Origin of the sequence: Pelotomaculum sp. FP, assembly GCF_004369245.1 — a bacterium.
Classification (GTDB): domain Bacteria; phylum Bacillota; class Desulfotomaculia; order Desulfotomaculales; family Pelotomaculaceae; genus Pelotomaculum_C; species Pelotomaculum_C schinkii.
This window is the reverse complement of the sequence record NZ_QFGB01000027.1, coordinates 1-55,427: the sequence shown is the minus strand read 5'-3', so window position 1 is coordinate 55,427 and position 55,427 is coordinate 1. Positions and strand designations below refer to the sequence as shown.

At 52.0% G+C, this 55,427-nt stretch carries 51 protein-coding genes, 4 riboswitches and 1 other annotated feature; of the genes, 34 read left to right on the top strand and 17 right to left on the bottom strand.

The window, feature by feature from the left end:
* Positions 1 to 376: 376 nt before the first annotated feature.
* The 5 genes from Psfp_RS12000 to Psfp_RS11980 form a co-directional block, all read right to left on the bottom strand.
* On the bottom strand, positions 377 to 646 hold the full coding sequence (locus Psfp_RS12000) for a Txe/YoeB family addiction module toxin (protein ID WP_134218779.1): 270 nt from the start codon (positions 644 to 646) through the stop codon (positions 377 to 379).
* Complete coding sequence (locus Psfp_RS11995; RefSeq protein WP_134218778.1) at positions 639 to 911, bottom strand: type II toxin-antitoxin system RelB/DinJ family antitoxin; 273 nt, start codon at positions 909 to 911, stop codon at positions 639 to 641. The genes Psfp_RS12000 and Psfp_RS11995 overlap by 8 nt, the downstream gene beginning before the upstream one ends.
* A gap of 261 nt (positions 912 to 1,172) precedes the next feature.
* The gene (locus Psfp_RS11990; RefSeq protein ID WP_243120604.1) at positions 1,173 to 1,394 is read right to left on the bottom strand and encodes a DUF433 domain-containing protein; all 222 of its coding nucleotides are present in this window, start codon (positions 1,392 to 1,394) and stop codon (positions 1,173 to 1,175) included.
* A gap of 97 nt (positions 1,395 to 1,491) precedes the next feature.
* On the bottom strand, positions 1,492 to 1,758 hold the full coding sequence (locus tag Psfp_RS11985) for a type II toxin-antitoxin system YafQ family toxin (protein ID WP_282432440.1): 267 nt from the start codon (positions 1,756 to 1,758) through the stop codon (positions 1,492 to 1,494).
* A 9-nt stretch (positions 1,759 to 1,767) separates the two neighbouring features.
* Positions 1,768 to 2,043 carry a type II toxin-antitoxin system RelB/DinJ family antitoxin gene (locus Psfp_RS11980; RefSeq protein ID WP_134218776.1) on the bottom strand — a complete coding sequence of 92 codons (276 nt, stop codon included), beginning with the start codon at positions 2,041 to 2,043 and terminating at the stop codon, positions 1,768 to 1,770.
* A gap of 279 nt (positions 2,044 to 2,322) precedes the next feature.
* Between Psfp_RS11980 and Psfp_RS11975 the strand changes: the two genes are divergently transcribed.
* Both Psfp_RS11975 and Psfp_RS11970 read left to right on the top strand, forming a co-directional pair.
* Positions 2,323 to 2,652 (top strand): type II toxin-antitoxin system RelB/DinJ family antitoxin, encoded by a 330-nt coding sequence (locus tag Psfp_RS11975; protein ID WP_134218775.1) that lies wholly within the window; start codon positions 2,323 to 2,325, stop codon positions 2,650 to 2,652.
* Positions 2,649 to 2,966, top strand: a complete 318-nt coding sequence (locus Psfp_RS11970; protein ID WP_134218774.1) for a type II toxin-antitoxin system RelE/ParE family toxin — start codon at positions 2,649 to 2,651, stop codon at positions 2,964 to 2,966. Before Psfp_RS11975 ends, Psfp_RS11970 begins: the two co-directional genes overlap by 4 nt.
* Before the next feature lie 327 nt (positions 2,967 to 3,293).
* On the opposite strand, the gene Psfp_RS21705 is transcribed toward Psfp_RS11970, so the two are convergent.
* Together Psfp_RS21705 and Psfp_RS11960 are read right to left on the bottom strand one after the other, a co-directional pair.
* Positions 3,294 to 3,446 carry a hypothetical protein gene (locus Psfp_RS21705; RefSeq protein WP_190239883.1) on the bottom strand — a complete coding sequence of 51 codons (153 nt, stop codon included), beginning with the start codon at positions 3,444 to 3,446 and terminating at the stop codon, positions 3,294 to 3,296.
* Positions 3,447 to 3,457: 11 nt separating this feature from the next.
* Positions 3,458 to 4,180, bottom strand: a complete 723-nt coding sequence (locus Psfp_RS11960; protein WP_134218773.1) for a hypothetical protein — start codon at positions 4,178 to 4,180, stop codon at positions 3,458 to 3,460.
* A gap of 450 nt (positions 4,181 to 4,630) precedes the next feature.
* Between Psfp_RS11960 and Psfp_RS11955 the strand changes: the two genes are divergently transcribed.
* On the top strand, positions 4,631 to 5,341 hold the full coding sequence (locus Psfp_RS11955; protein WP_192895410.1) for a LytTR family DNA-binding domain-containing protein: 711 nt from the start codon (positions 4,631 to 4,633) through the stop codon (positions 5,339 to 5,341).
* A gap of 6 nt (positions 5,342 to 5,347) precedes the next feature.
* Here the strand turns inward: Psfp_RS11955 and Psfp_RS11950 are convergent, their stop codons facing one another.
* The gene (locus tag Psfp_RS11950; RefSeq protein ID WP_190239882.1) at positions 5,348 to 7,201 is read right to left on the bottom strand and encodes an ATP-binding protein; all 1,854 of its coding nucleotides are present in this window, start codon (positions 7,199 to 7,201) and stop codon (positions 5,348 to 5,350) included.
* Positions 7,202 to 7,302: 101 nt separating this feature from the next.
* Here Psfp_RS11950 and Psfp_RS11945 point away from each other — a divergent pair, with 101 nt between their 5' ends.
* Positions 7,303 to 8,202, top strand: a complete 900-nt coding sequence (locus Psfp_RS11945) for a hypothetical protein (protein WP_134218770.1) — start codon at positions 7,303 to 7,305, stop codon at positions 8,200 to 8,202.
* 204 nt (positions 8,203 to 8,406) lie between these two features.
* Here Psfp_RS11945 and Psfp_RS11940 read toward each other — a convergent pair whose 3' ends face one another.
* On the bottom strand, positions 8,407 to 8,703 hold the full coding sequence (locus tag Psfp_RS11940) for a hypothetical protein (protein WP_134218769.1): 297 nt from the start codon (positions 8,701 to 8,703) through the stop codon (positions 8,407 to 8,409).
* Between the two features lie 330 nt (positions 8,704 to 9,033).
* On the opposite strand from Psfp_RS11940, the gene Psfp_RS11935 reads away from it, so the two are divergent.
* Positions 9,034 to 9,585, top strand: a complete 552-nt coding sequence (locus Psfp_RS11935) for a hypothetical protein (protein ID WP_134218768.1) — start codon at positions 9,034 to 9,036, stop codon at positions 9,583 to 9,585.
* A gap of 174 nt (positions 9,586 to 9,759) precedes the next feature.
* Here the strand turns inward: Psfp_RS11935 and Psfp_RS11930 are convergent, their stop codons facing one another.
* Positions 9,760 to 11,289 (bottom strand): vanadium-dependent haloperoxidase, encoded by a 1,530-nt coding sequence (locus Psfp_RS11930; RefSeq protein WP_348981140.1) that lies wholly within the window; start codon positions 11,287 to 11,289, stop codon positions 9,760 to 9,762.
* Between the two features lie 529 nt (positions 11,290 to 11,818).
* On the opposite strand from Psfp_RS11930, the gene Psfp_RS11925 reads away from it, so the two are divergent.
* From Psfp_RS11925 to Psfp_RS11875, 11 genes are all read left to right on the top strand, one after another.
* The gene (locus tag Psfp_RS11925) at positions 11,819 to 12,040 is read left to right on the top strand and encodes a hypothetical protein (protein WP_134218766.1); all 222 of its coding nucleotides are present in this window, start codon (positions 11,819 to 11,821) and stop codon (positions 12,038 to 12,040) included.
* Positions 12,041 to 12,238: 198 nt separating this feature from the next.
* Positions 12,239 to 13,417: an ABC transporter permease gene (locus Psfp_RS11920; RefSeq protein ID WP_134218765.1), complete on the top strand. Its 1,179-nt coding sequence runs from the start codon at positions 12,239 to 12,241 to the stop codon at positions 13,415 to 13,417.
* Between the two features lie 36 nt (positions 13,418 to 13,453).
* A complete protein-coding gene (locus Psfp_RS11915; RefSeq protein ID WP_134218764.1) occupies positions 13,454 to 14,125 on the top strand; it encodes an ABC transporter ATP-binding protein in 672 nt (223 codons plus the stop codon).
* A 94-nt stretch (positions 14,126 to 14,219) separates the two neighbouring features.
* Positions 14,220 to 14,305, top strand: a riboswitch (cyclic di-GMP riboswitch).
* 80 nt (positions 14,306 to 14,385) lie between these two features.
* Positions 14,386 to 14,471: riboswitch (cyclic di-GMP riboswitch) on the top strand.
* 114 nt (positions 14,472 to 14,585) lie between these two features.
* Positions 14,586 to 15,218, top strand: coding sequence for a signal peptidase I (locus tag Psfp_RS11910; protein ID WP_243120603.1), 633 nt, complete (start codon positions 14,586 to 14,588; stop codon positions 15,216 to 15,218).
* Between the two features lie 17 nt (positions 15,219 to 15,235).
* Positions 15,236 to 15,321, top strand: a riboswitch (cyclic di-GMP riboswitch).
* Between the two features lie 93 nt (positions 15,322 to 15,414).
* Positions 15,415 to 16,281: a hypothetical protein gene (locus Psfp_RS11905; protein ID WP_153189528.1), complete on the top strand. Its 867-nt coding sequence runs from the start codon at positions 15,415 to 15,417 to the stop codon at positions 16,279 to 16,281.
* A gap of 195 nt (positions 16,282 to 16,476) precedes the next feature.
* Positions 16,477 to 17,727: a hypothetical protein gene (locus Psfp_RS11900; RefSeq protein WP_192895409.1), complete on the top strand. Its 1,251-nt coding sequence runs from the start codon at positions 16,477 to 16,479 to the stop codon at positions 17,725 to 17,727.
* Between the two features lie 18 nt (positions 17,728 to 17,745).
* Positions 17,746 to 18,273, top strand: coding sequence for a signal peptidase I (locus tag Psfp_RS11895; RefSeq protein WP_134218761.1), 528 nt, complete (start codon positions 17,746 to 17,748; stop codon positions 18,271 to 18,273).
* Between the two features lie 11 nt (positions 18,274 to 18,284).
* Positions 18,285 to 19,346 carry a hypothetical protein gene (locus Psfp_RS11890; RefSeq protein WP_134218760.1) on the top strand — a complete coding sequence of 354 codons (1,062 nt, stop codon included), beginning with the start codon at positions 18,285 to 18,287 and terminating at the stop codon, positions 19,344 to 19,346.
* 11 nt (positions 19,347 to 19,357) lie between these two features.
* Positions 19,358 to 19,963: a hypothetical protein gene (locus tag Psfp_RS11885; RefSeq protein WP_153189527.1), complete on the top strand. Its 606-nt coding sequence runs from the start codon at positions 19,358 to 19,360 to the stop codon at positions 19,961 to 19,963.
* Between the two features lie 17 nt (positions 19,964 to 19,980).
* The gene (locus tag Psfp_RS11880; protein WP_134218758.1) at positions 19,981 to 20,772 is read left to right on the top strand and encodes a hypothetical protein; all 792 of its coding nucleotides are present in this window, start codon (positions 19,981 to 19,983) and stop codon (positions 20,770 to 20,772) included.
* 44 nt (positions 20,773 to 20,816) lie between these two features.
* Positions 20,817 to 23,939, top strand: coding sequence for a right-handed parallel beta-helix repeat-containing protein (locus Psfp_RS11875; RefSeq protein WP_192895408.1), 3,123 nt, complete (start codon positions 20,817 to 20,819; stop codon positions 23,937 to 23,939).
* 180 nt (positions 23,940 to 24,119) lie between these two features.
* Here the strand turns inward: Psfp_RS11875 and Psfp_RS11865 are convergent, their stop codons facing one another.
* Positions 24,120 to 24,779 carry a hypothetical protein gene (locus tag Psfp_RS11865; RefSeq protein WP_153189526.1) on the bottom strand — a complete coding sequence of 220 codons (660 nt, stop codon included), beginning with the start codon at positions 24,777 to 24,779 and terminating at the stop codon, positions 24,120 to 24,122.
* 667 nt (positions 24,780 to 25,446) lie between these two features.
* Between Psfp_RS11865 and Psfp_RS11860 the strand changes: the two genes are divergently transcribed.
* Positions 25,447 to 27,063 carry a diguanylate cyclase gene (locus Psfp_RS11860; RefSeq protein WP_192895407.1) on the top strand — a complete coding sequence of 539 codons (1,617 nt, stop codon included), beginning with the start codon at positions 25,447 to 25,449 and terminating at the stop codon, positions 27,061 to 27,063.
* A gap of 176 nt (positions 27,064 to 27,239) precedes the next feature.
* Here the strand turns inward: Psfp_RS11860 and Psfp_RS11855 are convergent, their stop codons facing one another.
* Positions 27,240 to 29,942, bottom strand: a complete 2,703-nt coding sequence (locus tag Psfp_RS11855) for a calcium-translocating P-type ATPase, SERCA-type (RefSeq protein WP_134218753.1) — start codon at positions 29,940 to 29,942, stop codon at positions 27,240 to 27,242.
* A gap of 283 nt (positions 29,943 to 30,225) precedes the next feature.
* Between Psfp_RS11855 and Psfp_RS11850 the strand changes: the two genes are divergently transcribed.
* The 3 genes from Psfp_RS11850 to Psfp_RS11840 all read left to right on the top strand — a co-directional run bounded on the left by Psfp_RS11850 (position 30,226) and on the right by Psfp_RS11840 (position 34,590).
* Positions 30,226 to 31,965 carry a PAS domain S-box protein gene (locus Psfp_RS11850; RefSeq protein WP_243120606.1) on the top strand — a complete coding sequence of 580 codons (1,740 nt, stop codon included), beginning with the start codon at positions 30,226 to 30,228 and terminating at the stop codon, positions 31,963 to 31,965.
* A gap of 484 nt (positions 31,966 to 32,449) precedes the next feature.
* Positions 32,450 to 33,436 (top strand): UDP-glucose 4-epimerase GalE, encoded by a 987-nt coding sequence (gene galE, locus Psfp_RS11845; RefSeq protein ID WP_134218751.1) that lies wholly within the window; start codon positions 32,450 to 32,452, stop codon positions 33,434 to 33,436.
* Complete coding sequence (locus Psfp_RS11840; RefSeq protein ID WP_134218750.1) at positions 33,433 to 34,590, top strand: hypothetical protein; 1,158 nt, start codon at positions 33,433 to 33,435, stop codon at positions 34,588 to 34,590. The genes galE and Psfp_RS11840 overlap by 4 nt, the downstream gene beginning before the upstream one ends.
* On the opposite strand, the gene Psfp_RS11835 is transcribed toward Psfp_RS11840, so the two are convergent.
* The 3 genes from Psfp_RS11835 to Psfp_RS11825 form a co-directional block, all read right to left on the bottom strand.
* On the bottom strand, positions 34,547 to 35,446 hold the full coding sequence (locus tag Psfp_RS11835) for a DMT family transporter (protein WP_243120602.1): 900 nt from the start codon (positions 35,444 to 35,446) through the stop codon (positions 34,547 to 34,549). The two genes, Psfp_RS11840 and Psfp_RS11835, sit on opposite strands and share 44 nt — an antisense overlap.
* Before the next feature lie 16 nt (positions 35,447 to 35,462).
* Positions 35,463 to 36,557 (bottom strand): sporulation integral membrane protein YtvI, encoded by a 1,095-nt coding sequence (gene ytvI / locus Psfp_RS11830; protein WP_192895405.1) that lies wholly within the window; start codon positions 36,555 to 36,557, stop codon positions 35,463 to 35,465.
* A 325-nt stretch (positions 36,558 to 36,882) separates the two neighbouring features.
* The gene (locus Psfp_RS11825; protein ID WP_134218748.1) at positions 36,883 to 37,833 is read right to left on the bottom strand and encodes a nitronate monooxygenase; all 951 of its coding nucleotides are present in this window, start codon (positions 37,831 to 37,833) and stop codon (positions 36,883 to 36,885) included.
* Between the two features lie 360 nt (positions 37,834 to 38,193).
* Positions 38,194 to 38,363: riboswitch (M-box (ykoK) riboswitch) on the top strand.
* A 110-nt stretch (positions 38,364 to 38,473) separates the two neighbouring features.
* Between Psfp_RS11825 and Psfp_RS11820 the strand changes: the two genes are divergently transcribed.
* The 6 genes from Psfp_RS11820 (at position 38,474) to Psfp_RS11795 (ending at position 45,714) form a co-directional block, all read left to right on the top strand.
* The gene (locus tag Psfp_RS11820) at positions 38,474 to 39,769 is read left to right on the top strand and encodes a CBS domain-containing protein (protein WP_134218747.1); all 1,296 of its coding nucleotides are present in this window, start codon (positions 38,474 to 38,476) and stop codon (positions 39,767 to 39,769) included.
* A gap of 141 nt (positions 39,770 to 39,910) precedes the next feature.
* Positions 39,911 to 41,158, top strand: a complete 1,248-nt coding sequence (locus Psfp_RS11815) for an Nramp family divalent metal transporter (protein ID WP_134218746.1) — start codon at positions 39,911 to 39,913, stop codon at positions 41,156 to 41,158.
* 161 nt (positions 41,159 to 41,319) lie between these two features.
* Positions 41,320 to 42,006, top strand: a complete 687-nt coding sequence (gene ytaF / locus Psfp_RS11810) for a sporulation membrane protein YtaF (RefSeq protein ID WP_192895404.1) — start codon at positions 41,320 to 41,322, stop codon at positions 42,004 to 42,006.
* A 191-nt stretch (positions 42,007 to 42,197) separates the two neighbouring features.
* Positions 42,198 to 43,346: a trypsin-like peptidase domain-containing protein gene (locus tag Psfp_RS11805; protein ID WP_134218744.1), complete on the top strand. Its 1,149-nt coding sequence runs from the start codon at positions 42,198 to 42,200 to the stop codon at positions 43,344 to 43,346.
* 264 nt (positions 43,347 to 43,610) lie between these two features.
* Entirely contained in the window at positions 43,611 to 44,288 is a 678-nt protein-coding gene (locus Psfp_RS11800; RefSeq protein WP_134218743.1) for a response regulator transcription factor, read from the top strand.
* Between the two features lie 13 nt (positions 44,289 to 44,301).
* Positions 44,302 to 45,714 (top strand): HAMP domain-containing sensor histidine kinase, encoded by a 1,413-nt coding sequence (locus Psfp_RS11795; RefSeq protein ID WP_243120605.1) that lies wholly within the window; start codon positions 44,302 to 44,304, stop codon positions 45,712 to 45,714.
* Between the two features lie 397 nt (positions 45,715 to 46,111).
* Here Psfp_RS11795 and Psfp_RS11790 read toward each other — a convergent pair whose 3' ends face one another.
* On the bottom strand, positions 46,112 to 47,509 hold the full coding sequence (locus Psfp_RS11790; RefSeq protein WP_134218741.1) for an ArsB/NhaD family transporter: 1,398 nt from the start codon (positions 47,507 to 47,509) through the stop codon (positions 46,112 to 46,114).
* Positions 47,510 to 47,699: 190 nt separating this feature from the next.
* Positions 47,700 to 47,758, bottom strand: a sequence feature (sodium ion sensor (DUF1646 type); this cis-regulatory element may regulate processes involved in with the transportation of sodium ions).
* A 147-nt stretch (positions 47,759 to 47,905) separates the two neighbouring features.
* Here Psfp_RS11790 and Psfp_RS11785 point away from each other — a divergent pair.
* The 4 genes from Psfp_RS11785 (at position 47,906) to Psfp_RS11770 (ending at position 50,321) form a co-directional block, all read left to right on the top strand.
* Positions 47,906 to 48,343, top strand: a complete 438-nt coding sequence (locus Psfp_RS11785; protein ID WP_192895403.1) for a universal stress protein — start codon at positions 47,906 to 47,908, stop codon at positions 48,341 to 48,343.
* A gap of 223 nt (positions 48,344 to 48,566) precedes the next feature.
* Positions 48,567 to 49,259 carry a DUF1538 domain-containing protein gene (locus tag Psfp_RS11780; protein ID WP_134218739.1) on the top strand — a complete coding sequence of 231 codons (693 nt, stop codon included), beginning with the start codon at positions 48,567 to 48,569 and terminating at the stop codon, positions 49,257 to 49,259.
* Positions 49,256 to 49,999 (top strand): DUF1538 domain-containing protein, encoded by a 744-nt coding sequence (locus Psfp_RS11775; RefSeq protein ID WP_134218738.1) that lies wholly within the window; start codon positions 49,256 to 49,258, stop codon positions 49,997 to 49,999. Before Psfp_RS11780 ends, Psfp_RS11775 begins: the two co-directional genes overlap by 4 nt.
* Positions 49,977 to 50,321, top strand: coding sequence for a P-II family nitrogen regulator (locus Psfp_RS11770; RefSeq protein WP_134218737.1), 345 nt, complete (start codon positions 49,977 to 49,979; stop codon positions 50,319 to 50,321). Before Psfp_RS11775 ends, Psfp_RS11770 begins: the two co-directional genes overlap by 23 nt.
* 121 nt (positions 50,322 to 50,442) lie before the next feature.
* On the opposite strand, the gene Psfp_RS11765 is transcribed toward Psfp_RS11770, so the two are convergent.
* Positions 50,443 to 50,970, bottom strand: a complete 528-nt coding sequence (locus Psfp_RS11765; RefSeq protein WP_134218736.1) for a hypothetical protein — start codon at positions 50,968 to 50,970, stop codon at positions 50,443 to 50,445.
* Positions 50,971 to 51,758: 788 nt separating this feature from the next.
* On the opposite strand from Psfp_RS11765, the gene Psfp_RS11760 reads away from it, so the two are divergent.
* The 4 genes from Psfp_RS11760 to Psfp_RS11750 all read left to right on the top strand — a co-directional run.
* Positions 51,759 to 52,982: an ABC transporter substrate-binding protein gene (locus tag Psfp_RS11760; RefSeq protein ID WP_134218735.1), complete on the top strand. Its 1,224-nt coding sequence runs from the start codon at positions 51,759 to 51,761 to the stop codon at positions 52,980 to 52,982.
* A gap of 290 nt (positions 52,983 to 53,272) precedes the next feature.
* On the top strand, positions 53,273 to 53,401 hold the full coding sequence (locus Psfp_RS22520) for a hypothetical protein (RefSeq protein ID WP_282434341.1): 129 nt from the start codon (positions 53,273 to 53,275) through the stop codon (positions 53,399 to 53,401).
* A gap of 78 nt (positions 53,402 to 53,479) precedes the next feature.
* The gene (locus Psfp_RS11755) at positions 53,480 to 54,358 is read left to right on the top strand and encodes a branched-chain amino acid ABC transporter permease (RefSeq protein WP_134218734.1); all 879 of its coding nucleotides are present in this window, start codon (positions 53,480 to 53,482) and stop codon (positions 54,356 to 54,358) included.
* Between the two features lie 3 nt (positions 54,359 to 54,361).
* Positions 54,362 to 55,427, top strand: a 1,066-nt coding sequence (locus Psfp_RS11750; protein ID WP_134218733.1) for a branched-chain amino acid ABC transporter permease, incomplete at its 3' end; no start/stop codon positions are given.

The following is a 55,427-nucleotide window of genomic DNA, read 5'->3' as shown; positions in this document are numbered from 1 at the left end:
AATCTCCAAAAAATGGAGTATGCCAATTCGCGATTGGGGCATTATAATTGGGCAACTGATGATATTTTTTGAGGACCGGCTGCAAGGTAAAATGGTTTCGTGATCGGGGGCGCTGCCCCCGAACCCCNGGAGTTTATCGCTTGGTTTTCCAAGACGGCAGATAAAAGCGACGGTCTCCATCGGAATCCGCCGCCTCGCCAAACCTCAAGCCCGCTCGGGTCGCGCTCCCGCGTTGCCCTATCCTGCGCATGAGTAAAAGCATTATTAGTGTGTACAATTACTTGTGAGATTATTCCATTTACACGGAAGCCGGTACACTCCCGGTTATGACATTATCGCTCCCGACAGGCTGATCAGGTTGAGCATGCCTTGTGCGTCATTTGTCGCCGTAATGGGTGTGGCATTGTACAATCTCAATTGTGGTGTCGGTAACGCGGTATAAAATTCGGTTAGTTTCGTCAATTCGGCGGCTCCATAATCCCGTTTTATCGCCTTTGAGCGGTTCCGGCTTGCCTATTCCCTCAAAGTTATTGCGCTGGATATCTTGCAACAACTGGTTGATACGGCGTAACGTTTTCTTGTCCTGCGTTTGCCAATATAAATAGTCCTCCCATGCGTTCTGTGCAAAAGTCAATGATTTACTCATCGGCCATAGTCTCTAATTCTTCCATTGTCTTGACCATCACCTGCCCACTTTTCAACTGCTCAAGGCTTTCTCTTATACGCGCTTGGTTGACCTCGCTCAAAAACGGGTCTGCGGCGATTTCAAAAGGTATTTTACCTTGCCTGACAACGGCTTTTGCAAAAATATTTATAGCTGTGGTCATGTTCAAGCCCATTTCATCAAAAAGTGTTTCGGCCTGCTTTTTAAGGTTTTCGTCCATACGGATTGTTACACTTGTAGTTGCCATAGTATCAGCTCCTTTCTGACTTTATATTGTAAGATAAATCACTTACAATGTCAATACATAGTATGCTAATTTTAGAAAATATAATACATGCAATTAGATCATTCACCACATTTTGCACCTGGAATTTAAATCGACAGTTCAGAGCAGCTTTCTATTCCTTCAGAATATACCGTTTCAGAATCATGTCCTGCAGCGTTAAACCGCTCAGCTGCTGCAATGGGGAGGTTCTAGTCAATTTTTATTTTCATGACTTATCTCCGGTCAAAGGGCTAAATGTTCTTCTTTGGCCAGTAAGGCGGCATAAGCCAGGGTGGCATCTATGTCGGCGGGGGATAAAGACGGATAATTTTTCAGAATTTCCTCCCGGCTTGAGCCGGCTGCGAGGTTATCTAAAATAACTGAAACGGGGATTCTGGTCCCGGCTATACAAGCTGCTCCGTGACAAACTTCCGGGTCGGTAGTTATTCGCTTTAGTAAACTCACAAGTAACACCTCCATTTAGTTCAGTTTATCATAAAGAAGAAACTCCAGGTTTAAACTGAAAGCAGCCGGTTTATAGCTGCCGGGGAGTGCACGTACTTTACTTACCGAATAAATCGCTATGAGAGCCCGTACGCGTCAGTGTCAGAACAAGAACGCCGTTATCGGCGCGGTACACTAGCAGCCAGTCGCTTTGAACGTGGCATTCCCGGTGCCCTGCCCAATTCCCGGTCAGCGCATGGTCACGGTTCTTTTCCGGCAGTGGTTCTCCCCTGGCGAGCAGTCGGATGATGTTATCCAGCAATTCGATATCAAGCCCACGTTTCATCGCCAGCTTGTAGTCCTGCTTGAATTGTGTCGTAAACAATGTCCAGTGTCATACTTTAAGCTCCCTCAGCGCTTCCTCTACATCGCTGTATCGTTTTGCGTCGGGGGCGACGGCAATGCGTTCGGCTTCCTTCATGGCGGCGACGGTAGCGTTGTTCGGCGTGCCCAGTTTTACCTCAAACGGGAAACCACCGACCCGAAGCGACTGTCTTAAAAACACATTAATGGCCGTCGTTAGGTTCATGCCAAGCTCTCCGTAAAGCATCTCGCACTGTTTTTTAACGTCGCTGTCCATACGGACGCTGAAATTTGTTGTATTGGCCACGGTAATCAACTCCTTTCGCAATTCAATGCATATATATTATATGCTAATTGCATTGCAATATCAACTCTTTAGCCGGAATATTGGGACGTGTCAGGGGGACGGGGTGAAAGCGCCGGTAAAGCATTGAGCGGACTTGACAGAATACGTGAAGCAGCGCGGAGAGAGTGCAATGCGTTCGGCTGTGTATAGGCATTTATTGATCATCCGGCTGATATGTAGTGATAATGTATTTACATTGGCCCTGGTTTGGGTATAATAGAGATGAAGGAGCTGATAGATATGAGCGAATATAACACCCCTAACGTGACGAATGCGGCCAAGACCTCCAGCTTCCAAATGCGGATTAATCCCGAGATCAAGCAGAAAGCGGAGATGATTTTTGCAAAATATGGCCTGACGCTGACAAACGCCGTCAATATATTTATCCAACAATCACTCAATGCCGGGGGTCTTCCGTTCCTTGTCTCGCAAGAAAACGCCGAATACCTTAAGGCAAAAGCGATGAAGCAGCTTGTAAGTGAGGTTGAAAAGGGGTGGCAGTCCGTTAAGACCGATGCCGACTGGATCCCGGAGGATGATATGTACAGCCGTTTGGGAGTTGAAAAATGAAGGTCAGGTATACCCCCGAGGCGTTGAACGATTTGCAGGAGATGAGCGACTACATCTCAAACGTTCTTTATAATCCACAGGCGGCGGCAAGGATCAAAAAAAGTATTCTTGATTCTTGTGGCCGCCTTAAGGAGCAACCTTTTTTGGGACCTTCTGTTCAGGTGAAGACGGGCTGCAAAACAGACCTGCGCTTTCTTGTATGCGAAAAACATCTGGCTTTTTACCGCGTTGAGAACGGATATATCTCCGTAGCCCGAATCATCAATGGAAGGCAGGATTACCTTCGCATACTATTCGGGGATATCGGAGAATAACGCATCCTCTTGCTGAAGTAGTCGGCTCCACGAGTAAGACCATATTCGGAGGAGGAAGGAAATACATAGGATTCTTCTTGAATCTTATCCCGGCCTGATTTAAGTATTGCCTGAATGCTCTTAAAGCTCGGGCGTTCTGTATAAGATAACGCTTTGGCGCAAGCAGCGTCCAGTCGCTCAATGGAATACTTGTCGGCTAGTTTCAAAAGTGCCATGCAAGCCTTGTAGCCTTGTTGCTCAACCTTGTGACGAGCCGGAGCCCTCCAGAATTTGAGAGAAAAATGATACAATAAAGAAGGTGTCAGAAGGACGGGTTTGTTGACAACATTATAATGAACCCCATTCTTGTGAAAGTGGGTACTGATATGCCATGTCATGAGCGGCAATTGCAGCCCAATTTACATCGATAATCTCACCAACACCTCTTGCAAGTAAAGAGACATTTGTAAAGGGAGCTCGTAATTTATCAAAGCTTTTCATACAATTCTCCCTCATACGGCAAGATTATTGCCAATCCACTCATTAAACTGTAGTGATTGATAGCTGGATGGCAAGGTTATTTGTTTAGCTTCGAGGATTTTTTGAAAACTCTTTTTCTTACAGTAAAGGCCAATACCATGTTGAGAAAACGCTTTCAATGTTTCATTTTGTGGCTTTGAAACATTTGTAAGTGCATAAGAATGTGACGCAAACCATGTATTAATTAAAGATTGCTCCACAACTCGGTTAATATTGTTGATTTTTGCTTCGACTGAAATAAGCTTGATTATGCTAAAAACATCACGCAACTCACGTGGACGCCAGCATTTGTTTCTATACGAAATCAACTTGGCATCAAGCAATTTTTCAAGCGAGGTTAATGTTTGTTTTTCCGGCAACTTCAAGCTTGAAATCAAATGGGAGCCGTTCACACCACGGGTCAACAGCAAGTGAGAAAGTATCTTTAAGTCGTTTACTGTAAGGTTTTTTCGTTCATCCGACCAGTTGTTTACTATTGATGGAAGGTATGATGCAAGCACAATATCTGGGAATCCAGATGAAACCCGAGGTTCTATAAATACTGCGAGATTTAATTTTTTATTATTGCGTTGAAATTGATGACAATAATACTCAACAAACTGTTTTACAAGTTCATATTCATCACCTTGTGTTATGGTTCTTGTAAACAGACCGATTTGTGGCATGTCGTTTTCAAGAACTGTTATTCGTTCCAATTGCAATCACTTCCTTTGCCACATCTTTCCATATTAATAATAACACACAGTAGCATGAAATGGAATGACTTATCACCCTGCAAACGAAGTCCTTTTCCTACTAAAACCGCCAGATTGCGCACATCTGGCGGTTTTATATATATCCTATTACCAAGGAGGTATCCCTATGCAATCCGCAACCCAAAATTCCCTCTACATGACAAAGGTATTATACTCCCGTCCGGCGCAATATGCCAGGACAAAATCAACCTCAAAACTCATCGAAGAACATCAATATTTGGAAGCCGTAGATGAGATGAGGAAAGCGGGGCTTCTTTCAGCAGTTTCTTTTTGAAAATGATTTATGCGCAAACAACCAAAAATACGCCTAAACGACTTCGTTTACGCGTCTGGACGTTTTTTTATTTGTGCTATACTAATTTATAGCGACAGGTGAAGGGCGGGATGGTGTTGTATCGTGTTGCAATTTGTGATGATGAAGAGATCTTTCTGGCCAAAATGCAAAACCTGGTACAGGAAATTTTTAATGAGCTTGGCATCGAATTTCAAATTGACACGTTTTCAACCGCAAAAGCACTGATGCAGACACTGGATGCCGACCCTTCGCGCTATCAAATTCTGCTGCTGGACATACTGATGGACCAGAACGGGGTGCAATTTGCCAAAGAACTTCGCGGAAAAGGCCATCACGAGGTCGGCATCGTTTTTGTAACAAGCGCCAAAGAGTATTCATTGGAAGGCTACAGCGTTTTCCCCATCCATTATCTGACCAAGCCGGTGCAAAAAAAGCAGCTGGCCGAGGTGCTCATAAAGGATTACCGGCAAAATTTCCGCGCGAAAAAGATTGTTCTGCCCCTGAGCGGAGGCTGCCAAATCCTTTTGGCGGACGATATTCACTATATCGAACTGCTCAACAGAACCGTTATTTTTCACCTGGCAAAGGGCGATGTTTCGATTCCCGGAACGCTGAAAAGGCTGGAACCGCGCCTTCCGCAGGGCGTGTTTTTGCGCTGCCACAAAAGTTTTGCCGTTAACATCAATAAAATTCAGGGATTGTCTCCTGACGGGTTCCGCCTGTTATCGGGAGTCACCGTCCCCATCGGAAGGGCCTACCGGCAGGAATCACTGCAGAAGATGATCGCGCATTTTCATGGCGGCTGAGACATCCTAAGCCTGTTTTGGGGGAGCATTTGCGGCGCCGGGCGGAACCGGCAGCATGGTTTTGAGCGTGAAGCTGCGGTCGTCGTAGGAGATATCAAGAAGGCTGCCGTATTTTTCCACGATGGCCTTTATTACCAGAATGCCGTAGCCGTGGGCGCCTTTTTCCTGCTTGGTGGTGAGAAAGCCTGCGCCGTTTTCAGTCAGCGCATTTTCTTTCGAATTGCTGCATCGAATGAGCAAAAAGTCGTTTTTCATTTTAACATACAGTTGGATCCACCTTTTGTTTTCCGGCACACCCATACAGGCTTCAATGGCATTGTTAAGCAAGTTTAAAAACAGACTGCTCAGATCGTTGTCGGGGATAGGCACATCCTTGGGAACCATTACCTCGTAGTCTATTCTAATGCCCTGCTTATATGCCCGGGCAAACCGGTTGGTAAGAATACAGTTGAGAAGAAAATGGTTCGAATACACCACAGGGGAAGTGATGGCCTCCCACCGGGAAATTCCCTGCACATATGCGGATATTTTATCTACATCGCCTTCCTCGCAAAGGATTTGCAAGGCCGAGGCATGGTTGTTGATTTCATGGCGCAGCAGTTTGATTTGTTGTAAGTTTTCTACCGTGGCTTCGCAATATTCCAGAGTCAACGCGTTTTTAAGCTTCATGATCCGGATTTCCTCCTGATCCTTTGCGCGCTGTTGCAGGAATTCGTAGAGGTTATAAAACCATATGGTTAAAATTATGCCGAAAAATGAAACTACATACACATTATAGAGCACGTCGTATCTCATTGTTTGAGCGATAATCGTACACAAGCAGGCGATACTCGCAGCTGCGACACAGGGTGAAATAAAGCGCAGAAATACATTGCCGCGCCGCAGCTCCAATAGCAGCAGGACAACCATAATCAAAAACAGAAGCTGGTAAAGCGGATTTATGACGGAAAGCAACCTGTAATAATCCAGGTGAAAAGCCGGCGGCAGCACCAGCGCGAGAAAGGCCGTTGCCAGAAATCCGCCCAGCACCAGATCGGTCGCCCGCTTGTAGTGAACCATCCGAATGCGCAAATACGCAATAATAAAAACAGGATATAATGTGTAGGTAAAACTGCGCATAAAAGAATTGATGTCAGGCGGAAACAGCAGATAGGCAATATAAGTCCGGCCAACACTGTAAATCCCCCACAGGATGCAGAATAGGCCGAAAAATAAATTTGCCCGGCGGTTTACATAGGAGCGCATCGGCAGCGCGGAAAATACCGCACAAACGAATCCTCCTAAAACGCATACCAATGAAAGAAACATGTACAATATGGACTTCTTTACGGCAAACACATGCAGTGACGACAAGTTTCCCAAATAAACAGGCTGCAGAGAACTGGCGAAAATAGCATAAGGCGACCAGATTTTGATTAGCAGGTTTTTCCCCGCGGCTTGCTCCGGCAACGCCACGAAATGCAGGCTTACCCCCGGATCGGTCTCAAGGGGCCGGTCCAGATTATCAAACAGCAGCGTCTCATCCAGGAACACCTGTATGCGCTGGTGAATGCTTACAAGCATCAGCGCGCCGTCTCGCACCGCGTGCTTCTCCGAAAGCGTGCGGCGTATTTGCAGCGCTTCATCTGCTTTTAGAGAAATGTCCGCCGGGTAATGCTCCAAATTGCTCCAAATACTGCCGGGACCTTTTTGTAATTGCCATCCTTCGCTCAGCAAGAAAATATTGTCCGTCCTATAGGGCCGGGCATATTGACTCAAATAGAGCAAAACTATACATGCGGCTATTAGCGCCAGAAGGGTTTGCGCAAGGATTGCGGCGGGTAATCTGTGATCGTTTGTCTTCTGTTTGTAGTTCAGCAAGGCGATGTCTCCTGAAAAACGTAGGTAACACTGACCATGGCAAGTATTTACAATTATACTATGATTATAGCATAATATAACCAAAAGAAAGGAGGATCGACATGAAGTTAAATATGCAACCGGGAGATGTCTTAGTTTTCGAAGCCGGGGACGACTGGATCGGCAAGAGCATCGCATTTCTGACCAAATCCACCGTCAGTCACTCGGCAATGGCTTTAGAGGAATTTCGGATTGTGGAAATGGGGCCGCATGGGATTGTGTCCCCGGGCGTACACGCAGATGAAAAAGGCAGAAAGGTTTACCTGCTGCGGCTGGAGCCCGGCCGTCCGGCCCAGCCATTGCTGCAGGCAGCGGAAGCCTACCTGCGGGAAGGGGTTGCTTTCGACTTCCCCGCTTTGTTTTTGCTGGCAGGCCTTCTTATCTACCGCGCCATACGCCCCACTCCAAAGCTGCAGCAACTCACAGATCTTGTGCTGCGGTCTGTTTGCAAGGGACTCGACGTGTTCATTAACAGGCTGCGACAGCGCGGCCATGCGCAAAAGGTAATGGTTTGCTCCCAGTTTGTATACCAGTGCTACCGTGATTGCGGCGAGGATTATCAAATTCACTTGCAGGGAGGCGATTTGCAAAACGGCATGAATATGGGGGATACCAATGAAAATATCCGCCTGATTGATCTGCTGGAGCAATCCGGTCCCATCAATACAAACCTTGTGGATATGCACAGCCCGGAAGAAAGCGGCATTTGTTCGGATCCCCAGCAATTGGCCCGAGAGCTGTACGCCGCGTTGACCGAATCCGACCCCAATGAAATGCCCGCCGGCGCAGATATGCGTGCGCTGCTGCCCGTTGTCCAAAAATTTCTTGAACTTGTGGAACAGTTCCTGCGGGAGACAGAACAGGATATGCCTATCAATGCTCTGTTTGTTACCCCTAACGATCTTCTGCGCCATGCAAAAAACCTGCGTGTTGTGGAAACAACCTACATAACAAGAGATTGACGCGCAGGGGGACGGTTCGCCTGCGTCGGGATAAACCGGAATTTATGCCTCTAAGTTGAAGCAAAGCTGCCGGAGCATATTGCATACAATGTGTCCCAAAAAACAATCCCGTATCAGTGATACGGGATGCTTTTTTTCATTATGGGATTATGTATGCTGCCATTAACCTTTTGTTACAGCCCCAACCATGAATTCCACCGTGGATTAATATCCTTTTACAATATTCTCGATGTTTAGCAGGGAGAACTTGCCGCCGTCGACGGGAAGCTGTTCGTGGAGAATGACCTTGACAATCGCCTCGCTGGCATCCTTGGTCGCCAGGGTCTGCTTGCAGAGGATCATGTGGTTGATGCCGGCTACCACCTGGGTTGCACAATACACAACAGGAATGTAGTTCGCGCCGACCATTCCACCGAATACCTCGCTGAATCCCGATGCCACCTTTTCGGGCAGATCGCATGCCTTGATATCGAGAATTTTCCAGCCGCCTGTGAGTGCCATATCCTCACTCCTTTTTTTAGTATTCGGAGTTTCCCGCTCCGGAGAAGCCCATCAAACTGCTATACTATTATCGCAGCGGATTTTTCCGTGGAGAAGCTCCATAAAATTACTATATCAGAATGAAACCGGCTTTAGTATCCTCTGTGCATGAACGACCAATATATGGTATAAACGACAGCGCATATACAGTTTCAGAATCATGTCCGTCAGCTTCCCGTCAATTTTTATTTGCTCTATACAGAGCTTCCTTGCCCATGATAAAATAACCTAATTAACAAACAAACCAACATACAGAACCAGGGTATGATAGAGACTGGGGGGATGAATGTCATGAAAAAGTTATTGTTTGCGTTAATCATAATTCTTATTGTGATTGCAGGGGGATATAAGCTTGGCCTTAAATATGGCTCGGAAGTAGTAATTGATAAGATAGCCAATCAGGTATTGTCGAAGGACGAGATAGATCAATTGATTGAAGACCCCAAAGTTCAAAAAACCATTGAGGAGCAACTGGGAGCCGGAGCCCTCCAGAATTTGAGAAAGCAACAGCCCAACACCGGTACTGTTCCCGATGCTGTTCCCGATGCTGTTCCCGATGCTGTTCCCAATGCTCCCGATGCGAGCGACCTTCCCCAAACCGGCACAAACAGTCAGCTTGTTTTTGCTACAACTGAAGAAGCTTTAAAATTTTTATTGACCAAGTTTTCAATGTCTGAACTGAATGGTTTTATCAAGATGGCTGACGGTGGCGTTACCACCGCAGAAAAGAACCAAATAAAATCCGCTTTAATGTCACGTTTAACCCCGGAAGAGTATCAGGCTTTAAAAGTGCTTGGCCTCATAGAGCTCCAAAAAAGGCAAATCAGTATGAACTCGAACTAAAATTCGTGCCGCCACGTTTAGCAAATGGGTTGTCTCATAACAAGGTGGAAGGATTTGCCCTCATGGGCATGTACCTGCTGTTGATCATTTATTTATTCTGCAGAGGTTCCGCCGCAAATACGCTCTTTAGGAATGGGGTCAGGCTATACTTTGTTCAAGCCTGACCCCTTGGACTTAGATGATTACGGTGGCGCCGTCAAACTTGGTGAAGGAGAAGCCGCTAAAATCCTCATTGAAGGTCCTTCTGTAATCCTGCAGGATCCCGATAGCCACCGCTTCACCTAGTTTGAGGCCTTCACTGGCGTCAGAACGCCAGTGGATGCCTGCGGTATCGCGGCCAACGGCGATATTGGCGGCCAGTTTGTTCAATTCCCCGCCTACCGTCAAAGGCGGCCCTGCGTAAGGCAACAGTGTGAGGCCATCATCACTGGCCACAACCGGGTTGGGGATAATAAAGGATTCTTTGAAGAACGCCTTCAACATCGTGACCCCGGCTCCGGCAAAGCAGGCGTGACCGGCGGGATAGGCCGGATGAGTCGGGCAGCCTTCCGCATAGGCCTGGGGCAGCAGGTAGGAGCCAAACCTGTCGAAGATTTCGGAAACCGCTTGTGAATTGAGCAGCTCCGGATTAATCGGGTAGTTGGCGGCGCCCGTCAGGCGGTTTTGGACGCGCCCTCCGAACTCCTCGGGACGCAGCCGGCGATGCACCAGGAATTTCTGGAACCAAGCCGCCACCTGGGATGCCCGCCCTGCCCGGGCCGCGAAATCCAGAATATTTGGGGTGCCGAAGGTGGCAAAACCAATCTGGGTTGCCGAACGCAAATAGGGGTTGGTTTGGGCCAGTGCGACCTGTCCAAGGCCGAGCAGGATCAAACAAGCGACGAGAGTACTCTGGAAGGGAAAATCCCGGTGCACATATTTGCCCAGATCGCGGCCGTTGCGGATGTAGCGGGGCGTGGGGTCGAATTGATTCATAGTTGTCGGAGCAAGTCCGTTCTGGTTGTTCAACCATTCCTCATACCCGGTCAGGTGGTCATCGCCGGCCACCGTAGTGCGATACCGCTGGACAAAGGGCGTAGACCCCAGGACAAAGTCCTTCCACAGGAACTGGGAAATATAGGGCCCCACCAGGTCACCGGGCGTATTCCCGCGGAACAAGGTTCCCGTGGTAACGGCGCCATTGATTTTAGGCCCGCGAAAATCCGAGAATTTCGATAGATCCGCAGCAGCCGCGATAGTGAGCGGATCGGTGTCATAAGCATTGAAAGGCACATCCCGGGTTAGCGCCTGCCAGTAAAGTTCGGCCATTTCACCGGCAAGCCAGGCGCTGCTGAAGGCCGGCGGCGCAATCATACCTAAATGGTGGGAATCAGGTCCCGCCATCTCAAAGGCATAAGCGGCCTGGGGGTTGGTGAGCTTGGCAACGCCTCCCAGGGGTATAAATTCAAAATCGTCCGGGTTACCGGTGCTTAAAGCCCTGATGAAGTCCTGATAGGCATTGAGGTTAACCTCACCCAACTGATTGTGCGGCAACCCCTTGGAATAGTTGCCGATTTTGTTTGGAAAAACAATTTCATCACCGTTGCATGGATGGCCCGGGAGGGGAAGGTCCTTTTGAAAAAGGGCCGCTTCCTGGCGGACTTGAAACGCCTCTTGCTGGCGCTGCCGTGCGGAGGCCGGCCCAATTTCGCATGATGCCAGCATAGTAATGTTCAAATCCACGGCCTTTTCTCTGCTGCTCCCCTCATTAATATTTGAAAAACCTTCGCTCATCTGAATTCACTCCCTGATACATGCTTAATTACATAATATGTTAATATATCAAATTCGTTCCTGTTGCTATATATCAGGGACTGTCAAGGGGACGGGGTTGTTGTCATAAACTTTTAGTCAATGGAAAATCCAGACAAGATTTTGTAATAGTTAGACGCGATTCTACTATTTTTTGACAATAAGCATAGACAATCAGCTTTAATATTGCTAACTTATAATCGACTCCATCTTTCCGCTTTAGTCCATTCAAGGGGTTGGTCATGGCTGGCCCGTGGACGTAGTGCCTTCTATTGTACCGTACTCATACCAGGCGAATTATTTGTGTTTTCAGGTTTTCGTTTTGAGCTCCTCTCAAAACTCGATCCGGTTTATTATAACTCCCAATAAACCGGGTCAATTTTTTCTTGTGGGGAATAATGTGTGATAGAGGCAATATAAATATGGAATAAGAAGATCTTGGATGATGATAAAAAACCTTTTAAACGGTGATCAGACTAAGATGAATAATGAGGTTAAGGTTGAAATAAAAAAACTCTTTAAAGAGATAATGGACGATTGGCTGCTGCAGGTTAATTATTTTATAGAAGTAGGCTCAATGGACCCTTTGCAGGCTGAACAAAAGGCGCTGCAAAAGTACAGAAGCTGGGCCAAACAACTTGAAACCCTGCTGAAAGACGATTAACGCCCTTTGTGATTGAAGGGCTTTTTTAATTCATCATTTCCAGCACGAAAGCAATGAGATTTTTCTTTTTCTTTTTGCGGATCATGATAAAATAGTAGCATCCTTTTCAGTAAATTATTGAAAATGTATATTCTTGTTTTCACAGCCGGATCCTGCCCGAAAAACCGGAGAAGAAAGAAATTTTAGGAGTTGTTGCCTTTGTCCCTGCTGCTGTTTTCCATCCGCAACGCTTTTCGCAAAAAAGCTGTGGCCGCCCTGGCGGTACTCGGGGTGGCCTTTGGCTGCGCCCTGATGACCTTCCTCTTTTCCGTGACGACCGGGATGGAGAAACGGGTGGAAACGACGTTTTCCAACCTGGCGGGCCAGATCACGATTACCCAAAAGGGTTCTATGTTCGGCGGCCTGCTGCAGGGTATCGGCTCCTCCTCTATTCCGGTTTCCTACATTGATATTATTAAGGACGTGCCCAACGTAAATAATGTGACGGGACAGGTTACAAACATCCTGCGACCGGCAGGGGCAACGATGGTCCTGCCGCTGTTCGGGTACGGAGTGAATGAAACGAGGACGGAGATCGGTCCTTTTCAGAGAATTATAGAAGGGACTGCGCCCGCCCGTGACGATGAGGTGGCAATCGGCAAGAGCCTGTTGGAGTACCTTGCGTTCTTAAACGTTACCTATCAAATCGGCGGCGTTTATACGTTTGAGGTCCCCGGTAAGGAAGCGGACAACCTGAACCTTAAGGTCGTCGGCGTTTACCGTACCGGCAACGAACTGCTGGACGGCGGTTTCAGCGGCACGGAGCAACTGGCCCGGGATATCGGCGGCCTGAAGCCCGGCAGTTTGTCGGCCATCAGCGCCCAGGTCGGGAGCATGGAATACGTCGAGGAGGCCGCCCGGGAGATTGAAGAGCGCCTGAGCGGGAAAAAGCCGGAGGTGCAGGTCGTGGCGCCGCGGGAACTGCTGCTCCCGCTAAACAGCGTGCTCCGCGTCCTGAAGCAGTTTTTCCTGGCGGTCTCATCTGTGGCGGTAGCGGCCGGCAGCCTTACGATCATGGTAGTGATGCTGCTGTCGGTGGTCGAGCGCAGGCGCGAGTTCGGCATTCTCAAGGCCCTCGGCTGGACTCCGTGGGACATAGCCTGCATGGTGTTGGTGGAGTCCATAACTTTAAGCCTGCTCGGCGCGGGGCTCGGGGTTGCCCTGGGGTACGGCGGACTGGTTGCGGTCAAGGAGTACCTGGCCATCGACATCGGCGCGCCGGGCTTAAGGGTGGCCGCGCTGGTTTGCGCCTGCGGCGTTCTGGTCGGCGCGGCGGGTGGCCTTTACCCGGCCTGGCGGGCCAACCGCGCCGCCCCGGCGGAAATCCTGCGTGGTTGACAACGGGGACGGCTTTTAGACGGAAGGAGTCTTTCGATGGCGGATATATTGATATCGCTTAGAAATGTGGAGCGTATTTACGGGCGGGGATCTTCCGCGGTCAGGGCGCTGTCTGTAGACCGGCTGGATATTGACCGGGGAGACTTTGTGGCCGTGACCGGCCCGTCCGGGGGCGGCAAGACTACCTTGTTAAATTTGCTGGGGGCGTTGGACCGGCCCAGCCGCGGCCGCGTCATGGTCGCCGGCAAGGATATCGCGGGTCTGGGCGAGGCGGCGCTCTGCCGCTACCGGCGGGAAAAGGTAGGCTTTGTTTTTCAATCCTACTGCCTGCTGCCCACCTTGAGCGCGCTTTCGAATGTGCTGGCCCCGTCAATACCTGAAGGATACGGCCGTCGCGCACGCGACCGCGCGCGGGAGCTGCTGCGCCGGGTGGGCCTGAATGGCGCCGAAAAGCGCCTGCCCGGCGAGCTCTCCGGCGGTGAACAGCAGCGGGTGGCCATCGCCAGGGCGCTGCTGTTGGACCCGGAGCTGATCCTGGCGGACGAGCCCACGGGGAACCTGGACTCGGCCAACGGCGCGGGCATCATCGAACTGCTGAAAAGTTTGCATCAAATGGGGAAGACGGTGCTGGTGGCCAGCCACGACCAGCGGGTGGCGGACGCCTGCGGCAGGGTCCTGCGTCTGGTGGACGGCTGTCTGGTTAGCTAACTCTTAGCTGTTTTTTGATATATTTCTTTAATAAAAAAATATTGCATATTGAGGTTGATTATAGTAAAATGACATAGGTAATATAGCAGTACATTTTTTTGCAGGGCTAACCCACCGAAAGGTGGGGGCGCAAAGCCGACGGACCTAAAGCATGGAAGCTAGGGTGGCTGGGTTGCTAATAAAGGTTGCAGCAACTTAGCCGTTTTTATTTGATCATTGAGTCAGAAAAAGAAGTCTTTTTCATAAAAAATATACATAAACTAATAATAGGGCTAACCCGCCGAAAGGCGGGGGCGCAAAGCCGACGGGCCTAAAGCATGCGAGCTAAGGCGGCCGGGTTGCTGATAAGCATTATTGCAACCCGGCTTTTTATTGTAAAAAGAAAAACATTTTATGTAGGAGATGGATAATTATGATAGAATAATTTACAATCTAAAATATTAACAGGGGGTTATTGGCAGTGGGAGAGGAAAAGGTGCCGAAAACAGCTTTGGGGAAAGCAATATCCGTTATTGGCGTCACTGTTTGTGCATTTCTTGTGCTGGTTTTGATCGTTAATGTGACGTTTATTATAAGGTCATACATATATCCGGATAAGGTCCCTGATTTTTTTGGGTATAAGCCCTTTATCGTCCTCTCCGGTTCCATGGAGCCGACAATTCTGGCGGGAGACCTCATTGTGACTAAGGTAGTAGCGCCGGAGCAAATTGTCAAAGACGATATTATCGCCTTCCGCGCCGAAAAGAACACGGTCGTTACCCACAGGGTGACCGACGTCCGGACTGAGGACGGTTTAACCTTCCTCACCAAGGGCGACGCCAACACCGGCGCCGACGCCAAGGCGGTGAGCGTGTCGGACCTGGAGGGCATCTACCTCTGGCGCGCTGCCGGGGTCGGCAGGTTTGCCATGTTCCTGCAGACGCCTCTCGGCATGCTGCTCTTTGTTATAACACCCCTTTGCTTGTTTATCCTTTACGATATAACGTCGCGCAACAGGCGCAACAGGAAAAAAGCGGACCGCGAAGCCCAGCTGGAAGCGGAGCTGGCGGCGCTGCGGGCGGCAAAGGGCGGAGATAAAAAAATTGAATTATAGTAGAATGTTAACACCGCTTGTTTTAAGGGCTAACCCGCCGAAAGGCGGGGGCGCAAAACCGACGGGCCTAAAGCAAATCAGCTATGGCGGCCGGGTTGCTGAAAGATAGCAACCCGGCCGTTTTTTTAATAAACGAAATATAATTGATTGATGAATTGAGAGGAGTGATGAGCGGCGCCAAGGTCAAAGCGGCAAAATGCACTCATATAGCACGGAAGGAATTTATCCAAAGAAACAGCCTAAAAAAATAAATGAGGGAAGGAATGATAAACCAATGAAAAACTCAAGCAAAACCGTCAGAGCCGCCGTACTGCTGCTGGTGCTCTGCATGATTTCCACAGCAATGATGGGCGGCACCTTCGCTAAGTATACCAGCGAGTATGCAGGGGCGGATACTGCCTTGATCGCAAGGTGGCAGTTTGAAGCTTTAGGCGGAACAAACGGGAACTCTCTCGCTTCTCTGGACAGTGCGGTGCAGCCTTTAGATTTATTCAGTCATCTTTATTCAACAAACATTAATGGACAAAACGGAGCAAACGGAGATTACATTATCGCTCCCGGCGTAAACGATGATTTTTATATTCAAATGACTTTCCTCTCGGACGTTGACGCCAAAGTAACAGTAGACTTTACGAATATTGGAAGCGCTGCCGGTCTTCCCATCGAATACCTGGTAGAGGGTTCAAGCAACTGGGTGAACGAGGCTGGTTTAGAGAATGAATTTGTAAAGCAGCTGGTCGCAAACACTAATACTAGTACACCTGGTACATTAGTAGCCGCAAACCCTGCAGACAATACCTTCACCTTCAAAAGATCCGGTGTAGCCGACGAAGACGCTCTCACAACAATTAAGCAAAAAGTAACGTGGAGATGGGCGTTTGACGCCGCTGAACAGGGAGATGATGCTGCACATACTGCTGCATTTGCATCAAATGATGGTACAGACACACTCTTTGGCGACAACTCTGCGGACGCCGCAACTCGTACTAGCTATGTTTTAAATGTTTCTGTCAAGGCAGAACAGATTGCGCCTGTATCCAGTCAGCCTGGATCTACTACGTAGACACACTCATCCGCCTTACAAGAGAGCTTCGGCTCTCTTACGGAAGACGCAAAGCGCGCGCATTTGCGTCTTCCGTAAGAGAGTTATATGAGAATAGCGCTGCAGCTACATTTCTTCCCAAAGAGAGTCATATAACAATAATTCTGCCGGCCTTAACTCTGCGACAGGGACCGGGGTGATATCGTGGATCAGGCGATGAATAGCGAGAATGCGGAGCGAAGGCGCAAAAACTTCATCCTGGCGGTCATCATCACCATCATCGTGGTGTACGCCGCCGTGCCGACCTACGGGATCATCCGTGACATCAGCACGGGCGGGCATGTTTTCGTTTTGCGATCAAACCTGCCCGATGTGCAGGTGAAACGCCCCGTCCTGGGGTTTATCGGCAGGCTGTATCACTTTTTTTCCCCGCAGGAGGAGGTTACGGTCCCTGTTGAGCAGCGCATTGATTTAATGGGCCGGGTTGTCTACACCGACGGGACACCCTTTGCCTACGGGCTCATTGAGTTCCGCAGCGACCCGCGCTATACCAGGACAGACAGCCAGGGCTACTTCATCTTTATTGACGTCGACGAGGGTTCCCATACCATCAGCGTCCTTGACGAAGCCGGCAACGTGCTTGCAAGCTGCAAGGTCGATATTGAAAGGACGACCGGGATCGAGGACGCGGAACTCGTCCGCCTCCCCGACGGTACCATTGTCTTTCAAGTGGCGGTGCATGTCAAGGTGCTGGAGATCACCATTTATCTTAAAAAAGGGGAGGACGGAAAGGCCACAGGTATTGACCGGATCGAGCTGGGAGCTGCTCCCAGGGGAACGCCGCAGTCAACCAACCCGGCCAACCCGGCCGATCTTGAGAATCCAGTCAATCCTTACAATCCTGTCAACCCGCCTGTGCAACCGGACACCCCTGTTCCTGCCGGCGGCGGTGGCAGTGGTGGAGATATCAGCGGTAGAGATAGCAGCGGTGGCGACGACGGTGGCGGATCGACGCCTTCACCTTTCGATTTTGACGTTTTGGACACGGCTACGACCGCCTCATACGGTACAGCCGGCGCGGTAAGCGTCAATATATTCGGCGCCAACAAGCGCATTGCCCCCGGCATGAGCGGCAGCTATAAGTTCACGGTGGATAACACAGGCAACAGGTACTCAACCTATTATGATGTAACCTTCACAGCGGCCGACACGCTTCCCGCGGCGCACAAAATCCCCATGCGCTTTCGCCTGAAAGCAGGCGACGTATACGTCGCCGGAAATGAGACGGTATGGTGTGCGCCGGAAGAGCTTTATCAGGACACGGCCGTGGCGGGCGGCAGGAATGTGAAATACACGCTGGAATGGAATTGGCCGGATGGCCCTAATGATAACGATTATGCCGCCTATGCCGGCAATCCGGCCTATTCTTACAGCCTTATGATCAAAGTCACAGCGCAAGCCGAGTAACAGGAGGCTTAAAACTTATTGAGACCAAAGCACAAAGAGATGTTGGTTAACTGTGTAAAGTATGTGCCGCTCGGGTTATTGGCGCTGCTGATCCTGATAAACCTCTGCCTGGGTGTCAATAAAGCCGTAACCCATGCTCCGGTGCCGAAGATTTTTGGCTTTTCGCACCTTGTTGTTTTATCCGGCTCCATGGAGCCGGCCATATATCCCGGCGATGTCATAGTGATCCGCGAGCAGGCTGCCGGTGAATACAAGGTCGGCGATGTCGTCACCTATTTACACGGGACAAACGCCTTTACCCACCGCATTGTCAGCGAGGAAAACGGCGTGTTTACCTTGAAAGGCGATAACAACAATGCCGCTGATGAATTTTTAACCGCCGACAGGTTTGCGGGTAAAATGGTCTTGCGGATCCCAAAAATCGGCCTGGCCGTTGTCGTCTCCAAAAAACCGGCAGGCATGGCGGCGCTGGTTTTGCTTTTGGTCCTTGGCGTTTATGGCGGGGACTTGTATCGAAAAGCCCGGGTAAGAATGCAACAAAAATGAGGTGATGATATATGAAGATCAGTAAAATACTGATGGCGCTTTTGGTGGCTGTAGTAATTACGTCTTCAAATATAGTATCATCGACCATGGCAAGATATACCGATGTGTATTCCGGCGGCGATGCGGCGCTGATTGCCAGATGGAATCTGGGGGCAAGAGGCGAAGATGATATTGACGGCGAGTTCTACAACAAGGGGTTTACCTTTGATTTATTTAATGGACAAAGTATTAAACCGATGGATTTCGGTGAGAAATCTTTTACCTTCAGAGGCGGCGGCTCCGATGTCGCCATGACTTATGATGTGAAAATGAACGCGGCCGACTTGATGCGGCTGACTACCGCGGAGACCAAAGCTACTATCGCCACCGAAGCAGGCCAGGATGTCTTCGCGCCCTTTATTTTCAAAATTACGGTGGAAATAAACGACGGCGCCACCGACACTGTTCCCAGTGTATTTTCTCCATATACCGGCTCGTCTCCATATTATGGCACGGGTTGGTTCAGGCCAAAGGACGTCGCTGCCGATCAGGACGGATATTTCAGTATTTTTTCGGGGACGCCCAACTTTTCCGCGGGCAGCAACGACGAGGTTACAATCACTGTTTACTGGCAGTGGAACACGTCCTATTATATCAATGACACCAATATTGCCGCAGTGACGGCGCCCCATGTGGTGACGGCGGATCCTTCCACGGAGATTGCCGGCAGATATCTGCCCTACTACCAGGACGCATATGATGAATATTACGGCCCGGGAGGCCTGCTGGACCGGTACAATGCCGCGGCAAACGCGGTCGAAGACTATTTGGCGGTCCACGGAAGCCCGAACGCCGACGGGACCTGGCCCCCGCATGATATTGATGCGGATACGCCCTGCGCCCTGTCGGATGCCGAGCACTTTGCGCAATACCATGGGCTGATCCTGGCTGCCAACGACGCTTTGACCGCCTGCCAGACCTCTCTTTTGGCGGCCTATGACGATTACGATACTTTTGCCGTCAACGCCCTGCAGGCCAGGGAATCGGTTAAGGTGCTGTTCCGCGTCAGCGGGGAGCAAATAGCGCCCCAATAACAAAACCACCCATGATAGATATGAAAGGCGCGCCGGAAATGAGAGCAAAGCGGGAAAAGAGACTGAAGCTGAATATAAGGTTAAAGCAGTTGTATTACTGTTTTATATACCTGTTTATCGTGTCGCTTGTGGTTACAGGTGTTTCATTTTCACGCTTCAGCTCGGTGATAAACAATACAGGCGCTGAAAACAGCAGTGATCCGGGTTCGGGTCCGACGACGCCGGATATTGAGTTTTCAACATGGGCTATCGACTATGAAGCCGCCACGTTTTATTTCAACGACATGGCGCCCGGAGATACAAAAACTATTGCGATATGGATAAGCAACAAGAACAGCTCCGGAACGGTCAGCGGCTATAACCAGGACGTTACCCTGGAACTGAATACCACCGGCAACCTCCCTTTAAACTACACGCTGCAAAAAGAGGGGGGAGCCGCCGTTGCCTTCAACCGTCTCGGCAACCGTTATGTCAGTGAGAGCCAGCCGTTCACGGCCAACGTGGAAGAAACAAAGGCTTATGTACTGACGGTCTCCTGGCCGGGCGGGAGCAATCATTACCGATACAGAAACGAGATAGATTATATCGTACTGAAGCTTACAGCCGTGCAGGCATAATAAAAGGTGGATAAATCATGCGCAGCAAGCGACTTGATCCGGCAAAGGTTTACCCGGCAAAAAAGCTGAAATTAACGGTTGTTGCCATCGCCGCGGCTTTGTTGATCGGTTCCTTTTACACGATTACATGGGCGAGCTATATTTATTCGGCCGTTATGAAAACATATATCGCCACCGCCGAGGGCGACTTTTATTTCACCAGCGACCTTTTGACAGACGCGGCGGACGTACCGGTGTATCATATCACGCACGACTGGCATACGGCGGCGACGATCGGCTTTGAGCTCAGGAATTATGAAAATCAGCTCAATGTTTCGGATCGACAGATCACATATACCGCCGCGGCTTCACCGTCGGGCAGCAGCGTCAGCGGCGCAATTGACCCGGCCGGTCCGGTCGGACAGAGCCAGGCAGTCAGCCTGACTGTGCCTGCGCCGGCCAACACGGGCGCGCCCCTGGAAGTGCTGGTGACCGCCGCCTCGTCTTATCCCTATGCCAAAACGTTGTGGGGCAGGTTTATCATCTCCCCTGCTGTTTCCTATACTGTAGCGGAAAACACAGGCTCGCCTGTGGCCGCCCTGAAAATTACACTGGCCCAAAGCGCGCAGCAGGCCCGGGCGGTAACCATTACCTGGCAGGACGGCGCCGCTCCCGACATGACCAACCCCATCGTGCTCAACGCGACAAGTATCGATTTGGCAAATAAAACTCTTACGACTTCTCTCAATACGGCGGCGCTCTATGAACTGGTTTTTTTTAAGGACAGCGCGGCGTCCGACTACACCGGCGTGACGGTAACAGGAGCCTGATGATGAAGCGGCGCAAATGTCACTTGCCAATAGGAGCAAAAACTATGGAGAAAAAACTAAAATTCACGATAATAGCTGTCCTTTTATGCTGTGTGGCGCTTGTTTTGCTGTACAAGAGCATAACCGCCGAGGCCGTAAGCCCTTTATGGAACGGCGCCGTTGCCTCCGCCTTCGCCGGCGGGACGGGAACGGAGACGGATCCCTATTTGATCAGCGACGGCGCGCAGCTCGCCTATTTTTCGCAGCGGGTCAACAGCGGTATAACCTATGCGGGACAGTACATCAAGCTCACCCAGGACATTCTCTTAAACGAGATGAATCAAGACGGTACCTTCGTGTCAGGGAATCCGAAAATGTTCACGAGGATCGGAAACTCGAACAAAAGCTTTCAGGGCCATTTTGACGGTGACGGCAAAGCAATAATCGGTTTGTATATCAATAAAAACGGATGGAACGATAGCTGGATTGGGCTGTTCGGCTACGCCGCCGGCGGCAGTGAGATCAAAAACGTAAGCGTCTCGGGCAGCGTCAAAGGCGGCATATACACAGGGGCTGTGGCTGGCTACACGAACGGCGTGATCGCCGGCTGCGCCGTTAACGCTAAGGTAACTGCCGTACAGAGCCACAACGGGGGCATAACCGGATATGCGGATACCGGCAGCACAATAACCAACTGCACCGTTTCAAGTAACGTGCAGGGAAGGCACTATGCAGGCGGTATAGCCGGCTACACGGACGGCGTGATCACCGGCTGCGCCGTCAATACCTCGGTAAACGCGTCAGAAAATTACGGGGGGGGCATAGCGGGTTACGCCGCGGTTAACAGCGAAATAAGCGGCTGCACGGTTTCAGGAACCGTAGAGGGCAGAAATTATGCCGGCGGTGTGGCCGGCTGGACTGATGCGGGTATAACGGACTGTACCGTCAACGGCACGGTGACAGCTTCAAATGAGTATGCGGGGGGTATAGCCGGATGTGCCGCCGGCGCTGCCAATGAAATAACTAACTGCAGTGTTTCAGGAACCGTGCGGGGACGGGAGCTTGTAGGCGGTGTGGCCGGTAAGACATATCAGAATATAACGGATTGTACCGTCGACGGCATGTTTGAAGCTTCAAATGATTATGTTGGGGGAATAGCCGGATACGCTGCCGGCCAAAGTATAGTGAGTGATTGTTCTGCTGCTGGAAATGTTACGGGCCATTCCAATGTCGGCGGCGTGGCCGGCAGGATAGATGCGACGGTAACAGGATGCAGCAGCGGCTGCACGGTGACAGGGAGTGAAAAATCTATCGGCGGTGTGGTGGGGTATGCCGGCACGGGCAGCGAAGTGAGCAATTCCTCTTCTTCGGGGAATGTGTCGGGAAGAGCGCAAGTCGGCGGTGTAGCGGGGTATGCCGGCACGGGCAGCGAAGTGAGCAGTTCCTCTTCTTCAGGAGATGTATCGGGAAAAACGGAAACCGGCGGTGTGGTCGGCTTCACGGACGGCCTTGTATCGGTTTGTATCAACGATGGCGGCACTGTAACAGGGGTAGATGATTGCATAGGCGGCATAGCCGGCAAGGCGGGCAGCAACAATACCGTGAGCAATTGTTTAAATTCAGGGGCGGTATCCGGAAATAACATGATCGGAGGCATAGTGGGCTCCGGAGACTGGTCCGCCGACGGTTCCGCCATACACAACAATTTGAGTATCGGTGAAGTGACGTGCAGTAGTTGGGGGAAAATGGGAGGAATAGTAGGCTACGCGCAATCCGATTTAACCCCCGCGCACGCTTGGCACAACTATTACTACAACGCTTACAACAACGCTCCGGGGGGAACGGACGAAGGCGATGTCGATATCGACGATATGGACGGCGCGGTGCCCATCGGGGATATGACCTGGGAAGAAGTCATCGAGCATTTGAACGATAACAACCCTGCGGGCGATGACGTATGGTCGGAGGATGAGAATGGTATCCCGGTGCCCGGAATATTTGTGCCGCACGATGCAGTGGAAATTTTAAACGCAAACATAAAAGAAGGCAGGCATTATACCGCCGCGCTGCTGGGAACCGGCACGTCGGCGGCCGTCACTTCGGACAGTGTTTTTACGGCGGCCTTCAGTATGCGTTATAACGAAACCTATCACCTGGAAACCCAAACCATTGGCCTGGCAAATGAAGGGACGGTGGTCCCGCTGCCGGCCAATACCTCGATTATTATGCTGGTTGACGGTGTGTACTATTATAAAAACCTTGCGGCGGAATTGGGAACAAGGCTGGCGCTGAGTGAATTTATAAAGATGGGCAGCGCAACGGAAAACTATGCGCCTGCAGAACCGGTACCGGCTGGAACTGAAAAGGAATACCTGTTTATCTTTGATTTTTCCCAAACAGCGCCTGGCATCGCCCCCGGCGCCTACAAAGTGGAGCTCCTGACCGCCGCCGGCACTTCTGCGGGCGCTATGCCGTCTGTCACGGTGTCGGGCGTCAACACCTATTCGCTCACCGCAAGCGGGGAAAACGGCTCGGTTCATATCAACCTTTCCAGGACGCCGGTTGAAGGCTATGACTATAAGACCGACGGGAAGAGTTACGCTTGTGAATTACAATTGGAACAGGGCGGAGTAACGGTGCCTTTTCCTATAGGCGCGAAGATCAATGGAGCCGCCGTTACCTCAATCCTGCCTTATGCCTTTACGGCGGCGGCGTTTGGCGATAATAACGTTTCCATTGATATGTCTGGTTGTGCGGCTCCGCTTGCCCCGGGGAGCTATGATCTCCGGATGAAGGCCTATGCCTGTACAGCTGCTGCGACTCCCCGCGACGGCTATCTGCTGGCAGGCGGCGGGACCACCCTGGCGGTGGCGGCGCCCGGCCAATACGCCATCAGAGCAAGGGCCGCGGCAAGAGTCTTTGACAAATCGGCTGCCGCCGTCCCGGTCGTTTTTAACATAGAGACGCTGGGTTCCGGCGCTGTAAAGTCGACCCTGCAGCGCAAATACGGAGCGTCTTATGTCAATATGGCCGGCCAGACGGACCTGCCGGTTGCTGTCACCGGCGGCGGGGCCACCCTGACCGTCCCCGCCGGCTGCGAAAACGGGACCTACCGCTTTGTGCTGACACTCTACGACAATAATGCCGCCCCGAGAGCGCAGTCCTCAGAAAGCGTAATTATTAAGTAAATAAAAAAGAGGAAGCAGGGGGACGGTTCTTTTGCTTCCTTTTTTTTCGAAAAAAGGAAGCAAAAGAACCGTCCCCCTGCTTCCAAGAACCGTCCCCCTGCTTCCAAGAACCGTCCCCCTGCTTCCAAGAACCGTCCCCCTGCTTCCAAGAACCGTCCCCCTGCTTCCTTCCTTCGAAAATCAGGGCTTGGCGGAGAGGATTTGGCCGGCACGGTCGCTCTTTGCGGCGTCATAGGCGGCTCTGGCCCTGACGGCCGCGTCCACCGGCAAGGAGTTTGCCCGCAGCTCGTTCTCGAAGGCGTCCAGGATGGCGTACATCTTTGCGTCGCACTCGGCCTCGAGGGCTTGGCCGGCGGCGTAATACTTGTTGGTCAGCGGTGTGATATCGGCATTGGGGTCGGCTTTTTTGGCCGCCTGGTAATCTGCGACGGCGGACGCCAGCAGGCTGTTTAACCTGCCTTCGTAGCTGGAGCCGGTGGACTGCAGCCTTGCTGTGTATTTCTGTTCGATTTGGGCCTGCAGGGGATTTTGCGCAGGGGAAGTCTGCGGACCGGACGTTTCCCCGCCGTCGCTGTCGCTGGAAGCTCCGCCTGTTGAGGAGGTCGGGCCCCTGTCGTCGCTGCCGCCGGAAGCTTTGCCTGTTGAGGACGCCGGGTCCCCGCCGTCGCTTGTTTCGCTTCCGCCCGGAGCGGATGTCTGCGTGCCGGGAGGGCTTTGCTGCTGATGCTTCGCCTGGTTGTAAAAAAACACTGCCGCACCTAGAGAGGCAGCGGTAATCAAGATAAGGACCGTGATTAGCAGTTTTCTTTTCATCATCAAGAAGCCCTCAATTCTTTTCAAGGTAGTTGCCCACGCGCTGTCGCGGCGCCGCGTATCATGAAAACACAAGCTGATGCAGGCGCCATTTTAATCGGATTCACATATTCATATTTTAGCATACTTTTGATACCTACAAAGACGGCTGCCTGTTCGTATCTAAAAATAAAAGGTTGGAAATGGAGGGCGGCCATGCCGGCTATTCTTAGGGAACAGGCTTTTTGGGCAGCGATCCTGGTTGCGGCCTATGTGCTGTTTGTATGGAAGTGCGACTTTTTGTTTGTTTAGCTGGTGTAATCCTAAGTAGTTTTCTTTTTCATTGAGTATGGACCGCAAATATTTGTTTGGGGCAGGGACAAAGTGTTTTAAACATTTTACCTGCCCTAAAATGTTTTTTAATATATTATTCTTTAGTATGGCAAATTCGAAAACATTGTCGATATTAAGCTGTATGTATCATATTTTAGTCAATTCACCAAAAAGGATAATTTATCTAGCATATTGAATAAACAATTAGTGTATTTTACAAAGAACTCATCTATCGACAAAAAACAATGTTTTATATGCTTTCCAGTCCTTTCACGCTCATTTTCTGCAAAAATTAACGACAGGCTCAGGGCCATACCAAACAGTGAAAGAAGTGAACCAAATGCTGTCTGTATGGATAGATTTTTATCTTTTCTGCATATTGTTGGCACTTTTCATTTATGCGCTAACGGTAAACAACATCACAACCCTGCACAAAGCATATTTAGCCTTTCACTCTTTGATGATGCTGTGGCCGATCTGTAATTTCATCATTAACATAACCCCTGATCAACAGCTGCAGTGGTTTTTTCTGAATGTGGCGTTCATTGGCCTTAGTTTTTTGGGCTTCGGCTGGCTGATGTTCTCTTTGGTGTTGACCAGGAAATTTCACGGTTTGAAAAGGTCCTTTTTTTACCTGTCGGCAGCGCCTGCCGTCCTGTGCTCAATACTGGCGACAACCAACCCATGGCATTTCATGTTTACGCAATCAAGCGGCGGCGGATGGGCGGTCCGTACATACGGCTCTTTATTCTGGTTCTTTTTTATCTCCGGTTTGGGCTATTTATTAGTTTCCACCGTCTTGATATTTAAGACTGCTGTAAATGCGGCTGAAGGCAACATGAAAAAGCAGGTATCTCTTTGCATGTGGGGCGTTGTAATCTTAATGATATTTTCTCAATTGGATATTCTTTTTAACGTGGCGTTTTTCCCGCTTTTCGGGGTTGTCCCCGGTTTGACTTCCTTCGGGATTGTATTGTCGGCCGTTTGTTTTGTAATCGCAATCAATAAGTACGACTTGTTCCGGATTGTAAACATCGCCCAGCGTGAGGTTATAGACAGCATGGCTATAGGCATGTTCGTCATAGATAAAGACGGAATAATTCTTGATCTTAACAAGAGCGCAACGAGATTTTTAAAGACGCAGGCAGGCCGGAATTTCGAGATGAAGGACCTCTTACAGCTTTCGGAAGCAGACGGCCCCGATAGTATTTTTTTGGAGGAGTATAATACCAACAAATTAAAAAGTCTGCAAGCCGAAGTGAAAATCATAGGTGAGCAAACTTTGCATGTATCCATTCATGTGTCTCCGGTGCTTGACGGCAAAAAAAATCTTTTGGGACGGATCATAACTTTGAATGACGTTACCGAATTGCGTAGTTTGCTCGAGCAGAATAATGAAAATAATGCGATCCTCCGGCAGCAAAACGAGGAATTATTGCGGATCCAGGAAGAGCTTTACGACGTTAATAAGAAACTTGAAAAGGCTACGATAACAGACGATTTGACTGATTGTTACAACAAGCGATACTTGATGCAGCAGTTGGCGTACGAGATTTTGGTTTCTCAGCGTTATAATATTCCATTTTCAATCTTGCTTATAGATGTAGATAATTTTAAGCTTATCAACGACGCGTACGGACACCTGATCGGAGATAATGTCCTGCGCAGTGTTGTTGAGGCTATAAAAAGCAAGCTCCGCCGTTCGGATATTCTGGCCAGGTTCGGAGGGGATGAATTTATCATATATGTGCCGAACACGGATAGGAAGGGCGCTTTTATCCTTGCCGAAAAAGTGAGAAGCGCCATAGAGAACCACTGGATCAGTTCCTCCAGAGGGGATTTGCGCGTAACTGTCAGCGTCGGCCTGATCAGTATCAAGGCCGAAGCCGGGATATTCGGCAGCCCTGAGAACTTTTTGGAAGAGCTGCTGGCGCGGACGGATCGGGCGCTTTATGATTCCAAGGCAAACGGGCGAAACTGTGTGGTGTTTGCGGAATGACAGATGAGGTTTGTGTAGTATGTATAAAAAAATGCACAAAAACATTATTTATTTATGAGTTTGCGTCAATAGAAATGTTTATCTGTTTGCGATAATATGATAATGCAGTAATGTTTTTGCCATTTATTCTCTTTCCTCCTGCCTTTTGGGGTGGGATTTTTTTTTGCCCTAATCACTCAGGCCCCGGGTACGGTGGTGCGCCTGAGCCGCAGCTTGCTTATTTCAACGAGGATCAGCGGGATTAAACTTAAGCCAAGGACAAACGCCCAGTCGGAGGGCCGGAGCATGGCGGTGTCAAATACGCTTCTCAGAAACGGTGTCAGGATCACGATGAACAGCGCCGCGGCTGATACCACGAACGCGTAGATCATACTGCGGTTGCTGCCTAACCCTAAGGTAAACAGAGACTGCTCCGCACTCCGGACGTTAAAGGAATGCGCCAGCTGCGACATGGCCATGGTAACAAAGGCCATGGTGTGCGCTTCCTGCAGGGTCCGGCCCCAGCGCAGAGCGAGCCAGTAAGCCGCCAGGGAGAGGACCCCGATCATAAGGCCCTGCCATAAGATCATGGCGCCTACACCCCCGGAAAATATACCCTCTTTGGGATTCCGGGGAGGCCTTTCCATGATCCCCTTTTGGGGCGGTTCCAGACCAAGGGCGAGGGCGGGAGGCCCATCGGTAACCAGGTTCAGCCAGAGGATCTGGATCGGGCTTAAAGGGCTCCCCAAACCAAGCAGCAGGCTCGAAAAAATGGCGGCGATTTCTCCGGTATTGCAGGAAAGCAGGTACTGTATGGAACCGCGGATATTGTTATAGATGGTCCGGCCTTCCTCCACAGCCTGTACAATAGTTGCAAAATTATCGTCCTGCAGGACTATGTCCGAGGCTTCCTTGGCCACCTCAGTGCCGCTGATCCCCATGGCGGCGCCGATATCGGCCCTTTTTAGCGCCGGGGCGTCGTTGACCCCGTCGCCGGTCATTGCTACAACATGGCCGTGGTATTTCAACGCCTCCACGATACGCAGCTTGTGTTCGGGGGATACCCTGGCGAAGACTGCAACCCGGTTTACCGCTCCTTTTAATTGTTCTTCATTCATTTGTTCCAGTTGGTCGCCGGTCAGGCTGCCGTCACCCGGCTGCAGCATCCCCAGTTCTGCGGCGATGGCCGCGGCTGTATCCCTGTGGTCACCGGTGATCATGATCGTGCGGATGCCTGCCCTGCGGCACCTCGCCACCGCTTCTTTGGCTTCAGGGCGGGGGGGGTCCTGCAGGGCGAAGAAGCCGATGAGAGTCAACTCCCGCTCAGCATTTTCCGGCGCCAGGCTCCAGGGGACTTCCTGCCACCGCCGGGTGGCGAGCGCCAGCACACGCCGCCCCTGTGAGGCGAACCGGGAATTAATTTCTAACAGCTCCCTGCGTTTTCCCTCATCAAGTACGATAGTGTCCTCCCGCAGCAGCACGTGCGTGCAGCGTTGGATAACCACATCCGGCGCCCCTTTGGTGAAGGAACGGATAAACCCTTCCATGCGGTGGAAGGTTGTCATCATCTTGCGGTCCGAATCAAAGGGGATCTCGGCGACCCGGGGGCTTGTTTGACGCGACGCCTCTCTGGTCAAGCCTGCTTTGGCCGCGGCTACCACCAGCGCCCCTTCGGTGGGATCTCCAATTACCTGATAACCTTTTTCCGTAGCTTCCACTTGGGCGTCACTGTTTAAAAGGCCGCCAAGCAGGGCTAAATTCAGGCTGCCGCCGACCGCGGGCGAGACCTCGGAGCCGTCCTGGTCTAAAAGCTTCCCTTCAGGCGCGTAGCCGGTTCCGGTTATTTGAAACATCCTGCCGTCCGCGTAGACAGAGGTAACAGTCATTTCATTTTTCGTCAGGGTGCCGGTTTTGTCGGAGCAAATCACGGTCGCCGTGCCCAGGGTCTCCACAGCCGGGAGCTTTCTGATAATCGCCCTCTGGCGGCTCATCCTGGTCACGCCCAGGGCCAGCACAATGGTTACGACCGCGGGCAGCCCCTCGGGGACTGCCGCGACGGCAAGGCTGATGGCCACCATAAACATTTCCAGCAAATTTTCGCCGCGCCAAAGCCCGATCGAGAATACCAGCGCCACGATAGCCCCCGCGGCAAGCCCCAATATTTTACCCAGCTTGGCCAAACGCTGCTGCAAAGGAGTTGGTTCTATCTCCGCCTCGTCAAGCAGCCGGGCGATCCGTCCCAGCTGGGTCTTCATGCCTGTTTCCACGGCAACCGCTTTGGCTCGCCCGCCGGTTATGGTGGCGCCCATGAACAGCATGTTCTTCCGGTCCCCTAAGGAGACCTGCCCGGCCTTAATCACTTCCGGATCTTTTTCCACCGGCACGGACTCTCCGGTCAGGGCTGATTCGTTGGCGCGCAGGGAGGCGGCCTCGATCAGCCGCAAGTCGGCCGGGACCGAATCACCCGCGTCCAGTAATACCAAATCACCTGGGACCAATTCCTCGGCGTTCATCTGGATAACCTTGCCGTCCCGCACCACTTTGGTGGACGGCTTGGTCAAGTCCTTCAACGCTTTGAGGGCATGTTCGGCTTTGTTTTCCTGAATGACGCCGATGATGGCGTTAAGGATGACGATGATCAGGATTACGACGGCGTCCTCCCATTCGCCGAGGATGCCCGAGATGACTGCCGCGGCGAGCAGGATCAACACCAGGATTTCCTTCAGCTGGCCGGCAAACATGGATAACAGGCCGCGGGGAGGCTTTTTTTTCAGGGCATTGGGTCCGTGGACCCGCAAACGTTCAGCTGCTTCGATGGCCGAAAGCCCTTGTCCGGGGTTGGTCCCGAGTGCATCGCAGGCTTCTTGAGCCTCAAGAAAATACCACTTCTTATCTTCCATATACCCTCCGGCAATTAGGGGATGTCTGTCTATACTATAATTATGGCTTATTTCCGTCATATTTAAAGAAAGATTTATAGAAAAAAGGCAAGAACAACGAGCCGTCCCATACAGGTTAATTGTAAATTAAAATAATTGATGTATTTTGTAGTATTTTGTAGAATATTTTGTATTAGCATTAGGAAGGAATTTATGGCCTGCTTGTGAAATAAATAATTTGTTAGTTAAAGCAGTATAACGTCGATAGCGGCAGAAAGGCATGGTGGGATCTGGATTGAGCATTATGAGTGGCTTTTGCCAGATCAGCCCGGCAGGGTTATGTGTCTATTCAAATGAACAAACCAGCAGTATTACGGGCTATTCTTCAGAGGAAATGCTGGGTATGGGGTGGGTGAAGGCCATCCACCCGGAAGATCGGCATAGAGTTGTTGCCAAATGGAAAAAGTGCAATGCCAACCGGGACACTCTTGGAACTAGTTTCCGGTTGTTGCGCAAGGATGGTGAAGTAGTCTGGGTGATCGGACAAATTGCGCCCTTTCTGGCCGAAGACCACAGAGTCCTGGGGTATATAGCTACTCTTTCTGACGTCACCGGCAGAAAAAAGGCTGAAAAAGCGCTGCAGTTGTCTGCGGAAAGGTTCTCCAAAGCCTTTAATGCCAGCCCAAGCATGATGGCTATATACAGGCTTGCGGATGACAGGTTTGTTGACGCGAATAACAGCCTTTTAGAGGCTGCCGGGTATAGCCGCGCAGAGTTCGTAGGGCGTACGGTTACAGATTTACCGTTTTGGGTGGAAGAAAAGACTCGCAACAGTATAACCGGCCTGCTGCAGGGAAAGGAAGCGGTGCATAATCTCGAAGGCCGTTTCTTGACCAAAACAGGTGAAGTCCGCATCGGGCTCGTGTCGGCGGAGGTAATTGAACTGAACAGTGAGCCTTGCATGTTTGTAGCGATAAATGACATTACTGAACAAAAACGGGCAGAAGCAGCTATAGAAGTAGAACGCCGGAGGTTGTTTACCGTCCTGCACAATCTGCCTGCCAACATTGCGCTTGTAGAACAGGATTATTCCGTCCGTTTTGCCAACAACTACTTCTGTGAGAGTTTTGGTGAGTCCTCCGGCAAGTACTGTTATGAGGCTCTTTATGGAAGAAAAACACCGTGTGAGGCCTGCCGGATAGATAAGATTTTTCAGGAACGGGTTTCATGTAAATGGGAGCAGGTCCATAACGGCCGCCCCTACCAGTTATACGGGTATCCCATTCATGATATTGACGGGACTCCGCTGGCTTTAACTATGTCTATCGATATTTCCGAACTCAAGCAGTTGAAGGAAGAAATGCTGCGGCTGGACCGGCTGAACCTGATCGGCGAAATGGCGGCCGGCATCGGACATGAAATCAGGAACCCGATGACCACCGTGCGGGGTTTTCTGCAGTTTCTGGGGGCTAAGAAGGCGTGCGCCGGGTATAAGGACTTTTTTGACCTGATGATCGAAGAACTGGACAGGGCGAACGCCATTATCACGGAATACCTGTCCCTGGCCAAAAACAAAAACATCGAGCTGAAGGAGCAAAACCTTAATTTTATCGTGAAAAGCTTATTCCCGATTATACAGGCCGACGCCATGCTGGCCGACAAGTATGTCGCATTGGTGTTGGGGGATATACCGGCTTTACCCCTGGATGAAAAAGAGATCCGGCAATTGATCTTAAACCTTGCCCGCAATGGGCTGGAAGCCATGGTGCCCGGCGGCACTCTCACAATCAGGACGTATAACGACGCCGACAAGGTCGTTTTGGAGGTGCAGGACAAGGGACAGGGTATCGCCCCTGACGCGCTTAAAAAACTTGGGACGCCCTTCTTTACCACCAAGGATAAAGGCACAGGCCTGGGGCTGGCGGTGTGTTACAGTATTGCGACCAGACACAAGGCCAAGATTGAGGTGAAAACCGACTCCGGGGGATCAATTTTTGTTGTGCAGTTTCAAAGGAAGAGCCCGGTAGCGCCTCAGATGAATTAACACGCAAGCAGCCGCATGAGCATGATGAATAACAGAGCCGCTGTCTCCGGTAAGGGACAGCGGCTCTGCGTCTGCATGGCCTGTCAACCATCGCACAAAAGCGCGTCGCGCCGGCGCCGAACTTGTGGCAGCCAATGTTGCATTTGTGGGGATGTCGCTGCGTATGCTGTTCCCTTATTTTCAGTGTAGGACTCGTTTTTTTTGTTGTTTTTAGCCTGTCCCGCCGGGGGATAAGCCGCGCGTTTACAGCGTTAAGGGCGGCGGCCCCCTTTCATAGAAAGTCGAGGCCGCCCTATGGTTGGAGGATCATAGCGATCCCGGTCATATTTTCCATTAAATGTAAAATTGTCCGGCCAGGAAGCGTTATGGTATAATTTGAGCACAACATCAGAGTAATCCTTATTCTTCCAATCAGGGATTTGTTATCCCGGAAAAGTGATGTTTCGCATGAAATAATTTTATAACAATGAAAAGGGGTAGAACAATGAATATACTGGTTACCGGGGGGGCCGGCTATATCGGCAGTCACACCGTTCGCGAGCTTGTTAACAGGGGTCACCAGGTGGTAGTGTTGGACAACCTCACCAGGGGACACCAGGCTGCCGTAAAGGAAGGATTCCTGGTAAAAGGGGACACTTCCGACAGAGCTCTTTTGAAGCAGCTCTTTGCGGAGTTCGAGGTGGATGCCGTCATGCATTTCGCGGCCAGCAGCCAGGTCGGCGAGTCGGTCCGGCTTCCGTCGGACTACTACCACAACAACGTGGTCAAAGGCCTGAACCTTCTGGACGCTATGGTTGAGTCGGAGGTCCGCTATCTGGTTTTCTCTTCTACGGCGGCGGTTTACGGGGAACCGCGGGAGGTCCCCATACCGGAGTCCCATCCCGCCAACCCTACCAACCCCTACGGGGCAACCAAGCTGGCGCTGGAGGGCGCTATGCGCTGGTACGGCGACGCCTACGGCCTGCGCTGGGCCTCTCTGCGCTATTTCAACGCTGCGGGCGCCGATCCGGAGGGAGATATCGGGGAAGACCACACGCCCGAGACGCACCTGATTCCGCTGGTGCTTAAGGTTGCCCTGGGACAGATGCCCCACCTCGAGGTTTACGGTAATGATTACCCCACCCCCGACGGGACCTGCGTGCGCGACTATATCCACGTCAACGACCTGGCCCAGGCCCATATCCTGGCCCTGGACGCGCTGGCCGGGGGAGCCCCTTCCAGCGCTTACAACCTGGGCAACGGCAACGGCTATACGGTCCTGGACGTGATCAGGACAGCCGGGGAAGTGGTGGGCAGGACCCTGCCTGTCAAATTTACGGCCAGGCGGCCCGGTGACCCGGCCATGCTGGTGGCCGGATCGGACAAGATTAAGAGCGAACTGGGCTGGCAGCCTCTATATCCAGGACTGAAAGACATCATTGAAACTGCCTGGCGCTGGCACCTCAGTCACCCCCAGGGCTTTGAAAAGTGAACAGGGCAGTGAGGCGCGGCCTTTTTGTTGTATTAACCATCGCGGTCGGTCTCCTGGCCGCCTTTGACGGCAGCCGGGCAGCCAACCCGGTTGCTGGACCTGCGGCGCTGGAAGAGCGCAATGAGGCCGTAAACAGGCTGGCGGGGCTGAATGAGCAAGAAAGAGCGCTGGTAGCGGAACTCCTGGATTGGGATGTCAGGATAGAGGCCGCGCGGCAGGAACACGAGCGGCTCACCGGTGAAATCCCGGTGGTGCGGCAGGCCCTGGCGGATTCCGAGGCCGGTTTGCAAGTGACCCGCGAGCAGTTGCGCGCGGGCCGGGACAGGCTTGGCCAGTGGGTCAACTTTCTGTACCGCTACGGTCCCGTTGCCTACCTGGAGGTGATCCTGAGTGCGGTGGATTTTAACGACTTTGTAGCAAGGGCGGAATCAGTAAAGACCATCATTATCAGTCAGGTAAGGTTGCTCGAAGAGGTCAGGGACCTGCAGCGCCGCCAGGAGGAGCAGGCGGAAACCCTGCGGCAGGCGCAGGCCGGACTTACGGCCAAAACCACGGCCCTGTCTCAAAAGCTTGTCGAAATGGACCGTGACCGGGCCGGGCGGGAAGCTTTTCTGGCGGATCTCAGGCAGCAGTCGACGGGCTTGGCCGACGAGGTGCTCCAGTCTGAAACTGTCCTTTATCAGTCAATTACTTCTCTGCGCTACCTGTTGTCTCACCTGAACACGCTGCCCTGGAACAGCTTGTCTCCGGAAAAATTTTCGCTGAGCGGGAGAGGTCTGCGGATAGAGTTCGCGGACCAGGAAATAAATAAGGTTTTTTTTGGACAGGATGACCCGAACCTGGCCTCGCTTTCCGTGCGCTCTTCCAGTGGGTTGTTTGCCATCTCCGGCCGCGCTGAAGCCGCTGGTACCGATTTCAGGATGGAAGGCGCCTTTGTGCTGGACGGGGACGGTAAGGTCCGCTTTCAGCCGGCTCGCGTGCTGCTCGCGGGACTGCCGGTAACCAGTGAAGTGCTGAAATATATAGCTTCAGAGCAGAGCCTGTCCGTTGACCTGGGTGATCGCACGCGGGGCTACCGCCTCACAGATATCCGTTCCGAAGAAGGCAAGCTCATTGTGGAACTCTATCAACCGTCCCTGCCGCCTGGACCATGATTACGGCGGCGCATACCAGCGCGCCGCCCAGCACCTGCAGGGGAAAGAGGGCCTCGCGCAGGAAAAGCCAGGCTACCACCGCTGCGATGACCGGCTCCAGCGTGCTGATGATGCCGGCCTTGACGGGGTCCAGGTATTTTAAACCGAGGATGAAAAAGCCGTAAGGCAGGATGGTGGCAAAAACGACGATGTACAGAAAAAACAACCAGTTTGTAATGGAATGCCCGGCCATAGCCTGCCAGGGGGGCAGGTAAAAGCTCCACAACAGGGACCCTGCCGCCGACCCGTAGGTCAAGACTGTCCAGGAGTTGTGGCGGGCCAGACCTTTTTTGCTGTAGATGCTGTAAAAGGCGAAGCCGCAAGCCGAGACCAAACCGCTGATGAGCCCGGCCCGGTTGACCGTCAGGCCGCCGCCCGGGCTTCCGTTGACGATAAACATACCGCCGCAGACGGCCAGGAAGAGGGCGAGGACCTTAAAAAAGTGGGGCCGTTCCTTCAAAAAGACCATACCGTACAGGGCAGCCAGGACCGGGGCCAGGTATTCGAGAAATACGGCGGTGGCTACGTTGGTCTGGCTGATGGTGAAAAGATAAGCAAACTGTACCAGAGCCACGCCGAAACACCCGAAAGTAAGGAAGTAGGGAATATCCGACAGTGATATCCGCAGCAGGGAGCGGTTTGTCGCGGCCAGGTAGAGAAATAAAAGGACAAAGGAAAAGAAAAGCCTGATTGCGGTAAGATCAAAAGGACTAACCTGCTGGTTGAAGATGTGCTTGGCGACCGAACCGGAGACGCCCCACAGGGACGCCGCCAGGACTATCAATAGCAAGCCGCGCCATTCTTTAGATATTAACAAACCTGTGCCCCTCTCTCTATAACTCGTTTTCTTCGCATTTGGGCTCTTTGCGGAAAAGCCAGGCGAAGGCCCTGGCCTTTTGCAGGGTATTGTAGGTAATCACGACGAAAGGTCCAAGAATGAAGCCATACACCCCTACCAATTCGTAGCCCACATAGAGAGAAATCAGCACGCTTAAGGGGCTGATCCCGATATTCTCACCCAATACCTTGGGCTCCAGGGAGTGCTTGATGACAACCACCACGGTGAAAAGGATCGTCAGGCTGATGGACAGGGAAGTGTTGCCGGCCAGCAGGGTGAGGGTTATCCAGGGAACGAAAAGAAGCCCCACGCCCAGCACCGGGATCGGGCTGAGCAGGCAGCCCAATAGTGAAAGCAGCACGACGTAATCCGTCTTAAGAATAATCAGCCCCGCCAGGATCACCAGCCCGGTGATGGCCGAGAGGATCAGCTGGGCCTTGATAAAGCCGATGGAGGCATGGTAGATGTCATCCGACATAACCTTGATTTTGCCGTGGTATTCCTGAGGGATAGCTGAGGCGAGCCTGCTCTTAAGTTTCAGCAGGTCCATGCTCAGGAAGAAAGTGGCGATAATGGCGATGACCAGGATCAGCATCATGTTGGGCAGGTGGGAAACCAGCTTGAACGCTTCACCGGCCAGCATGGAAAGGTAGTCGGAAAACGCCTCAGCCAGCTTTTGCGCGTTGCGGTCGAGCTGGTGGACGAATTGGGGCGACAGGCCCTCGGTATAGTAATTGAGTTTTAGAGTCAGGTGTGAGACGTGGGCCGATATAATCTTGGTGTAGTGGGGTAAGTTGTACAGAAACTTGGTCAACTCAACTACTATTTTGGCAATGGCCAGGGTGGTGACAGTCACAAGAGAACCGACCGTGACCAGCATGGCTATAGCCGTGGCCGCCCAGCGCGGCAACTTCAGCCGCAATAACAGGTCTACCAATGGCTCCATAATCACGGCGAGAATAAGCCCCAGAAGAAACGGGAGCAAATAGGGGATAACCAGTTTAAAGGCAATTACAGCGATCAACAGGGTGGTGATGAATAAGCCGATATTAATAATAGCGTTCAAGTGTTTCCTGTAAAACTCCTGCAACTGATGATCACCCCACCTAATTATACACGGGCGCAGGTTGAATTTCTTGTGAAAATGTCGAGGAAGATTAAAAATCCGGTAATTTGGCTTCACCCTGAAAACATTTCGGCCGCTACAATGTTGCTCAAATCAGGTGCGAATAAATTCGCACCCGCATTTAGGGATGAGGGGTTGATGAAGTCTTTAACCTTGTTGATAAACCGGCGCCCGTGGCCCTCTTTTTCAAATCATGAGCACCTGCCAGCAGGTGGTTTTCGTTATACAACAAAACGGCCGGCTGCTGAACAGCCGGCCTTGCCTTTGCGCAACTTAATGCGGCGCTCCCTTAATCGGGCTCAGCCTCGTACTGCGTTATTAGATTATCGAATATCCTCTGCACCGGCAGGATATCTTTGATCTGGCTCACGTTTTTGCCGGCGAAGACCACGCCTTTGTCAATCATGCCCAGTCGCGCGTTCTCCAGCGCCTGGATAATGCAGTACTCTCTGGAACAATCCTTCAGGCACAGTTCACATCCCTGGATCGGGGCGGGGCAGCCGCCCATCACATCGCTCACAAAGGGATTGCGCAACGCCCGGCCCGGCATGCCGACCGGGCTCCGGATAATCATTACGTCTTCCGGGTGGGCCTTCAGGTACATTTGTTTAAACGCGTCCGACACCGCGCATTCCAGGCTCAAGACGAAGCGCGTGGCCATTTGGACACCGCTGGCGCCCATCCGCATGACCCTGGCAATGCCGCTGCCGTCTATAATACCGCCGGCGGCAATCACCGGAAGCTTCACGTTGGCGACAATTTCCGGCAGGATTTCAAAGATGGAGCGGTCGGTGCCCAGGTGACCGCCGGCCTCGGCTCCTTCGGCCACCACCGCCGAGGCCCCGGACTTTTCGGCTATTTTAGCCAGCTTGCTGGAAGAAACTATGGATACAATCGGCACTCCGGCGTCCGCGCCCCATTTGAAAATATCGCGCGAGAAGCCTGCGCCGGTGATGATAAGGTCTATTTTTTCATCTATGGCTTCATGCACCAGAGTCGCAAATTGCCGGACGGCAAACATGATGTTGATCCCGATAATACCCTTGGTCAGCCGCCTGGCCTGCCTGATTTCGTTTTTTAATTCCGCCACCGACATCCCGGTCGCTGCTATGATCCCGATCCCGCCGGCGTTGGCAACTGCCGCCGCCAGGGGGGCCGTGGAAACCCGTATGGCCATGCCGCCTTGTATAATAGGATAGCGTGGAATCAGGTTGCCGATTTTTAGCTGTGGAAATTTCATGTTTATGCCTACTCCCTTTGTAGTCCTGATTAGTGCTTAGAACCATAACACATATTTATTTTAACAAATATAAATTAAAATGCAAAAATTTGCTCCAAGTCAATTCAGTTGAATTCCTTAATACTGTCATTATGATGTTATTCGAGGTAAATTGAAGTAATCCTGTACGAGAAAGGAAATATTTCTTATTAATCATCATAGAAGTTAAAATTCATTCGTTAAAGCAGCGCAGCAAAGAATGGAAACATGCAAGTATGGTGTGTTAGCTCCAGGTTTTAAGAGGAGTTAGCCTTAAAGGGTAAACTTTTTCCACTGTCGGGTTGACTCCACATGCTTTGTGGATTTATACTGTATACAAAGAATATTCCTCGTTAGGTGAGGCTTCTGCATAGATCACACGCCACTGCCCGGAAATGTCGAGAGACGCCTACGGGTTAACAGGTACTGCCGGATTAAGGCTTTACTTAATGTGGCTGAGGGTGGTTCCTCTAGCTATGTACGTGCCAAAGCTCAAACGGGTGGGGACAATATGGGTCTTTTTATTTTATGACAAAAACTTCCCTACTCGCGGGGAAGTTTGCTTTTTGTAAACACTCATTTCAGGAAATCTGGGTAATATATGATGAGGGGGTGACCGTGAATGAGCGATATCACCATACTGGGAGAGTTTTTTATAAGTTCGATCCTGGGCCGGAAGATTTCTGACGTCACCGGCCACAAGGTGGGGACTGTGCGGGACCTGGCGGTGCGTTGGGACGCGGTCTGTCCCCGGGTTACCGGGATCAAGTACGGCAAGGGTATCCAGGAGCTCATTCGCGTCTCCGATGTCGCCGAGATCAGCAGCAAAGGGCTGACCTTAAAGGCTCCGTTTGGCGAGAACACCCTGCACACCCTGCAGGAAGACGAAATCCTGGTCAAAAAGTGGCTCCTTGACAAGCAGATCGTCGACATGAAGGGTTCGAAACTGGTCCGGATCAACGATATCAAGCTGTCCTGGGTCCAGCACAAGGTAGACATCGCGCTGATGCTGACTGCGGTGGACGTCGGCGTGCGCGGCCTGATCCGCAGGATCACCGGTTTGGAGCCCAAGACGGAGCGGATTCCCTCCAACCTGGTCGGCTGGCAGTACCTGGAACCGATCCGATCCCGTACCGCCAATATCAAACTGGCCAAGGCCAACGACAAATTCAGCAAGCTGCACCCGGCCGATATTGCCGAAATCATTGAGGACCTGGACCAATACGAACGTCCGGACTTCATCAATACCCTGGACGACCAGACCGCCGCCGAGGCTTTGGGCGAAGTGGATCTGGAAACCCAGGTCGACATTATTGAAACCATGGACAGCGAACGGGCGTCGAGGATCCTGGAGGAAATGGCGCCGGACGAGGCAGCCGACCTGTTGGGCGAACTGACCCGTGAAAAGTCGGACGAACTCTTAAACCTGATGGAGCCGGAGGAAGCGGAAGACGTCCGGGAACTTATGGAATACGAGGACGGCACCGCCGGCGCCCTCATGACGACCGAGTTTATCGCCTTTCAGTTCAACATGACCGCTCAGGAAGCTATCGACAAGCTGCGGGAAGTCGCGCCCTCAGCCGAGATTATCTATTATATGTATGTTCTGGACGATGATGAGAAGCTCTTGGGCGTGGTATCGCTGCGCGACCTGATTATCGCCAGGCCGCCCACCCCCCTGGGTGAGATCATGCAGGACCGGGTTATCAGCGTCATGACTGGTGACGACCCCCGTGATATCCTGGAAGCAATCATGAAGTATGACCTGATTGCCGTCCCGGTCACCAACAAGACCGGCCGCATGGTGGGCATCGTGACCGTGGACGACGCCATGGATTCCATCATCCCGGACCGCAAAAGCCTGGAGAGTTTCTCCTATTTCATAATGCGCAAAGCCTTCGGCCGCAACAGACGCTAAAGAAGGGAAGCAGGGGGACGGTTCTTTTGCTTCCTTTTTCGAAAAAGGAAGCAAAAGAACCGTCCCCCTGCTTCCTCTCATTTGCGGGGATGTCGCTTCGTGTGCGGTTCCCTTATTTTCAAGGTAGAGTAGGTGAACTTGATGAAACTGACCAACTTGAAAAGAAGCATGATAATGTTTTTCGCGATCCTGGGGCCCGGCATAATTACCGCCAATGTCGACAATGACGCCGGGGGTATCACCACCTATTCTGTGGCCGGCGCTACCTTTGGCTACCAGATGCTGTGGGTTTTTATCCCGATGGTGGTGGCCCTTTTTGTTGTCCAGGAAATGGGCGTGCGCATGGGGGCGGTTACAGGCAAAGGACTGGCCGACCTGATCCGGGAGAAGTACGGTGTCCGCCTGATCCTCTTTGCCATGCTGGGTCTTATCCTGTCGGCGTTGGGCAACACGGTGGCCGAGTTCGCCGGTGTGGCTGCCAGTGTGGAGATATTTGGTGTGAGCAAATACATCTCCGTGCCGGTTTCCGCGCTGGCCGTGTGGTGGTTGGTGGTCAAGGGGACCTACCAGCGGGTGGAGAAGATTTTCCTGGTGGCGTCATTGCTTTATTTTTCCTATATCATTTCCGGTGTGCTGGCGGAACCGTCCTGGAGCACTGTGGCAGCTGAAATGGTTACTCCCCACTTTCAGTTTGAAAGCGGCTACATGGCTATGCTGATCGGCCTGGTCGGTACCACCATCGCGCCGTGGATGCAGTTTTATATCCAGTCGGCCGTGGTGGAAAAGGGCATTACCGTGAAGGAGTACCGGCTTTCACGCCTGGACGTGGCGGTTGGGGTGGTCATGGTCAACGTGGTGGCGGCCTTCATCGTGGTGGCCTGCGCGGCGACACTGCACAAGAACGGCGTCGCCATCGAGACCGCCCAGGACGCGGCCAGCGCCCTGGCGCCCCTGGCCGGCGGCTGGGCCTCCGAGCTGTTTGCCTTTGGCCTCTTCAACGCTTCCCTGTTTGCTGCTTCCATCCTGCCGCTTTCCACGGCCTACCTTATCTGCGAGGCCCTAGGCTTTGAGGCCGGGGTGGACAAGACCTGGGGGGAGGCGCCGGTGTTCTATGGCCTGTACACTTTCCTGGTTGTCATAGGCGCCGGAGTTATCCTGCTTCCCAATGTGCCCTTGATCCCGATCATGCTCTGGTCGCAGGTCATCAACGGCATACTGCTGCCGCTCGTGCTGATCTTCATGCTGGACCTGATCAACGATCCGGACCTGATGGGCGAACACGTCAATTCAAAGTTTTTCAATGCAATCTCCTGGCTTATCACCGTAATCATGATCGTCCTGACCGCGCTGCTGGTGGGCGTCTCCATCTACCAGGGCCTTTTCCAATAAAGAAGCAAGGGGGGAAGCAGGGGGACGGTTCTTTTGCTTCCTTTTTTTGAAAAAAGGAAGCAAAAGAACCGTCCCCCTGCTTCCGTCAAAGCCAGGCACCATCTTCCGGTTGCAAACATATAATACTCTCTCAGGAATAACTTCCGGGTGAGGTGAATTGTTTGCATATACTGTCGATCGTGCTGCTGGCGCTGTCCACCAGCCTGGACAGTCTTGCGGTCGGAATTGTCTACGGCTTGCGGAAGATCAGGCTGCCGTGGTCGTCAAACTTCCTGATTGCGTTTTTGACCGGTCTGGGCACCTTTGGGGCAATGAAAGCCGGCGCCTGTATCTTCACTCTAATACCCGTGGTATGGGCGTCATATATCAGTTCAGGCGTGATGGCCGGAGCGGGGGTTTGGATTATCCTCCAGTCCAGGGGGAAGCAGGGGGACGGTTCTCTTGCTTCCTCCGGCGAGGGAAGCGAGAGAACCGTCCCCCTGCTTCCCGGGAAAAACGAATGTGTCCCGCTGGTAACTTTTGAAATCAAGGCCCTTGGTTTGCTGATCCGGATCCTGAAGGAGCCGGTCGCTGTAGACAAAGACTGTTCCGGCGCCATCGACTTCAGGGAGGCCTGTGTCCTGGGCCTTGCGCTGACTTTAAACAACCTGGCCGGAGGCCTGGGAGGCGGTATGATCGGCCTCAACCCCGGGCTTACCGCGCTTTTAGCCCTGGTGACCAGCCTCCTGTTCTTTGTAACCGGCCTTAAGTTAGGCCAAACTTGTCTCTCCAGGTGGATCGGCGAGAGATCCGCCGTTATCGCCGGCCTGGCTCTGATTGCCATAGGCGTCTACGAACTTTTAGCTTAATTGGAGGGAAGCAGGGGGACGGTTCTTTTGCTTCCTTTTTTCGAAAAAGGAAGCAAAAGAACCGTCCCCCTGCTTCCTTCCCTTATTTTTAAGTTAACTTTAAAACTCTTTTCAGCTTATTTTCAGCCTCCTGAGGCAATATGGACGTAGAAAAAAAATTTTGCTAAAATCTCTTGCAGGGAGGAATATTAATGAAAGAATTTTTTGCTCACCCCAGGGTGAAGGTATTGGGCGCCTTCCTGATAGCCGCCCTGGTGGTAGTGACGGTGTTTTTCGCCGGCAGTTGGTACGGTTTCCCGCAGGTCACCTGGCCGGAAAAAGCGGGCCAGGCGTCGGCTGGAACGCCGGGAACCGATACCATCCCGGATATAGCGGCAAACACCAGCCCGGCGGTAGTCCGGGTTGATACCACTACCGTACAAAGCAGCAGCCGGTCCGACCCGTTCTTGAACGATCCGTTCTTTAGACAGTTCTTCGGCGACCAGTTCCGTACTCCGTCCCAGCCACAGGAGAGCCATGGTATGGGTTCAGGGTTCATCATATCCACGGACGGCTATATCCTCACCAACGAGCACGTTATCAGCGGGGCGAGCAGCATCGAGGTGACGGTATCCACCCGCGAAAAATCATATCCGGCCAAGCTGGTGGGGTCCGACCACGATCTTGACCTGGCGGTGTTGAAAATTGAACCTGACGGCAACCTTCCAACCATAGCGCTGGGTGATTCCGACAGTATCAGGGTGGGGGACTGGGCCATCGCTATCGGCAACCCCTACGGTTTGGACCACACGGTCACGGTGGGTGTGATCAGCGCCAAAGGGCGCCCCATCACGGTTGAGGACCGCCAGTACCGGAACCTCCTGCAGACCGACGCGTCGATTAACCCCGGCAATAGCGGCGGTCCCCTGCTTAACATCAACGGCGAAGTAATTGGTATCAACACGGCCATTAACGCTGAAGCGCAGGGCATCGGCTTTGCCATCCCGAGCAACACCGTCAAGGATGTCTATGACGAATTGGTCAGCAAGGGAGGGGTGACGCACCCCTGGCTGGGTGTCTACCTGCAGTCTGTTACCAAGGACATCGCCCAGTATTATGGGCTGGGCGAACAAACCGGAGCCGTTGTCGCCTCAACGGTCAGCGGCGGTCCGGCCAGCAAGGCGGGGCTGCAGCGTGGTGATGTAATCACTCAGTACAATGGCGTCGATATAACCAACCCCAATAGTCTCACAGACCAGGTCACCGCGACACCGGTGGGAAGCCAGGTTGAAATCCGCTTTATCCGGGACGGGCAAACCCAGAGCGTGGTGGTTACCATTGAAGCCAAAAGCAGCAATTGATAGCTGAAGCAAGCAGGGTGGAAGCAGGGGGACGGTTCTTTTGCTTCCTTTTTCGAAAAAGGAAGCAAAAGAACCGTCCCCCTGCTTCCAAAAAATGCAGGTGCGAATTCATTCGCACAAAGACCCTATAGAAATACAGCATATACCTACGGCCCTATGCCCTACTCCCTATGCCCAGTGCCTGCGCTTTGCCTGCCCAACAGCAGGTTTTTTTTCTCGGCAGGGAGAATCCTAATACCAGACGCTTCATTTGGGGGTGGTATCATGGCTGCGAAGGTGCTGGTTATTGACGACGATAAAAAAATTACCGCGTTCCTGCGTCGCTCCCTGGTTTTTGAAGGCTATGACGTCCAGGTGGCGGGGAGTGGCGAGGAGGGCTTGCGGCTGGCCGCGTCGTGGCAGCCCGACCTGGTCCTTTTAGATGTGCTGATGCCCGGCATGGACGGCTGGGAAGTATGCCGCAGGCTGCGCGGCGCAGGTCCGGGGCTGCCTGTCCTGATGCTGACCGCGCGGGATGAGGTAGCCGACCGGGTAAAAGGGCTGGACCTGGGCGCCGACGATTACCTGGTCAAGCCTTTTGCCCTGGAAGAACTGATGGCCCGCGTCAGGGCCCTGTTGCGGCGCAAAGGGCGCGAGGAAGCATCTGTTCATGCCCTGGTTTTTGAGGATTTGACTCTTGACCATACCACGCGCGAGGTGAGGCGCGGGCAGCGGGATATTCAGCTTACCGTCAAGGAATTTGAGCTGCTGTCGCTTTTTATGGAGCACCCTCGCCAGGTCCTGACCAGGGACTTGATTATGGAGCGGGTGTGGGGATTTGACTTCAGCGGTGAATCCAACGTCCTGGAGGTGTATATCGGCATGCTCAGGCAAAAGCTGGAGGAGGGCGGCGAGCCGAGGCTGATCCACACGGTTAGGGGGGTCGGTTACGTCTTTAAGTAGCTGTTTGGACAGGGTGAGGGCCATGTCCCTGCACCTGAAGCTGACCTTTTTATACACCGGGGTCCTGGCGCTGATCCTCCTGGTTTTCGGCAGTCTGGTTTACTTCTTCCTGGAGCGCAACCTGGCTGCTGAAACAGACCGTGCGGTGGTGCGAATTGCCGAGGACCTGCTCCGTAACACTAAAATTGTGGAGACCCTGTCATTGCGCCAGATTGTGCTGCCCAACGTCGATGTCTTTGCTACGCCCAATACCTACATCCAGGTAGTGGACCGGTACGGCCTTGTGGCAGGCCAGTCCGTGAACCTGGGCGGCCAGAGCATGCCTTTGAGCGAAGAGACCCTGCGCCAGGTAGCCAGGGGCGTCGGCTTTTATGAGACGGTGATGTCCGGCAGCCAGAGCCTCCGCATCTATAACCAGCCCTTGATTCTGGACAACCAGGTGATCGGGGTGCTGCAGGTGGGGCGTTCGCTCGGGCCGATCTATTCTGCTTTAACCAGGCTGAGGTTCCTGCTGCTTTTCGGGAGCGGGATAACCCTGCTGTGCACCGCCACGCTCAGCTGGTTTATGGCCGGTCAGGCCTTGAAGCCCATCGACCGCATCACTGAGGCGGCGGCGGCCATCCAGCAGGCCCGGGACTTAACCAGGCGGATCAGCTACATCGGGCCGCGTGACGAGGTGGGCCGCCTGGCCGAAACGTTCAACCGTATGCTGGAGCGGCTGCACCGGGCCTACCGGGAACTGGAGGAAGCCGGGGCGGTCCAGCGGCGCTTCGTATCGGACGCCTCCCACGAACTGCGTACCCCGCTGACCACCATCCGGGGCAACGTTGAACTGTTGAAAAAAATGGGAGACACCGATCCCGAGACCCGCGCCGAAGCCCTGGGCGACATAGCGGGCGAGGCGGAGAGGATGTCCAGGCTGGTTGCGGACCTGTTGGCCCTGGCCAGGGCCGACGCCGGTTTTACGCCGGCTATGGGCCCGGTGGACCTGGGGGCGCTGCTTGAGGAAATCTCCCGGCAGGCAGGTATCCTGGCAGGGGACGTGGAGTTTGCAGCGGACGGGGCGGCCGCCCTGCAGGGTACCCTGGTAAACGGCAACACCGACTATCTGAAACAGCTGTTCCTGATCCTGTTGGATAATGCTTTCCTGTACACCGGACCCGGTGGCGTCGTCAGGATAGAGGGCCGGCAGCGGGACGGCTGGGCCGAGGTGGCAGTGTGCGACAGCGGGAGCGGTATTGCCGAAGAGGACTTGCCGAAGATTTTCGACCGCTTTTACCGCGCGGACAAGTGCAGACAGAGTTCCGGCACAGGTCTCGGCCTGGCTATCGCCAGGTGGATTGTCGCCCAGCACGGCGGAGCTATCAATGTGGAAAGCAGGCTGGGAGAGGGCAGTACCTTTACCGTCCGCCTGCCTCTGGCATAGCCGGTCCATTCGTACATGACCCCGGAGGAAATGCTTGTATGCGAAGATTAGTATAGGCTCCCTAAAACTGCTCTGTTCAAATAAGAGCGTTATCCTGCAAGTCCGGCGCTGACGCGCCGTGTGCGATTGAAATCGCACCTACACTGCTTAAGCTCATTTTCTACTGATACGATCATAGCGGCGGGCTGCTAGGAATACATTTCCCATGATACGTGGCGCCGTGATAGCGGCTTGTAGAACTGCTTCGCAGTATAAGTGCGTTGAAATTGCACCCGCATAGGTTTAGTTCCATCAGGAACGGGCGGCTTAAAACATACCCGGCAGCTGATACCCGCCGGGTGTGTTTTTTTTGCAAAACTTCCGGTTTGGCCCCTTCGGGAACCGTCCCCATGGCTGTTTAAGACTGTACTTCCTCTTTTGGCGCTTTCCCGAGCAGCATCGCGGTCAGGGGCTTCGATATCACGGCCAGAACAATACCGATGCCCAGCGTTGCCAATGCCGCCGTCAGGTGTCCGTACAGGTGCCAGAACAGCAGGTAGCCGGTGGAGATCACGATGGACATCAGCATCAAGGGGAAGGCTGTTTTTAGAAAATCTATAAAGCTGATGCGAACGCCTCTCTTTTCCGCCATGCCTACGACCACCACGTTGGCGGAGGCGCCGATGATGGTCCCGTTGCCCCCCAGGCAGGCGCCCAGCGACAGTGACCACCAGAGCAGGTTCAGGTCCGCAATGCCTCCGAGGCGGCCCATATCCTGGATGAGCGGGATCATGGTGGCGACGAAGGGGATATTATCGACAAAGGCCGAGGCTATGGCCGACAGCCAGAGGATTAACATGCCGGTCGGCAGCATGTCGCCCCCGGTCGCCTCCAGCGCCCACCGGGCCACCATTTCGATGACGCCCACTTCTTCCAGCGCGCCGACCACCACAAATAGACCCATAAAAAAGAAGATTACCGGCCATTCCACAACCTGCAGGGCGTGTTCAACGTCCTCGCCGGTAATCAGCAGGAGGAGGCTGGCGCCCGACAGGGCGATTACCGACGATTCAAGGTGGACATACTGGTGCAGGACAAAGCCCAAAATGGTCAGCCCCAGGACCAAAAGGCTCTTTTTGAGGAGCGCGACGTCCTTGATCTGCCCGTTTTCGTCCAACTGCATGATGCTTGTCCGCATCTCTTCACGCGCGGCAAGTTGGCCGCGGTAGAGGAGCCGGAGCCAGAAAATCGTTATCACGTATATTACCACAACGACCGGGGTCAGGGTCAAAGCAAAGTCCATGAAGCCGAGCCCGGTGGCGCTCCCGATCATAATGTTGGGCGGATCCCCGATCAGTGTCGCGGTCCCGCCGACGTTGGACGAGATAATTTCGGCGAACAGGAACGGCAGCGGGTTGATCTTGAGCTGCTTGGCGATGGCGAAGGTGACCGGCACTATTAAGAGCACGGTTGTCACGTTGTCCAACAGCGCCGACAGGACTGCTGTGACCAGGGAGAGAGCGGCAATAATCTTAAGCGGTTCGCCCCCGGACGCTTTGGCCGCCTTGATTGCCAGGTATTCAAAAACACCGGTTTTCCTGGTGACGCCGACAATAATCATCATGCCTACCAACAGGCCGATGGTGTTGAAGTCAATGGCATGCAGCGCTTTCTCCGAGACGATTATCCCCGTTAATACCACCACTGCCGCCCCCGCCAGGGCTGCCACCGTCCGGTGAATTTTTTCGGAAACGATGATCGCGTAAGTTATTAGAAACACTGCTATGGCTACTATTACCTGGTACTGCCCTGTCATTGTGCTCACCTCTTATAAAAATTTGGCAGATATATTTAAAACCGCCCCGAAAACAACGTTTTCGGGCTGTCTTTAAAAGGTGGGTACGACAAAGGGTTCATTCCCTGCCGGCGCCTTGTCAGCGTCATGGTTTTGGTATATTATTAAAAAAAATAGAAATAAAAAAGGGATGGCAAAGTCGAAAAATTCCGACTCCCCACCCCAGAAGCCTTCCGGTTCCTTGAAAACGAACATGATGTCCGTCCAACACAGTTAAGGGCTATATAATTCACATTTTAAACCTTAACACAGGAACCTGATGATGGTCAAGAAAAATGTCGCATTTTTGCAGGAATAAATATTCTGATGGTAGTGCAGTAAGGCTTGTATAGCTACAAAAAGGAGGAGTTGGAAATTGTGATTAAAAAAATTCTGGTGGCTTATGACAACGGAGACAAGGCTAAAGAGGCCCTGGAAACCGCCATCGAGATTGCCGGCGGGAGTAAAGCGGAGATTCACCTGCTGGTTTCGGTAAAGATGCCCGATTTTGTTTCAACTGTCGCAACTCCGGATATGCTTAAGGACCTGGAAGATAAAAGTCGCGAATATTTTACGGAGATACTGAAAGAGCCGGAGGAAAGGGTCAGAAAAGAAGGGCTCCCGGTATTTTCTGTAATCCTTCAGGAGCCACCCGGAGAGGCTATTGTCCGCTATTCTGAAAAGGAAGACATGGACATCATTGTTATGGGTTCGGCTAACCGGGGGAAACTGGAAAGATTGCTGCTGGGCTTGGGCAGCGTTTCCAACTACGTCCTCCAGCACGCCAAACGCCCGGTGTTGATAACGAAAGGCTAAAGTAACAGAGTAAAGAACAGAGGGGAAGGTTCTCGTTGCCATCCTGGTGACAACGAGAACCTTTTTTTCATATATGCAAAGCGGTATATGTTTGACTTATACTGATGATGCCAATATAATAGTTATAAATTATTATATACAATATTATATAAATTATTATAGAATTATTATGTACATAGTTTAGTTTAGATTGTTTGACTAAATCACATTTAGGGGGTCTTAGATGGATGAGGTAAAAACTATCGCTAAAGAAACAATACAAGCTATTTTCCCTATAGTTATGATGGTCATTGTAATACAATTGATACTGTTTGACGATCCTTTAAATCATGTACTGCAGTTTATCATCGGCGCTCTTATGGTTACCGTTGGGTTGGGTCTTTTTCTTCTGGGCGTTAAGGTCGGGCTATTACGTATAGGTGAGCTTATCGGTTCGGAGCTTCCCCAGTTGCTTTCTTTTCCAATCCTTATCGTTTTCGTAGTATTTCTCGGTATCGCCGTCACGGTGGCCGAACCGGATGTCCGTGTCCTGGCCCAACAAATAGATGTTGTCTCAGACGGCGCTATATCAAAAAACGTACTGGTCGCCTTTGTTGGATTGGGAGTGGGTCTGTTTATGGCGATTGCCGCAGCCAGAATGCTGCTGGGCGTTCCCATGAAGTATTTGCTGGCAGTTGGTTATATCATGGTATTTGCGTTATCTTATTTTGTACCCTCCAACTTCGTGCCTGTGGCCTTCGACTCCGGCGGGGTTACCACGGGACCCCTGACCGTACCGTTTATTATGTCTCTGGGTGTGGGCATTACCTCAGTCATAGGCGGTAAGGAATCCCTTGGCGACAGTTTCGGCTTTGTAGCTCTCGCCTCATTGGGCCCCATCATAGCAGTAATGTTATTGGGCGTGATCTATGCATGAAAAGCCTGATTATCTTTGATGGTTTTTTGCATGTTGTTCAGGAAGTGGCGCTGGCCCTGTTGCCGCTTATCGTTATATTGCTTATATTTCAGTTGGTATTGAGGTTGCCCTGGGATGAAATCAGCCGCATATTGATTGGCGTAGTGCTGTCTTTTGCCGGATTAGCCCTGTTTTTGCAAGGCGTTAACGTAGGCTTTATGCCGACAGGGTCTTCGATCGGGGAGCATATTGGAACATTGGAACATAACTGGGTGGTCATTCCTATTGGACTGTTGCTGGGCTTCGTTACTGTTATTGCGGAACCGGCTGTCCGGGTGCTGACCTATGAAGTAGAGCAGGTTTCCGGCGGATATGTCAGCCAGAAAGTGTTGCTGTACACCTTATCGATAGGAGTGGCGGTTTCCATCGGCCTGGCGATGGCCCGGATTGTATATGGTATACCTCTGATGTACATGCTAATTCCGGGATATGCAATTACGCTTTTGATGACCCGGTTTACGTCAGAGACCTTTATTTCAATGGCTTTTGACTCCGGTGGTGTGGCTACGGGCCCCATGACGGTGACTTTCATCCTGGCCATGGCTGTAGGGGTAGCTACCGGAATCGAGGGCCGGGATCCGATGTTGGATGGGTTTGGTCTGGTTGCTCTGGTTGCTCTTGCGCCAATATTGTCAGTATTATTACTGGGATTTTTCCTGGGGAGGAAGAGATCGGAAGATGATGATCGGCAGGGATTATGAATTAATCGTAACCATTGTTAAAAGAGGCTGGGCGGAAAGAATCGTGAAGGCGGCAAAAACCGCCGGAGCCCGAGGCGGTACGATTTTGCACGGGCGCGGTGTCGGTGTGCACGAGCAGAAGAAAGTGCTGGGTTTACCTATTGAGCCGGAAAAGGATATTATTTTAACGTTAATCCATAAGGATAAAACCAATGATGTTCTAAAAGCAATAGTTGAAGCAGGACAATTGCAAAAACCGGGGACCGGTATCGGTTTTGTAATTGATGTTGACAAAGTAGTCGGCATAGTTTCATTAATCGAGCAGTCTGGAGTGGAAATATAAGCGTTAAAGGCGCTTACCGTAGGAGACGTTTATCAACTTATCAGGAAGCAGGGGGACGGTTCTTTTGCTTCCTTCTTCCCGAAGAAGGAAGCAAAAGAACCGTCCCCCTGCTTCCGTCTTGTTAGAAGCCGGACTCTTTGATGAATTCCTCCAGCTTGTTCAGATCTTCATTGGTAATCCGCGTTGGGGAGCCTCCTCCCAGCAACAGCCGTCCTTCTATCTGCGCCAGCTTCTCTTTTTCCTGCTGCAGCTTTTCCATACGGCCGCTGCTTTTATAATAGTTGATTAATTCCAGGCACTGGTTACGGTCAAAGAGCAGTGACGACCTGATACCGGCCGGGGCGCTTTCTTCTTCGTCCCAGCGTGCCCGGTAAGACTCGATTTGACCGCTTTCCTCGGCTACCCGCAACGCCACCCGGCATAAGGCCTCTTCCCGGGCGTCTCCGCTATACTCCCGGGCGATGATCTCCAATACAACCGCAACCGGCAGGCTCCCCCGGCTCTTTGACGTCCCCCCGGTTGGCGAGGGGCCACTGCCGCTCTCAAGGCAGGAGTCCCTGCCAGGCAGGTCTTGTTGCCGCTTATTACCCCCGTGTATGCCGGAGCCCTCCATCTGCTTACGATGGGCGCTCCTTCGCCTTGCCGTCATTTAACCGCCCCCATTTTCATAATAAAGGCACTTACGTGAATTCATTTGTGCAAATCAGGATGAACCGCGGTTCCCTTCAGCATTATGGATTAAACAGTCCGGCTAACGCGCGGTGTGCGATGGGGATCGCTCCTGTAGTTGTTGGTGATAACTCCCTGCTTTTGCCGGGTCGGCAAAATGGTTGTCTTAGAATAAAATAGCATTTGTACAGACTGTTTGGCAAGTGGATGCGGCTTTCGCGCATAGCTTCGCGCCTCAAAAGGAAGCAAAAGAACCGTCCCCCTGCTTCCTTGCGGTGTTGTATTTATTATTCTGAATACACAAAACATTAAAAAAACTGTGTAACTTTATGAGCATATTCTTCCGGCCAAAACCCATATTATTTATAATATAAACAGCTCTGTAAGATATAGCCAAACACTTAACGCCTGGTTTGGAGGTATTAGTGTATCACGTATACAGTATAATGATATTCAAAATACACAGAAAATACGAAAGATTTTAATAATCTTGTATATATCGAATATTTATTATGTTATAATTAAAAAACCTTTTTCCAATTTCATTAAAAACAAAAGACAAATTCTTACATAATTTCCGGTTGACTGATTGGTTGACGGGCTTTTGGCGGTTGTTGCCGGTTTTCTTAATGCAGGCCTGCTTATGCTGCCGGGAAATATCCCGGACAGTGTGATTTATATTGTTGGAAAAAACTGGTGGAGGTGAAGTGAAAAAAGTAGACTAAAATGAAAAAATTACATGATTTTATTATGAGGAGGTATTAGCGTTTGAAAAAAGCAAGATGGTTTTTGCTGACTTTAGTTTTGATTATGGGTTTGGCTTTATTGGTCAGCGGCTGCGGCGGCGGAGGCGGCGCACAGAGCGCGGACGCCGTTAAGGTAGGGATTGTGTTGCCCATAACCGGCAGCGAGGCCATGTTCGGCACCATGGAAAAGAACTCCTTCGAAATGGCTTACGAGGAGCTGAAGGCCGCCGGCAAGACCACGGTAAACGGAAAACAAATTCAGCTCTTGTTTGAAGACGACCAGGGCAAGCAGGACGTAGCCAAATCGGCGACCGAGAAGCTGATCAACCAGGATAAGGTCGTCATGCTCAGCGGTGGTTACAGCAGCGCCTGCACCAACGTTATTGCCGGGTCCGCCCAGGCCATGACCACGCCCTTCCTGGCGGTGACAGGCTCTTCCGATGAAATTACCAAACAAGGCTGGCAGTATGTTTTTAGAGGCACCGCAGCGCCTGCCAGCAAATATACCGGCGCCCTGTGGGAAATGCTCGAACAAGTGGTCAAGCCCAAAAATGTGGCTATTATTTATGAAAACACCGATTTCGGCCTCTCCTCGGCTAAAGGATTCAGGGAAGATTGTCAGAAGAGGGGCATCAACATCGTCTTTGACCAGGCCTATGAGCATGGCGCGATCGACTTCAAGCCGATGCTGGCCAACATGAGAAACACCAATCCGGAAATGATCTTCGCCGTGTCGTACGTTATGGACGCGGCCATGATCGTCAAGCAGATGAAAGAGCTTGATTTCAACACCAACCTCTTTGTCGGCGGCGGAGCCGGCTACACCATGCCCGAATTCAAAGAGAATGCCGGTGACGCCTCGGAGTATATCTCCTCGACAACCCTGTGGGTGCCCAGCGTAACCTGGCCGGGCGCGGGCGATTATTTTAAGAACTACAAGCAGAAGTACGGCAAGGAGCCGGATTATCACGGCGCCCAGGCCTACGCCACCATGTACGTGATCGCGGACGCCCTGAGCCGGGCCCAGGAACTTACCAACACCGGCATCCAAAAAGCCCTCAAGGAAACAGATATCGAGACCATCATGGGTCCGATCAAGTTTGAAGACTGGGAAGGCTATACCAACCAGAACAAGCCTATTACCTACGTCGTGCAATGGAAGAAAGGAAACCTGGAGGTCATCTGGCCGGAAAACGTGAAGTCCTCCGACTACACTTACCCCGTACCCAAGTGGCGGGAGCGCTAGCCCGCTTAAAAAGAGCGGAAGGAAAACATCTTCTTTAAGTCTGCTGGACAACAGGTTGAGGTAAGGTTGCATGATCAGGCGCAACCTTACCAAAACCTCGTTTTACATCCTCCCGATGTGGGCGCCAATTCATTCCCACAGGCCCCGGAGGAATGCAGTATGAATCCTAAACATTTTCATTGATTGATTGGATATGGTTGGTTTATTCGGGCGGCTTAAACTCCTTTCGCTTCGCTCCCGGATCCGGTGTATATGAATATTGACAAAAACAAGTAAAAGGAAAGGGTTTCTTGGTCGTCACATCAGGTATTGCTCCGCAAGGACACGCGGTTAAAGCCGCGCTTTTCAGGTGTGAAAACCTGGCGGCGGGCAGCGGCGCCCCCTTCCGGGCAGAACACGCGACTTGCAGCCTGGGGTGACACTGACTCCTGTTTAGTCGGCAGGAGAAGCATCTAAATAAAGCCAGTTTGTTTAGGTCCTTGAAACCAGGTAAGCTTATGGAACTATTTGGTCAGACAGTCATATGCGGTATCCTGCTGGGCGGGATGTACGCTCTGATTGCCATCGGCATGACCCTGATCATGGGGGTTATGAAAATTATCAACCTGGCCCACGGCGCTTTGGTGATGGTGGGCATGTACGTTACTTATGTCTGCTTTACCAATTATGGCATTGATCCCTATATCGGCATGTTCATTGCAATGCCTGTCCTGTTTTTGATTGGATGCCTGATTCAAAAATATATGATCAACCGCCTGGTGGAGGTTGAATCTATCCTTCCCGAGAACCAGGTCCTGCTGACGGTCGGCATCATGCTGGTGTTGACAGAGGTCATGCGGCTTATGTTTAAATCGGATTACCGTTCCGTTACCACCGGTTATTCTACTGATACGGTTTATTTAGGCGGCATGTCGATCAGCGTGGCGATGGTTATCGGTTTCTTTATAGCTATGGGCTTCACCTTGCTCTTGCACCTTTTCCTGACCAAAACCGATATCGGCAAGTCCATCAGGGCCACTGCCCAGGATCGCGACGCTGCTGTCTATATGGGGGTAAATTCTTCGAGGATAACCATGTTGACCTTTGGCATCGGCGCGGCCCTTGCCGCGGCCGGCGGGTCGCTTTTACTGCCGCTTTTTTACCTGTGGCCTGACATCGGCCACCTGTTTACCGCCAAGTCCTTTATTATTACGATCCTGGGCGGCATGGGCAGCACGATGGGGGCGGCCATCGGCGGGCTAATCCTGGGGATTGCCGAATCGCTGGGAGCCACCTACATTTCTATGGGCTACAAGGACCTCGTGGGACTGGTCATATTCCTGCTGGTGCTCCTGTTCCTGCCGGGCGGCTTCCGCAGTTTGGCAAGGAGGTTATGATCAATGAAAAACGTCAACCTATTGCTGAAATTGCTGCTTTTAGTTATAGCTGTTATTCTGCCGCTGGTAATCAAAGCCCCTTACCAACTGCACATAATCATCCTGATTTTTATCTGGGCGATTATCGGGACCTCCTGGAACCTTTTGGGCGGTTATGCCGGCCAGGTTTCCTTTGGCCACGCCGCCTTCTTCGGGGTGGGGGCCTACGCGGCGGGGCTCTTGCAGTTCCATATGGGCGTTTCCCCCTGGTGGGGCATGCTGCTCGGCCCTATTGCCGCAGTTGTTGTTTCCCTGCCCATTGGTGTGATTGCTTTTCGCCTGAGAGGCCCTTATTTTGCGCTGGCTATGCTGGCGCTGGGTGAGGTTTTCAGGTTGTTGTTCATCAACCTGCCCTTTACCAACGGCGCCAAGGGCATACTGATCATGCCCGCTATAACCACGAAGATGTTTTACTACTATGTGGGACTGGCCGCCCTGCTGCTGACCATCGGGGTTACTTACTACATTGTACACTCGAAAATAGGCTATTACCTGGTTTCCATCAGGGAAGACCAGGACGCCGCCACCTCTCTGGGCATACCCACCACCCTGTACAAGAACTATGCTTTGCTGCCCAGCGCCTTTTTCACCGGGTTGGCGGGAGCCTTTTACATGAACTACGTTGCTTTTATCGACCCCAATATTGTATTCAACCTTACCAACGTCTCGGTAATGGTGATTATGGTGGTGATGCTCGGGGGCGTCGCCACGACCTGGGGCCCCACCGTCGGGGCGGCTATTTATATTGTCCTGGGCGAAGTGTTCCGGACCACGCTGGGTTCGGCCAACGTCCTGGTGTTTGGTGTCCTGGTCTGCCTGATTATCCTGTTCCTGCCCAACGGGATCGTCGGTGAAATAGATATGCTGCGCGGAATTCTGGCGCGGAAAAAAGAGGGCGCCGCGGGCAATGTCATTAAGATAAGCAAAGAGTCGGCAAGGCAAAAGAGCATCATGAGGGCAGAAGAGCTTATCAGGATGCTCTTTTCTCTTAGGGAAGCTGAAAAATGCATGCAAATGAAGCAGATCGTGA

Bases quoted from the DNA above. Each gene is read 5' to 3' on its own strand.
- Psfp_RS11770 (WP_134218737.1), top strand. From the start codon at position 49,977: ATGATGATCGGCAGGGATTATGAATTAATCGTAACCATTGTTAAAAGA.
- Psfp_RS11935 (WP_134218768.1), top strand. From the start codon at position 9,034: ATGAAAAAGTTATTGTTTGCGTTAATCATAATTCTTATTGTGATTGCA.
- Psfp_RS11905 (WP_153189528.1), top strand. From the start codon at position 15,415: ATGCACTCATATAGCACGGAAGGAATTTATCCAAAGAAACAGCCTAAA.
- Psfp_RS11855 (WP_134218753.1), bottom strand. From the start codon at position 29,942: ATGGAAGATAAGAAGTGGTATTTTCTTGAGGCTCAAGAAGCCTGCGAT.
- Psfp_RS11825 (WP_134218748.1), bottom strand. From the start codon at position 37,833: ATGAAATTTCCACAGCTAAAAATCGGCAACCTGATTCCACGCTATCCT.
- Psfp_RS11850 (WP_243120606.1), top strand. From the start codon at position 30,226: ATGAGTGGCTTTTGCCAGATCAGCCCGGCAGGGTTATGTGTCTATTCA.
- Psfp_RS11890 (WP_134218760.1), top strand. From the start codon at position 18,285: ATGAAGATCAGTAAAATACTGATGGCGCTTTTGGTGGCTGTAGTAATT.
- Psfp_RS21705 (WP_190239883.1), bottom strand. From the start codon at position 3,446: ATGAAAAGCTTTGATAAATTACGAGCTCCCTTTACAAATGTCTCTTTA.
- Psfp_RS11775 (WP_134218738.1), top strand. From the start codon at position 49,256: ATGAAAAGCCTGATTATCTTTGATGGTTTTTTGCATGTTGTTCAGGAA.
- Psfp_RS11995 (WP_134218778.1), bottom strand. From the start codon at position 911: ATGGCAACTACAAGTGTAACAATCCGTATGGACGAAAACCTTAAAAAG.
- Psfp_RS11880 (WP_134218758.1), top strand. From the start codon at position 19,981: ATGCGCAGCAAGCGACTTGATCCGGCAAAGGTTTACCCGGCAAAAAAG.
- Psfp_RS11820 (WP_134218747.1), top strand. From the start codon at position 38,474: ATGAGCGATATCACCATACTGGGAGAGTTTTTTATAAGTTCGATCCTG.
- Psfp_RS11930 (WP_348981140.1), bottom strand. From the start codon at position 11,289: ATGCTGGCATCATGCGAAATTGGGCCGGCCTCCGCACGGCAGCGCCAG.
- Psfp_RS11800 (WP_134218743.1), top strand. From the start codon at position 43,611: ATGGCTGCGAAGGTGCTGGTTATTGACGACGATAAAAAAATTACCGCG.
- Psfp_RS11925 (WP_134218766.1), top strand. From the start codon at position 11,819: ATGATGATAAAAAACCTTTTAAACGGTGATCAGACTAAGATGAATAAT.
- Psfp_RS11875 (WP_192895408.1), top strand. From the start codon at position 20,817: ATGGAGAAAAAACTAAAATTCACGATAATAGCTGTCCTTTTATGCTGT.
- Psfp_RS11885 (WP_153189527.1), top strand. From the start codon at position 19,358: ATGATAGATATGAAAGGCGCGCCGGAAATGAGAGCAAAGCGGGAAAAG.
- Psfp_RS11940 (WP_134218769.1), bottom strand. From the start codon at position 8,703: ATGGCACTCACAGGCGGCTGGAAAATTCTCGATATCAAGGCATGCGAT.
- Psfp_RS11900 (WP_192895409.1), top strand. From the start codon at position 16,477: ATGAATAGCGAGAATGCGGAGCGAAGGCGCAAAAACTTCATCCTGGCG.
- Psfp_RS11815 (WP_134218746.1), top strand. From the start codon at position 39,911: ATGAAACTGACCAACTTGAAAAGAAGCATGATAATGTTTTTCGCGATC.
- galE (WP_134218751.1), top strand. From the start codon at position 32,450: ATGAATATACTGGTTACCGGGGGGGCCGGCTATATCGGCAGTCACACC.
- Psfp_RS11780 (WP_134218739.1), top strand. From the start codon at position 48,567: ATGGATGAGGTAAAAACTATCGCTAAAGAAACAATACAAGCTATTTTC.
- Psfp_RS11975 (WP_134218775.1), top strand. From the start codon at position 2,323: ATGAGCGAATATAACACCCCTAACGTGACGAATGCGGCCAAGACCTCC.
- Psfp_RS11915 (WP_134218764.1), top strand. From the start codon at position 13,454: ATGGCGGATATATTGATATCGCTTAGAAATGTGGAGCGTATTTACGGG.
- Psfp_RS11970 (WP_134218774.1), top strand. From the start codon at position 2,649: ATGAAGGTCAGGTATACCCCCGAGGCGTTGAACGATTTGCAGGAGATG.
- Psfp_RS11805 (WP_134218744.1), top strand. From the start codon at position 42,198: ATGAAAGAATTTTTTGCTCACCCCAGGGTGAAGGTATTGGGCGCCTTC.
- Psfp_RS11790 (WP_134218741.1), bottom strand. From the start codon at position 47,509: ATGACAGGGCAGTACCAGGTAATAGTAGCCATAGCAGTGTTTCTAATA.
- Psfp_RS12000 (WP_134218779.1), bottom strand. From the start codon at position 646: ATGAGTAAATCATTGACTTTTGCACAGAACGCATGGGAGGACTATTTA.
- Psfp_RS11755 (WP_134218734.1), top strand. From the start codon at position 53,480: ATGGAACTATTTGGTCAGACAGTCATATGCGGTATCCTGCTGGGCGGG.
- Psfp_RS11765 (WP_134218736.1), bottom strand. From the start codon at position 50,970: ATGACGGCAAGGCGAAGGAGCGCCCATCGTAAGCAGATGGAGGGCTCC.
- Psfp_RS11945 (WP_134218770.1), top strand. From the start codon at position 7,303: ATGAAGTTAAATATGCAACCGGGAGATGTCTTAGTTTTCGAAGCCGGG.